The 57,671-nt window shown below is 46.8% G+C and carries 41 protein-coding genes, 1 tRNA gene and 1 riboswitch; of the genes, 12 read left to right on the top strand and 30 right to left on the bottom strand.

Annotation, left to right across the window (positions count from 1 at the left end; translation table 11 throughout):
* The first annotated feature begins 173 nt into the window (after nt 1-173).
* Nucleotides 174-1,049, top strand: a complete 876-nt coding sequence (gene rfbA / locus CIK90_RS13765; RefSeq protein ID WP_094439979.1) for a glucose-1-phosphate thymidylyltransferase RfbA — start codon at nt 174-176, stop codon at nt 1,047-1,049.
* A gap of 98 nt (nt 1,050-1,147) precedes the next feature.
* On the opposite strand, the gene CIK90_RS13760 is transcribed toward rfbA, so the two are convergent.
* The 4 genes from CIK90_RS13760 to CIK90_RS13745 all read right to left on the bottom strand — a co-directional run bounded on the left by CIK90_RS13760 (nt 1,148) and on the right by CIK90_RS13745 (nt 7,849).
* The gene (locus CIK90_RS13760; RefSeq protein WP_094465909.1) at nt 1,148-3,109 is read right to left on the bottom strand and encodes a hypothetical protein; all 1,962 of its coding nucleotides are present in this window, start codon (nt 3,107-3,109) and stop codon (nt 1,148-1,150) included.
* A 43-nt stretch (nt 3,110-3,152) separates the two neighbouring features.
* Nucleotides 3,153-3,824 (bottom strand): hypothetical protein, encoded by a 672-nt coding sequence (locus tag CIK90_RS13755; protein WP_094390106.1) that lies wholly within the window; start codon nt 3,822-3,824, stop codon nt 3,153-3,155.
* 12 nt (nt 3,825-3,836) lie between these two features.
* Nucleotides 3,837-5,786 carry a hypothetical protein gene (locus CIK90_RS13750; RefSeq protein WP_094465908.1) on the bottom strand — a complete coding sequence of 650 codons (1,950 nt, stop codon included), beginning with the start codon at nt 5,784-5,786 and terminating at the stop codon, nt 3,837-3,839.
* Nucleotides 5,787-5,905: 119 nt separating this feature from the next.
* Nucleotides 5,906-7,849 carry a sugar phosphate nucleotidyltransferase gene (locus tag CIK90_RS13745; RefSeq protein ID WP_094390104.1) on the bottom strand — a complete coding sequence of 648 codons (1,944 nt, stop codon included), beginning with the start codon at nt 7,847-7,849 and terminating at the stop codon, nt 5,906-5,908.
* A gap of 208 nt (nt 7,850-8,057) precedes the next feature.
* Here CIK90_RS13745 and CIK90_RS13740 point away from each other — a divergent pair, with 208 nt between their 5' ends.
* A complete protein-coding gene (locus CIK90_RS13740) occupies nt 8,058-8,639 on the top strand; it encodes a sigma-70 family RNA polymerase sigma factor (protein WP_094390103.1) in 582 nt (193 codons plus the stop codon).
* A gap of 130 nt (nt 8,640-8,769) precedes the next feature.
* On the opposite strand, the gene rpe is transcribed toward CIK90_RS13740, so the two are convergent.
* The 9 genes from rpe to CIK90_RS13700 form a co-directional block, all read right to left on the bottom strand.
* Complete coding sequence (gene rpe / locus CIK90_RS13735) at nt 8,770-9,417, bottom strand: ribulose-phosphate 3-epimerase (RefSeq protein ID WP_094465907.1); 648 nt, start codon at nt 9,415-9,417, stop codon at nt 8,770-8,772.
* 29 nt (nt 9,418-9,446) lie between these two features.
* The gene (locus tag CIK90_RS14580) at nt 9,447-9,578 is read right to left on the bottom strand and encodes a hypothetical protein (protein ID WP_256387362.1); all 132 of its coding nucleotides are present in this window, start codon (nt 9,576-9,578) and stop codon (nt 9,447-9,449) included.
* A gap of 79 nt (nt 9,579-9,657) precedes the next feature.
* Entirely contained in the window at nt 9,658-10,632 is a 975-nt protein-coding gene (gene fmt / locus CIK90_RS13730) for a methionyl-tRNA formyltransferase (RefSeq protein WP_094465915.1), read from the bottom strand.
* Between the two features lie 40 nt (nt 10,633-10,672).
* Complete coding sequence (locus tag CIK90_RS13725; RefSeq protein ID WP_094465906.1) at nt 10,673-12,478, bottom strand: chloride channel protein; 1,806 nt, start codon at nt 12,476-12,478, stop codon at nt 10,673-10,675.
* A 39-nt stretch (nt 12,479-12,517) separates the two neighbouring features.
* Entirely contained in the window at nt 12,518-13,087 is a 570-nt protein-coding gene (locus tag CIK90_RS13720) for an L-threonylcarbamoyladenylate synthase (RefSeq protein WP_094465905.1), read from the bottom strand.
* Between the two features lie 14 nt (nt 13,088-13,101).
* Nucleotides 13,102-14,688 carry a peptide chain release factor 3 gene (locus CIK90_RS13715; RefSeq protein WP_094390099.1) on the bottom strand — a complete coding sequence of 529 codons (1,587 nt, stop codon included), beginning with the start codon at nt 14,686-14,688 and terminating at the stop codon, nt 13,102-13,104.
* Complete coding sequence (rfbD, locus tag CIK90_RS13710; protein WP_094465904.1) at nt 14,685-15,533, bottom strand: dTDP-4-dehydrorhamnose reductase; 849 nt, start codon at nt 15,531-15,533, stop codon at nt 14,685-14,687. The genes CIK90_RS13715 and rfbD overlap by 4 nt, the downstream gene beginning before the upstream one ends.
* Nucleotides 15,534-15,537: 4 nt before the next feature.
* The gene (locus CIK90_RS13705; protein ID WP_094390097.1) at nt 15,538-16,083 is read right to left on the bottom strand and encodes a DUF4924 family protein; all 546 of its coding nucleotides are present in this window, start codon (nt 16,081-16,083) and stop codon (nt 15,538-15,540) included.
* A gap of 15 nt (nt 16,084-16,098) precedes the next feature.
* Nucleotides 16,099-16,761, bottom strand: coding sequence for a LysE family translocator (locus CIK90_RS13700; RefSeq protein ID WP_094390096.1), 663 nt, complete (start codon nt 16,759-16,761; stop codon nt 16,099-16,101).
* A gap of 136 nt (nt 16,762-16,897) precedes the next feature.
* On the opposite strand from CIK90_RS13700, the gene CIK90_RS13695 reads away from it, so the two are divergent.
* On the top strand, nt 16,898-17,878 hold the full coding sequence (locus CIK90_RS13695) for an ROK family protein (protein WP_094390095.1): 981 nt from the start codon (nt 16,898-16,900) through the stop codon (nt 17,876-17,878).
* 113 nt (nt 17,879-17,991) lie between these two features.
* A riboswitch (cobalamin riboswitch) is annotated at nt 17,992-18,179 on the top strand.
* 604 nt (nt 18,180-18,783) lie between these two features.
* Here CIK90_RS13695 and ccsA read toward each other — a convergent pair.
* The 7 genes from ccsA to CIK90_RS13660 form a co-directional block, all read right to left on the bottom strand.
* The gene (gene ccsA, locus CIK90_RS13690) at nt 18,784-20,787 is read right to left on the bottom strand and encodes a cytochrome c biogenesis protein CcsA (RefSeq protein ID WP_094436459.1); all 2,004 of its coding nucleotides are present in this window, start codon (nt 20,785-20,787) and stop codon (nt 18,784-18,786) included.
* A 34-nt stretch (nt 20,788-20,821) separates the two neighbouring features.
* Nucleotides 20,822-21,964 (bottom strand): Rid family hydrolase, encoded by a 1,143-nt coding sequence (locus CIK90_RS13685; protein ID WP_094436457.1) that lies wholly within the window; start codon nt 21,962-21,964, stop codon nt 20,822-20,824.
* A 14-nt stretch (nt 21,965-21,978) separates the two neighbouring features.
* Nucleotides 21,979-22,692 carry a hypothetical protein gene (locus CIK90_RS13680; RefSeq protein WP_158214966.1) on the bottom strand — a complete coding sequence of 238 codons (714 nt, stop codon included), beginning with the start codon at nt 22,690-22,692 and terminating at the stop codon, nt 21,979-21,981.
* A gap of 23 nt (nt 22,693-22,715) precedes the next feature.
* The gene (locus CIK90_RS13675) at nt 22,716-24,002 is read right to left on the bottom strand and encodes a porin (protein WP_094436453.1); all 1,287 of its coding nucleotides are present in this window, start codon (nt 24,000-24,002) and stop codon (nt 22,716-22,718) included.
* A gap of 63 nt (nt 24,003-24,065) precedes the next feature.
* The gene (locus CIK90_RS13670; protein WP_371327205.1) at nt 24,066-25,475 is read right to left on the bottom strand and encodes a di-heme oxidoredictase family protein; all 1,410 of its coding nucleotides are present in this window, start codon (nt 25,473-25,475) and stop codon (nt 24,066-24,068) included.
* Nucleotides 25,476-25,623: 148 nt separating this feature from the next.
* Nucleotides 25,624-26,775, bottom strand: a complete 1,152-nt coding sequence (locus CIK90_RS13665; RefSeq protein ID WP_094436449.1) for an imelysin family protein — start codon at nt 26,773-26,775, stop codon at nt 25,624-25,626.
* 39 nt (nt 26,776-26,814) lie between these two features.
* Complete coding sequence (locus tag CIK90_RS13660) at nt 26,815-28,215, bottom strand: hypothetical protein (RefSeq protein ID WP_094465903.1); 1,401 nt, start codon at nt 28,213-28,215, stop codon at nt 26,815-26,817.
* A 219-nt stretch (nt 28,216-28,434) separates the two neighbouring features.
* On the opposite strand from CIK90_RS13660, the gene CIK90_RS13655 reads away from it, so the two are divergent.
* Both CIK90_RS13655 and CIK90_RS13650 read left to right on the top strand, forming a co-directional pair.
* Entirely contained in the window at nt 28,435-28,812 is a 378-nt protein-coding gene (locus CIK90_RS13655; RefSeq protein WP_094436445.1) for a hypothetical protein, read from the top strand.
* 80 nt (nt 28,813-28,892) lie between these two features.
* Nucleotides 28,893-29,852: a LuxR C-terminal-related transcriptional regulator gene (locus CIK90_RS13650; protein ID WP_094465902.1), complete on the top strand. Its 960-nt coding sequence runs from the start codon at nt 28,893-28,895 to the stop codon at nt 29,850-29,852.
* 4 nt (nt 29,853-29,856) lie between these two features.
* On the opposite strand, the gene CIK90_RS13645 is transcribed toward CIK90_RS13650, so the two are convergent.
* The 5 genes from CIK90_RS13645 to CIK90_RS13625 form a co-directional block, all read right to left on the bottom strand.
* The gene (locus tag CIK90_RS13645) at nt 29,857-30,480 is read right to left on the bottom strand and encodes a response regulator transcription factor (protein WP_254046370.1); all 624 of its coding nucleotides are present in this window, start codon (nt 30,478-30,480) and stop codon (nt 29,857-29,859) included.
* A 400-nt stretch (nt 30,481-30,880) separates the two neighbouring features.
* Nucleotides 30,881-32,041, bottom strand: coding sequence for a sodium ion-translocating decarboxylase subunit beta (locus CIK90_RS13640; protein WP_173815665.1), 1,161 nt, complete (start codon nt 32,039-32,041; stop codon nt 30,881-30,883).
* A 32-nt stretch (nt 32,042-32,073) separates the two neighbouring features.
* Complete coding sequence (locus tag CIK90_RS13635) at nt 32,074-32,529, bottom strand: acetyl-CoA carboxylase biotin carboxyl carrier protein subunit (protein ID WP_094436443.1); 456 nt, start codon at nt 32,527-32,529, stop codon at nt 32,074-32,076.
* 2 nt (nt 32,530-32,531) lie between these two features.
* Complete coding sequence (locus tag CIK90_RS13630; RefSeq protein WP_094390083.1) at nt 32,532-33,572, bottom strand: OadG family protein; 1,041 nt, start codon at nt 33,570-33,572, stop codon at nt 32,532-32,534.
* 57 nt (nt 33,573-33,629) lie between these two features.
* The gene (locus tag CIK90_RS13625; RefSeq protein ID WP_094390082.1) at nt 33,630-35,321 is read right to left on the bottom strand and encodes a putative transporter; all 1,692 of its coding nucleotides are present in this window, start codon (nt 35,319-35,321) and stop codon (nt 33,630-33,632) included.
* Between the two features lie 201 nt (nt 35,322-35,522).
* Between CIK90_RS13625 and mutA the strand changes: the two genes are divergently transcribed.
* The 4 genes from mutA (at nt 35,523) to CIK90_RS13605 (ending at nt 44,931) form a co-directional block, all read left to right on the top strand.
* A complete protein-coding gene (mutA, locus tag CIK90_RS13620; protein WP_094390183.1) occupies nt 35,523-37,373 on the top strand; it encodes a methylmalonyl-CoA mutase small subunit in 1,851 nt (616 codons plus the stop codon).
* A 4-nt stretch (nt 37,374-37,377) separates the two neighbouring features.
* A complete protein-coding gene (gene scpA, locus CIK90_RS13615; RefSeq protein ID WP_094390081.1) occupies nt 37,378-39,543 on the top strand; it encodes a methylmalonyl-CoA mutase in 2,166 nt (721 codons plus the stop codon).
* A 236-nt stretch (nt 39,544-39,779) separates the two neighbouring features.
* Complete coding sequence (locus CIK90_RS13610; RefSeq protein WP_094390080.1) at nt 39,780-42,665, top strand: putative LPS assembly protein LptD; 2,886 nt, start codon at nt 39,780-39,782, stop codon at nt 42,663-42,665.
* Nucleotides 42,666-42,669: 4 nt separating this feature from the next.
* Nucleotides 42,670-44,931: a cation:proton antiporter gene (locus CIK90_RS13605; RefSeq protein WP_094465901.1), complete on the top strand. Its 2,262-nt coding sequence runs from the start codon at nt 42,670-42,672 to the stop codon at nt 44,929-44,931.
* A 56-nt stretch (nt 44,932-44,987) separates the two neighbouring features.
* Here CIK90_RS13605 and pepT read toward each other — a convergent pair whose 3' ends face one another.
* The 4 genes from pepT to CIK90_RS13585 all read right to left on the bottom strand — a co-directional run bounded on the left by pepT (nt 44,988) and on the right by CIK90_RS13585 (nt 50,415).
* Nucleotides 44,988-46,211, bottom strand: a complete 1,224-nt coding sequence (gene pepT, locus CIK90_RS13600; protein ID WP_094465900.1) for a peptidase T — start codon at nt 46,209-46,211, stop codon at nt 44,988-44,990.
* A gap of 848 nt (nt 46,212-47,059) precedes the next feature.
* Nucleotides 47,060-47,860 carry a ThiF family adenylyltransferase gene (locus tag CIK90_RS13595; RefSeq protein ID WP_094465899.1) on the bottom strand — a complete coding sequence of 267 codons (801 nt, stop codon included), beginning with the start codon at nt 47,858-47,860 and terminating at the stop codon, nt 47,060-47,062.
* A 2-nt stretch (nt 47,861-47,862) separates the two neighbouring features.
* Nucleotides 47,863-49,290, bottom strand: coding sequence for a hypothetical protein (locus CIK90_RS13590; RefSeq protein ID WP_094465898.1), 1,428 nt, complete (start codon nt 49,288-49,290; stop codon nt 47,863-47,865).
* A 108-nt stretch (nt 49,291-49,398) separates the two neighbouring features.
* Nucleotides 49,399-50,415, bottom strand: a complete 1,017-nt coding sequence (locus tag CIK90_RS13585) for a C10 family peptidase (RefSeq protein WP_158216081.1) — start codon at nt 50,413-50,415, stop codon at nt 49,399-49,401.
* A 288-nt stretch (nt 50,416-50,703) separates the two neighbouring features.
* Between CIK90_RS13585 and CIK90_RS13580 the strand changes: the two genes are divergently transcribed.
* The 3 genes from CIK90_RS13580 to asnA all read left to right on the top strand — a co-directional run bounded on the left by CIK90_RS13580 (nt 50,704) and on the right by asnA (nt 55,103).
* Nucleotides 50,704-50,777, top strand: a tRNA-Arg gene (locus tag CIK90_RS13580).
* A 313-nt stretch (nt 50,778-51,090) separates the two neighbouring features.
* Entirely contained in the window at nt 51,091-53,523 is a 2,433-nt protein-coding gene (gene galA, locus CIK90_RS13575; RefSeq protein ID WP_254046368.1) for a beta-galactosidase GalA, read from the top strand.
* A gap of 542 nt (nt 53,524-54,065) precedes the next feature.
* The gene (gene asnA, locus CIK90_RS13570; RefSeq protein ID WP_094390073.1) at nt 54,066-55,103 is read left to right on the top strand and encodes an aspartate--ammonia ligase; all 1,038 of its coding nucleotides are present in this window, start codon (nt 54,066-54,068) and stop codon (nt 55,101-55,103) included.
* Nucleotides 55,104-55,208: 105 nt separating this feature from the next.
* On the opposite strand, the gene CIK90_RS13565 is transcribed toward asnA, so the two are convergent.
* The gene (locus CIK90_RS13565) at nt 55,209-57,059 is read right to left on the bottom strand and encodes a DNA polymerase III subunit gamma/tau (protein WP_094465895.1); all 1,851 of its coding nucleotides are present in this window, start codon (nt 57,057-57,059) and stop codon (nt 55,209-55,211) included.
* Between the last annotated feature and the right edge of the window lie 612 nt (nt 57,060-57,671).

Raw genomic sequence — 57,671 nt, 5'->3', positions numbered from 1 at the left:
AGCAATTCATAGTATCAAATAACGAAGACTCCTTCTTTGCCCAATAGGGAAAGAGGGAGTCTTTGCTGTATATCATGCGGACCTTTGGTGGTTATTTGCTTTTTCTTATTCATTTTCTTTGTCATACAAAGAATATTTCGTAACTTCGCACCGAAAGATTAAAACACAGAACTATGAAAGGTATCGTATTGGCAGGAGGTAGTGGCACACGTCTCTATCCTATCACAAAGGGAATATCCAAGCAACTGATTCCCATTTTCGACAAACCGATGATTTACTATCCTATATCGGCTTTGATGCTGGCAGGCATACGGGAGATACTTATCATCTCTACTCCTTATGACCTTCCTGGTTTTAAACGCTTGTTGGGAACAGGTGAAGACCTCGGAGTACGTTTCGAATATGCAGAACAACCATCGCCGGATGGACTGGCACAGGCCTTTATTATCGGTGAAGAGTTTATTGGCAAAGATAGTGTATGTCTTGTCTTGGGCGATAATATCTTCTATGGTAGTGGATTCACGGGATTGCTCCATCAGAGTGTGAAAAATGCAGAACAAAAAGGACTCGCTACGGTGTTTGGCTACTATGTCAACGACCCAGAGCGCTATGGCGTAGCAGAATTTGATGCCGACGGCAATTGCCTCAGCATCGAAGAGAAACCCGCAAAACCCAAATCCAACTATGCCGTGGTGGGGCTCTATTTCTATCCAAACAGCGTGGTGGAAATTGCCAAAAATATCAAGCCAAGTGCACGAGGCGAATTGGAAATAACAACAGTCAATCAACAATATCTGTCACAAAAGACGCTGAAGGTGCAGACATTGCAGCGTGGTTTCGCATGGCTCGACACGGGCACTCACGACTCACTGTCGGAGGCTTCTACCTTTATCGAAGTGATCGAAAAGCGTCAAGGACTGAAAGTGGCCTGTCTGGAAGAGATTGCCTACAAGCATGGTTGGATTACGAAAGAGAAACTTCGTGAGGTGGCTGCTCCAATGGCAAAAAACGAATATGGCAAATACCTCCTGCAACTGGCAGAGAAATAACAGGACACCGTCTTTTTGGAAGGCATCACTCTTCGCCCGGAAAGCGCGACCACATAAGAAGATACCGCCCGATGCGTTACACATCGGGCGGTATCTTCTTATCGCAGCAAGCCTTGCCAACTCACGGGCCGACCATCTTCCGTTGCTCCTTCTATCGTGACAAGATAGCGTTTCGATGAGTCGGAAGAATAAAAACGCACAATGGCTTCACCAGCATCGTCGGTCTGCAACGAGGGATTCCAATAGAGCGTCGTGCGATAGTCGGGGCGCGTATAGTCGCTCTTATCCGTCTTGGGATACTGTGGTGAATAGAACTCCATATTGTAGCGATAGCCCAACGGGGATATCCTTGCCATGGAGAGCAGGTGTTTGCGCTTTCCTATCTCCGAACCATCTTTAAGGAAGATGAACAACACGCCAGGGATTCTGCCTCTAATATCAGCGCGCACACCATACATCGTATTCTGAGGATGGTTCATCGAGAAATATTCTATACTCCGCACATTCTGCGGCCAGATAGCCAATATTTCTTCGTCATCTGTTTCTGCCACATTGTCCACATATTTTTTCCCAACAATCTGTCCAACACCACCGATTCTCTTGTGGCCATCTTCACCAACAGAACAATAGATGCCCAACTGGCTGAGGAGTGTTTCCATGGATGTCGCATGCTCAATACGAGGATCATTCGGATAAAGATTGCGAGGGGCTTCCAGTTGGCCATAGTTCATCGATTTGGGTTTCTTTTTACTTCCTTTCTTCTCAAATTCGGGAAGTTCTACCACGCCATTCCAAGCATACATCTGCTGTTGGTTGCTCTGCTTGACATAGACGGACAAATCATTGCCCATTTGACAAGCATAGTGAGGCAATCTCACCGTAGGGGGTATTTGCTTGTCAACTTGTAGTTCGACCATCTCCGTACTACCACTTTTTTTTGTGCCTTCCAATAGCCATGTCGTGCCTTCGGGACTGTCCACCGTCAGCGAGAAACGACTGCTGTCGCCCAACTCAAACTCATGGCGCACTCCCTCCGCGGGGTTCACCAATAGCAGATGAGGATTCTTTAATTTCGATTTCAACGTGCCTTTCACTCTGCCCGTGATACGTTGTTCTGTCTCTATCGGATAGGTCATCTGTGGATAGCGGCCACGAAGCATATCGGCAAGGGGATAGACGCCATCGCGACGACTCACTGCCCATTGCGATAGTGTTGGCTGCAACGTGTCGGGCTTCACCACGTCATAGTCGGTCACCGAAACCGAAAAAGTGCCTTTTAAGGGGCGGCCTTCCTGATCGGTCAAGGTCAGCGTGGACGCTATGGGCATCTTCTTGCCTTCTGTCATCTGACTTTTCATGCTCACACATATGCTGTCGCGACTGGCAATCTGCGTCTCACAAGAGGCCAAGACCAATTTGTCTCGAGGACGGATCATGGCCACCGTCACTACGCCTGGACGCAAACGACTCATACCGATTCGCAACACACGCGAACCGACATAGGGTGTTTCCACCAAGTTGCCGCCACCATATATCACACAGGTCAACGTGTCAGACTCGCTCGCATCCGACATGCGGATCAGCAATTGTCCCTTGCGTTGCTTCACTTCCAATAGGGGCGATGATTGCAGGGCTATAGGCGCTTCCACGCACGACACATAGCGGTCGTCGCCCGTCTTTGCCGTCACATAGATGGGCTTATAGCAGAAATAATCCGAACCGAAGTTGCGCATCCACTGCGTATAGGCCACCATGGTGTAGCTACCACTCGTCATCGTCTTCGATAGAAACATCGCATTGGCAAACACACCATTGCTGTCACAACGCACTTTCATGCGCTGAACCAACGTGTCTGCGCGTTGGTCATAGAGTTCCACATAGACATAGCGCGAGCGTGACACAGGGATGCGAGTGGTGGCATCCAACAGATGAGCACGAAACCATATCGTGTCGCCAACCATATAATAAGGACGGTCTGTATGCAGATAGATTCGCTCCTGAGGAACCTTTGAGTAATAGTCAAGCAGATGAGACATCACAGAGATGCTGTCATTATCCATCGCACTTGCCTGTACAGATTGGCATATCCATAAAATTAAAAAACTAACATTTATCTTCACATTGTTCATACTCCAAATCAGCATTTAAAATACAGGTTCTATAATCGCACCATTGTTCGTATTCAAGTCTATCCAAATTCTTTCGAATAATTTCATCTATGTCATCATTGGGATTAACAGCCGATAGATCCCAATTACCAATACCACAATATTCACAAGCACTTGTGGCAATTCGATATGACGTCATACAATTAGCCAAACATTGAGATTCGTTGTCTATACTTCTCGTTTTAGTTTGCAAATCAATTCTAATATTGTACCGTTGAAGAGCTCGCAAATAATCTGTTCGGCAAATATTTATATTCTTAAAAGCCTTATTCTTTGCATTATATAGCACTAATGCCCTATGAGAATAATTTATGCCTGTCATCATCGTCAACTGTCTAACAAAATTTGTTTGTCGCATATGCGAATCTGTATGTACAGCAGAATCCAAAAGCATTATATAACGTTTTTTCTCTTTAGCAGACATTCTATTTACTATACTTCGAATTTCAGAACGATCTCTACCAACAACTTCTTGATATTCCTGAAATTGCTCTGAGGCAACAAACATATCAGCATCCGTCAGAATCCGCTCTGTAGTACCATTATTATCATCGCCACATGCCATAAAAGTAGCGAATGCAAATATCATCATTACAAACTGTTTCATATTTATCTTATATTAGATATTAATCAATCCTTGCCAACTCACAGGTCGTCCATTAGCCATCACTCCCTCTATAGTGAGAAGATAATGCTTCGACACATCAGAAGAGTAGAACTGCACCCTTACTTTCCCTGCATCATCCGTTGTCACCGAAGGATTCCAATAGAGCGTCGTGCGATAGTCGGGGCGCGTATAGTCACTCTTATCTACCTTGGGATATTGTGGCGAATAGAATTCCATGTTGTAGCGGTAGCCTAAAGGCTGTACCTTTGCCATGGAGAGCAGATGATTTCTACGTTTGATTTCCGAGCCATCCTTAAGAAAAATAAACAGCACGCCTGGGATTGTTCCATTTGGTGAAAACCTCACACCAAATACGCCATTTTCCGAACGATTTTTCGGGAAATACTCTATTGACTTAACGTCAGAAGGATTCGTTTGCAGTACTATTGAATGATCAGTTTCCTTAAAATTATCAATATAACAAACAACATTTTGCATATGTTGTTCTCCTTCAGGAGTTATCGTAACCCAAATTCCCAATTGCGACATCAAAACACGCATTGTTGTGGCCCACTCTAATCGAGGATCATCTTGAGGAATTCCACGAACAGCTTCAATATTCATGAAATTTTTCTTCTGTTTTTTTTGATATTTTCCAATTCGGACGAACTCTGGGAGTTCTATCTCTACATTACGACTAAACATTTGTTGCAATTTGCTTTGCTTCATAAACGAATTCAAAGAGCTTGATTCTCTAATAGAATATATAGGAAGACTTATTTGAGGAAAGCTTTGCTTGTCGATTTCGAGTTGAACGAGGGAGGTCCTGCCATTTTTCTTTGCGCCCTCTAAGACCCATTCTGCCCCCTCAGGACAATCTATTTCCATTGAGAAAGAAGAACTATCACCTAATTCAAATCTATTATAGTATGCCCTCATAGGATTCACCACCAATAGACTTGGATTCTTTAATTTCGATTTCAACGTGCCTTTCACTCTGCCCGTGATACGTTGTTCTGTCTCTATCGGATAGGTCATCTGTGGATAGCGGCCACGAAGCATATCGGCAAGGGGATAGACGCCATCGCGGCGACTCACTGCCCATTGCGATAGTGTTGGCTGCAACGTGTCGGGCTTCACCACGTCATAGTCGGTCACCGAAACCGAAAAAGTGCCTTTTAAGGGGCGGCCTTCCTGATCGGTCAAGGTCAGCGTGGACGCTATGGGCATCTTCTTGCCTTCTGTCATCTGACTTTTCATGCTCACACATATGCTGTCGCGACTGGCAATCTGCGTCTCACAAGAGGCCAAGACCAATTTGTCTTGAGGACGGATCATGGCCACTGTTACTACGCCTGGACGCAAACGACTCATACCGATTCGCAACACACGCGAACCGACATAGGGTGTTTCCACTAAGTTGCCGCCACCATATATCACACAGGTCAACGTGTCAGACTCGCTCGCATCCGACATGCGGATCAGCAATTGTCCCTTGCGTTGCTTCACTTCCAATAGGGGCGATGATTGCAGGGCTATAGGCGCTTCCACGCACGACACATAGCGGTCGTCGCCCGTCTTTGCCGTCACATAGATGGGCTTATAGCAAAAATAATCCGAACCAAAATTGCGCATCCACTGCGTATAGGCCACCATGGTGTAGCTACCACTCGTCATCGTCTTCGATAGAAACATCGCATTGGCAAACACGCCACTACTGTCACAACGCACTTTCATGCGCTGGACCAATGTGTCGGCATTCTGTTCATAGAGTTCCACATAGACATAGCGCGAGCGTGACACTGGGATGCGAGTGGCGGCATCCAACAGATGAGCACGAAACCATATCGTGTCGCCAACCATATAATAAGGACGGTCTGTGTGCAGATAGATTCGCTCCTGAGGAACCTTTGAGTAATAGTCAAGCAGATGAGACATCACAGAGATGCTGTCATTATCCATCGCACTTGCCTTGAACCCGCAGGTGCTCAGCAAAATAAACAAGAACAACTTCCTACACATCTTAATTGTATCTATGTTCGCAATCAGATTTACATTGCATATTGTATTTCTGCATCCGATTATTCTTTTGGCTTAGAGAAGGCTGCTACGCAACGACAGAGGGCATCGGGATTGCCCATGTCATACATCTCACCATCAAGCCGCACACCCATCATGCCATGGTTGCTACGAACGGCCTCAAGTGCTGAGGTGAGCTCTATCTCGCGTGTATGGTCGTTTCCTTCATCGGCTTTTCGTATATCGGTTTCCAACTGCTGGAAGACCTCCGGTGTGAGGATATACTGTCCAAACACACTGCAATACTCTTTCTTTCCATCGTTGCCACGCACACCAAGGAACTCTTCGGCATAACTGGCCTTGGGTTTCTCGTTCATTGCCGATACATTGAGAATGGTGTTCTCTTTGTCTTCCCAGATGCCACTGAGTATGCCGTAACGACTAACTTCGGTCAGTGGAACGGAATGGATACTGACCATGAGTCTGTTGTAGCGCTCATATTCCTCGATGAGTTGTAGGGCACAGGGTTTATTGCGATGGCTACGGTAGATCGTGTCACCTAAGAGTAGGAGTACTGGCTCATTGTGTGTGAATTCCACAGCCTGATAAACGGCATGACCGAAACCGCGCTTTTCTTTTTGATATACGTAGCGCAGTCGCTTACCGATATCAAGAATGCGGTTTTCATATTCTTGTGCTTCGGTATTGAGCTTCGACAGATGTTCTGCAGAAAGCGGTGTTTCAAAGAATTCAGTATAGAGTTTACGTTCCTCCTCAGAGCCCAATACGAGACAAATCTCCTCGATGCCACTCTTTACCAGTTCTTCAAGCAAAATGAGAATGACGGGGCGCACCATGCCATCGGCACAGGGTATGGGGAAAAAGTCCTTCTTTAATCCGCGGGTCGCGGGGTATAGTCGTGTGCCGAAACCTGCCACGGGGATAATAGCGCGACGTACCGTATGTACAGGGTTGATGGTCAATTGGTAGGCACGCATGCCTTCGCTGTTGAGGTAATCAACCAATTTCTTCTGTGATTCCGCATCGCGTGCGAGAAATTGTACACTTCCATCGCCGTGTGAACCAACACCCTTTCCACCATATACCAATGGTTGGATGGCAGGATCCCTCAATACTTCATGGAGTTTTGGTGCTTGTAGTGCAGGCGACATGGGCGTGATGTATTCCTCAAACATATTTTCTGTCTCTGTCATCAGTTGGCCCAGTTGCTCCACTTGTCCCTCTGCCATATATTTCACAGCACGTTCTATGATTTTGTGGTTCCATTCTCCTAACGCCCGATGGAGGTTTTGCTCCTTCTCGTTTTGCGCAAATGGATAGGGCTTGTTCAAGTCAGAAAGGATGCGGATTGTATCTTTTGCAGTGCAAAGGTCTGCAAACACCCAGTGTAGTGTCTTTTTGACATTGAGTGACTGCACTTCGATTTCATCGCCATCAAAGGTCATCAGATTGGGTTTCACACCAAAGGCGCATGCTTGGTCAAGTCGTCCGCAACGTGACGAAGTGCGCTGTTCACCGAGATAGGCGATATTCATTTCGCCCATGGTGTTGAGGTTCAAGTTGTACAGCAGGTTGAAAGCACGTGCAACCAATACACAAATAGCTGCAGATGACGATAGTCCGCTCTTCATGGGAAGTGTCATATTGGTAATGCGGATGCGCACACCACCTACCTTATACCATTCCAACATGTAGCTGGCTACACCTGCACAGTAGCAGAAAAACGATCCCGATTTGGCAACACGCTTCAGATCTGTCTCTGTCATGCGGCATGAAAAGTCACGCCACGCATCTTTCATTTCAGCGGCATCGCTATGCATTTCGAAGTTGGAGGCTTTCTCCACTTCTGCATAAATTCCTTGTTCGATACCAGTAACTATAGCCATACCCGGAAGGATATCGGCATTCATGGTTCGGTAATGGCCTGCCCAGTCGGTGTGTTCTCCAAAGAGGCACAAACGCCCCGGAACAAATAGTTTCAACATAAATAAGTCTTAGCTTGGTTATATATTCAGTTCACAAAGTTAAAACAAAAGAATGAGAAATCACGAATTTCTGTTAGAATAATTTGGAGATACTGAGATTTTACCTTAAATTTGCACCATATAATGGTAATATTGCCAGTAACCCATCTTAAAAATCAATAGGCTTATCGATTAAATTCTACCCTCAAGAAATCAAAACATTTGGACCATGAAGGGATATGCAAACTGCTCCGACGATATGTTGGTGCAAGCCTATATGGAGGGCAAGGATTCTGCTTTCGATGAGTTGTTGGCACGCAATCAGCAGCAATTATTCGATTTTATCTTGGCTTTGACCCGTGATAAGGACAAAGCCGATGACCTCTTTCAAGAAACTTTCATCAGAGCTATCGTGAAGATGAAAGATGGACAATACTTCAATCAAGGCAAGTTTCTATACTGGTTGATGCGTATTGCCCGTAATTTGCTGATTGATGATGTGAGAAAACAAAAGAAAGGACAGGCGGTAAATATCAGCGATGACGAGTTGCTGACGGTCATAGATTGTGGACATCCCTATAAAAGTAGGGAAGATATGCTGGTGGCTGAGGAACTCAGTGGCCACATGCGACAACTGATGGATCTGCTTCCTGATGAACAGCGCGAGGTGGTATTGATGCGTTATTATCAGGGTTTGCAGTTTAAAGACATAGCCGAAATTACCAATGTCAGTATCAATACTTCGCTTGGGCGTATGCGCTATGCCATTCGCAACATGCGCCGTATGGCCAAACGTATTAATTTGATATAGTATCTGATAGTATGATGTGAGGTATGAAACTCCTTTACACCAATACTGATGTTTCATCTTGGTGTAAAGGAGTTGTCGTATGTGCAGGATGATTTAGATCATCTGCTGTTGTTGAACTGCTATTGGTTGTTTAGAGATTGCGCAATTCGTGGATAGTCTGTTCTGGTTGCTTGCTTCTGAATACGTAACTACCGCTGACAAGAACATCCACACCGGCTTTAACCAAGCGTGGCGCAGTCTCGCCCTGTACTCCACCATCCACTTCGATTAGTGCTTTACTGCCAGTTTGGGCGAGTAATTGGCGCAAGCGCTGCACCTTGCCGATGGTGTTTTCAATGAATTTTTGTCCGCCAAATCCAGGATTGACGCTCATCAGCAATACCATATCCACATCTGCTGCAATGTCTTCCAATACGGAAACAGGTGTGGCGGGATTGAGTGTAACACCAGCTTTCATGCCAGCATCGTGTATTTCCTGTACTGTGCGGTGTAAGTGGCGACAGGCTTCTACGTGAACATTCATCATCATAGCGCCAAGTTTAGCGGTTTGCTTGATATACTGTTCTGGATTTACAATCATGTAATGCACATCCAATGGTTTGGTGCACTTTGATGCAACAGCTTCGAGTACAGGAAAGCCGAAGGAGATATTGGGTACAAAAACCCCGTCCATAACATCGAGATGAAGCCAGTCTGCTTCACTTCTGTTGATCATTTCAATATCGCGGTCGAGGTGCAGAAAGTCGGCCGCCAGTAATGATGGAGATACTTTAGTCATCTTGTCAGTTGTTGATTTAAGTTTCAAGTTCAGTTCATCCCCACTACCTTGACAGTCCCATCGCTTTCAACAATGGTCTTGTAGGTACGAGCCACCTGTTTAATGAGCAGGATGGTTGTTTCGCTGGGTTTGTCCGTTTCGTGCTTATTGGCGCTTGACATCGGCTTTTTCCTTATAGTTTTCTATAAGAATAAACGAGATCTTTGCCGTTTTAGTATATTTTTAAAGTGATTTTTTTACTTATCCTACGTGACACTGATCCAGTTCCTTCATGCCATTCATGAAGTCGCGTGCCATCATGCGCTTCTTTCCTGCCAGTTGAAGTTCCTCGAAACAGAGCCATTCATCAATAGTAGCCACCAGCAAGCGCTTACCTTCTATGCAGATTGTGCCTGGTGCAGCGGTGGTGGATTGACCGGTTTTGCTTGTGCGATAGACTTTCAACAGTGTCTCTTTACCATCTTGTGTTATAAGATTGGTCCAAGCTCCTGGTATGGGACAGAGGCCGCGCACGAAGTCATACACCTGTTTTGCTTTCTGGTTCCAATTGATTTCGCAGTTTTCTTTGAACAGTTTCGGAGCGTCTTTGAGGTCCTTGTCTTCTATCTTTTCGCTTTGTGCCACGGTCGCAGGATGCCCATTGGTAGCCACAATTTGTTCGAGCGTTTCGAGACAGAGTTGTGCGCCGAGGTGCATCAGTCCGTCATAAACATATTCCACATCGGCATCGTCTGGAATGTCGAAAGGCTTGCTCATGATGATACGACCAGTATCAATATCGTGGTCGAGGAAGAATGTTGTCACGCCAGTTTGTGTCTCACCATTGATGATGGCCCAGTTGATGGGCGCCGCACCACGGTATTGTGGCAGTAGGGCAGCATGTACATTGAATGTGCCATATTCGGGCATTGCCCATACCACTTCGGGTAACATGCGGAAAGCCACTACCACCTGAAGGTTGGCATTGTAGCTCTTCAACTGTTCCACGAAGTTCTCGTCTTTCATTTTCTCAGGTTGTAACACCGGTAATCCATGTTCCAAAGCATATTTTTTGACGGCAGGTGCTTGGAGTATCGAACCGTGTCTTCCTACGGGTTTATCGGGTTTGGTGACTACAGCCACTACATTATAGTCGTGTTCTACCAGTGCTTGCAGTGTCTCTACGGCAAACTCCGGTGTTCCCATAAATACTATTCTAAGGTCTTCTTTCTTCATCATTGATATGATTGCTACACATTATTAATATAAATAGATGCTATTCCTGACTGAAGTCGCGCACCATCTTACGATACATACCGTATATGCGTTTCTGTGAGATATAGCCACGCAGACAGCGTTCAGCGTCAAGTACAGGCAGCCAGTCAGCCTGTGTTCGTTCAAAAGCCTTCATCACATCAGTCATCGGCATGCCATCGGTGAGTACTGCAGCTGGTTTAGTCATGAGTTGACTGGCATGGAAATGGTGATATAGTTCGGTGCGGAACATCACGTGGCGAATGCGTATAATATCTATTTCCCCTAACAGATGTCCTGCAGCGTCAGTAACAGGAAGCACACTCTGCTTAGAGCGACTGATCTTATGTACCATTTGTCCGAGTTCCATATCAGCATCCACCGATTGGTAGTCGCGGTCTATCACGGTTTCCATATTCATCAGTGTGAGCACAGAATGGTCGGTGTGGTGGGTGAGCAACTTACCTTGTCGGGCGAGTCGCATACCATATATACTATGCGGTTCAAAGATGATGATGGTGAGATATGCCGATACCGAAACAATCATCAACGGCATGAATAGGTTGTATCCACTGGTAATCTCGGCGATGAGGAATGTTCCTGTCAGCGGTGCATGCATCACTCCCGACATGACTCCAGCCATGCCCAATAGTGCAAAGTTCTTCTCAGGCACATATATTCCCACTTGATTCATGTTCCACAAGCGTGAGAAGACGAATCCGGTGAAGCATCCTATGAACAAACTGGGTGCGAAAGTACCACCACAACCGCCGCCTCCATTGGTTGCCGATGTGGCGAACACCTTGGTGAAGAGCACCAGCGATAGATATATCATCAGATATTCCGGATGTCCGTAGAATAGTGAACCGTCGAGAATCTGGTTCCAGTCAGTCTCCGATTTACCGTTGAGCAACAGGTTGATGGCATGGTATCCTTCACCATAGAGTGAAGGAAAGAGGAAGATCAGCGTGCTCAGAACAACGCCACCGATAAGGAGTTTGACGTATGGCTTGTTTTTAAATCGAGCATAAACATCCTCGCAGGCATTCATAGACCGTATGAAATAGAGGCTGACGAGACCGCAGGTGATTCCTAATAGAATAGATGCCGGTACACGTTCCACCGTCCAGTCGTTGTCGAGATGGAAGGTGAATAGTGTTGAGGCACCGCTGAAAATATAGGTGAAGCAGGTTGCTGTCACACACGATACCAATACAGGCAACAGCGAAGCCATGGTCAAATCGATCATCAATACTTCCAGCGTGAATACCAATCCTGCAATCGGCGCCTTAAAGATTCCGGCAATGGCACCAGCAGCACCGCATCCTACGAGCGTCATCAGCGTTTTGTTGTCGAGTCGAAACAGTTGCCCGAGCCTTGACCCGATGGCCGATCCCGTCAAAACGATAGGCGCCTCAGCTCCCACCGAACCACCAAAACCGATGGTGATGGCTGATGCAATGACCGATGACCATGTGTTGTGGGCTTTCAGTCGCGACTTGTTTGACGAGATGGCATATAGTATTCGCGTGATACCGTGAGATATATTGTCTCTGACGACATGTCTCACAAAAAGCGAGGTAAGGTAGATGCCGATGACAGGATATACCAGATAGAGCCAGTTGTAACTTGTTGCAGTAAACTTACCCGTCAGCAGTGAGCCTATCAGGTCAATCATACTGTGCAGGATGAAAGCGGCTACAGCAGACAACAGGCCCACAAAGAACGCCAGAACGAGTAGAAACATTCTGTCGCTAATGTGTGTTACCCGCCATTCGTGAATGCGGTGTCTCCAGTCTGTGCGTGTCGCTATTTCATGTTGACTCATATCTGTTCTCTTGTTTCGGTCTGTTGGTTGAGGGGGGGGCTATTTGCGGATGATGGTCACTTGACCGTCTTCTGTCAGTTTAATGATACTCGATGGCTTGTGAGGCTTATGCTCCTGTCGGCGGCTCCAGCATACATAATCTACGGCTTCGATAATCTTCGGATCGATGTCGGGGTAGTTTTGTGCAGCAGGTTCACCGCTGATGTTTGCCGATGTAGATACCAGCGCTTTCTGGAATCGGAAGCATAGCTCCTTGGAGAAAGGCTCCTGAGTGATGCGTATGCCGACGGAACCATCTTCGGCAATAAGGTTTTCTGCTAAATTGACCGCACCGTCGAGAATAACGGTAGTAGGTTTGTTGCAGCAGTCGAGCAACTGCCATGCCACATCGGGCACTTTGCGGATGTATCGCTGCAGGCGTGCATCGCTATCCACGAGGCAGATGAGTGCCTTCGAATCATCACGTTGTTTGATGTCATAAACACGTTTCACCGCTTCGCTGTTGGTAGCATCGCAACCTATTCCCCATACGGTATCGGTGGGGTAGAGTATAACGCCTCCCTTGCGGAGCACTTCCACAGCCTTACGAATATCTTCTTCTCTGGTCATTTGTCGGTATGTTTTTAGAATTCTGAAGTGAAATGGAACTTGATGTTCTCAAAGTCCTGTTGTGCCATAGACAATACATAGCTTGAGTCAGCGAGAAACACATCGCGTCCGTCCTTATCTTTTGCCATATACTGATACTTGCGTTTTTTGAAGTTGTCGAGCTCTGCGGCATTGTCGCTTTCTATCCAACAGGCCTTGTAGAGCTGTACGGGCTCCCATCGGCATTTTGCGTTGTACTCGTTTTCCAAACGGTACTGGATGACCTCAAACTGCAGTTGTCCTACCGTACCGATAATCTTTCTGCCGTTAAACTGGTTGACAAACAACTGTGCCACACCTTCGTCCATCAACTGGTCGATACCCTTCTGCAATTGTTTTGACTTCATTGGATCGTCGTTCTCAATGTATTTGAAGAGTTCGGGCGAGAATGATGGCAGTCCGCGGAAGTGGAGCTTTTCACCTTCGGTCAGCGTGTCTCCGATTTTGAAGATACCATTGTCGGGCAAACCGACAATGTCTCCGGGCCATGCTTCGTCGATAGTACTCTTGCGCTGTGCCATAAACTGTGTGGGACTTGAGAAGCGCAGCGTCTTGCCCTGTCTGACGTGCAAATAAGGCTGGTTGCGCTGGAATTTACCCGAACATACTTTGCAGAAAGCGATACACGAACGGTGGTTGGGGTCGATATTGGCAGTGATTTTGAAGATAAATCCCGTGAATTTAGGTTCGTCGGGCTTTACCATGCGCTCTTCTGCTTTAGTCTCACGAGGACTCGGAGCTATTTCTACAAAGCAGTTGAGCAGTTCCTGTACACCGAAATTGTTGAGTGCCGAACCGAAGAATACAGGTGCTACTTCGGCAGAGCGATAGGTCTCTACGTCAAATTCAGGATATACACCATCTACGAGTTCAAGGTCTTCACGCAGTTTGTCAGCATCGCGTTCACCGACTTTCTCGTCGAGTTCTTTGCTGTTGATGTCTATTTCTACCTTTTCTGTTACTCGCTGTTTGTCGGGAGTAAAGAGGTCGAGCTTCTGTTCGTAGATATTATAAACACCCTTGAACTTTGCACCTTGGTTGATGGGCCATGACAGTGGACGCACTTTGATGCCCAGTTCCTGTTCGAGTTCATCGAGCAGATCGAATGGGTCGCGTCCTTCTCGGTCCATCTTATTGATGAAGATGATAACAGGCGTATTGCGCATGCGACATACGTTCATCAGTTTGCGAGTCTGTGCCTCTACACCTTTAGCGCTATCCACTACGATGATGGCAGAATCCACTGCTGTAAGTGTACGATAGGTATCTTCTGCAAAATCCTGGTGACCCGGTGTGTCGAGGATGTTCACTTTGTATTCAATGTCGCCACCTGCAGGTGTGTAGTCAAATTCCATAACTGATGTAGATACCGAGATACCGCGTTGTTTCTCGATATCCATCCAGTCGGAAGTGGCTGTCTTCTTGATTTTGTTGCTCTTTACAGCACCAGCCACCTGTATCTGTCCACCAAACAAGAGGAATTTCTCCGTCAGCGTTGTCTTACCGGCATCAGGGTGGGAGATGATGGCAAATGTTCTTCTTCTTTCTATTTCTTGATTCATAACTTATCGATACACTGTTTCAAACTGTCTTCCCAATAGGGAATATCTATGTTGTATGTGGTTTTAATCTTTGTCTTGTCGAGCACGCTGTAGTGTGGACGTGGTGCAGCAGAAGGATATTCTGCTGTGTGGAGCGGTCTTACCCGGCAGGTATTGATGCCAGCCAACCGATGGATAGCCTTGGTGAAATCATACCATGAGATGACTCCTTCATTGGAGAAATGGTAGATGCCAGGCTTGATGCCCTGTCCTATAGCAGTCATAATGGCGTTAGCCAAATCGTGTGCATAGGTGGGTGTGCCTATTTGGTCGAACACCACCCCAATGCTGTCTCGCTCCTTTCCCAATCTGATCATCGTCTTGACGAAATTGTTTCCAAAGATGGAATAGAGCCATGCTGTGCGCACTATCATGGTGCGCTTGCAGTATTTCTGCACGTTGATTTCTCCTTCCAGTTTTGTTCTGCCATAGACACTGTTGGGCTTGGTTGTGTCGGTTTCAACGTATGGTGTATGGTTTGTGCCGTCAAACACGTAGTCTGTGGATATCTGAACCATCCATCCGTTGCGTTTCTCTATAGCCTGTGCCAGATATGCAGGAGCAGTGGCATTGAGTGTTGTGCAGAGTTGTTCATCCGTTTCTGCCTTGTCAACGGCAGTATATGCCGCGCAGTTGATGATGCCGTCTATGTGGTGTTCATCCACAAAGTGAGCAATGGCATCGCTATCGGTGATGTCGAGTTCGTCGCGGTCTGTATTATAATAGGTGTGCTGTGGATAGTTATTCTCCAGCAGTTGTATCTCGTTGCCCAACTGTCCGTGGCAACCTGTTACAAGGATGTTCATCTTCCTATTCAAATTGCAGTGGTTCTTCTTTGTCTTTGAGATAATAGTCGTTGAGCATACCGATAAGTGTGCTAATCTCTTGTATGGCATGCTGTGTGTTGGGTGTTATCTCTTTTTTCTGCAACCGCAACATCATCACGCCATATAGCGAGTTGAAGCAAGTCTCTATCTCGTTTTCGTCTTTGCTTGCGCCATGGTTGCGCAACTCTACGATATAGGGTAGCACTTTGTAATATTCGGCGCTGTAGAACGGAAACTTTGTACTACCCAATAGTTGGGTATGTAGCTCCTGCAACATCTGCAGTGTCACCTTGTTGATTTGCAAGTGTCCTTTCTCCCGACAACCTTCCGAGTTCATCATTCTGATGAGGTTTCCAAACCAGTCAGCCTCATCTTCTTTCTGTTCGTCGGTATAGTCGAAGCGCTCGATGTATTCGCGTCGTATGCGGCTCAGCGAGCAGTCGAATGCTCTGATAATGTCTTCCACCTGCCACATATATAGCAGATACTCTGCTATGTTAGTCTTTCTGAGTTGTTGTGCTATTTGCATAATCTGTCTTATGTGCTAAAAGCGGTAAAGGTTGGTACATGTTCCGAAGAGGAATATGACGGAGAAGATGATGACAATGGCACCGATGATCTGATTAATGATGCGTATGCCACTGGAGTCGAAGATGCCTCGCACCTTGTCTATCAGCCATGTCAGTCCATACCACCAGACGAGTGCCCCACCCACAATGCTTGCAAATCCGACAATCATCTCAAATGGTCTGTTTGGAATGACAAATGCAAATTGTGCGAAGAGACCCATGAATAGAAATATAATCAACGGATTGGAGAAAGTGACGAGAAATGCCGTGATGGCATTGTGTGTCATCGATCCGCGTTGTTTACCTGATTGATGGATATTTTTGGTAGGGTCTGATCTCCATGTGTAGATACCAAACGACAGTAGAATGATGCTGCCAATGATCTGCAGATAGAATTTATTCGTGTCGTTATTGATGATGTCCATGACAAAAGCCATACCAAAGCCAGTGATGGCAGCATAGATGATGTCGCTCACTGCGGCACCCACTCCTGTGATGAATCCATACCATCGGCCTTTGTTCAGTGTGCGTTGCACACAGAGTACGCCTACAGGTCCCATAGGAGCTGAGGCAATCATGCCGATTAGCATTCCCTTGAATACCAAATCGACTATATTTATATGTATTGGAAACGGCATATCAAGTGCAAAGATACAAAGAATGTGTGTATCTCGTACATTTCTTTGGAAAAAACTTTGTTTATTCGATGTTTTTTTCATAACTTTGCCACTTGAAATTCGAAAATCAATAACTTAAAATACAATTTATAAACTTATGAGTGAACAGCAAGGCATCAAACCATATGTCATAGGACTCGATCTCGGAGGCACCAATTCTGTCTTTGGAATCGTAGATTCACGTGGTGACATTAAAACTCAAACAGCCATTAAGACTGGCGGATATACTTGTGCAGAAGATTTTGTTAAGGCTTCTGTCGAAGCACTTCTCCCTATCATTGACCAAGTAGGAGGTATTGAGAAAATAAAAGCCATGGGTATTGGTGCACCTAACGGCAATTTCTATAGAGGAACCATAGAGTTTGCTCCCAATCTGCCATGGGCACACGATGGCATTGTGCCATTGGCACAGATGTTCAGCGATGCACTCGGCATTCCTGTTGGCTTGACCAACGATGCCAATGCTGCTGCATTGGGTGAAATGGTATATGGTGTGGCACGCGGCATGAAGAATTTTATCGTCATCACCCTTGGTACCGGAGTTGGTTCGGGTGTGGTTGTCAATGGACAGCTGCTCTACGGTCACGATGGATTTGCCGGTGAGTTAGGTCACGTCACTATGGTTCGTGGTGCTCAAGGTCGCATTTGCGGTTGCGGTCGCACTGGATGTTTGGAGGCTTATTGCTCTGCCACAGGTGTGGCACGCACTGCCCGCGAGATGCTTGAGAAGACCGAGCGTCCCTCATTGCTCCGCGAGCTGGATGCCGAAAAGATTACTTCGCTCGACGTAAGCATTGCCGCAGGCAAGGGTGACGAACTGGCTAAAGAGATTTTCGACTTCACTGGTACGATGCTTGGTGAAGCCTGTGCCGACTTCGCAGCATTCTCTTCTCCTGAGGCATTCATCTTCTTTGGTGGCCTGGTGAAAGCCGGTAAGCTCATCATGGATCCTATCAAAGTAGCATATGACAACCACGTGATGAACATTTTCAAGGGTAAGGCCCAGTTCTTGGTGAGCGGACTCGATGGCGCTTCGGCTGCTGTTCTTGGTGCGTCAGCCATCGGTTGGGAAATCTAATCCCTCATCCATCAGATAGTAACGCAAACTATTATCATAATTGCCACAGTTGCCAGCATTGTGCAACTGTGGTATTTTTTTGCTGTTTTGTTTGGTGGTTCCGTGGAATTATACTATCTTTGCAACGTCAAGGTACGCATAACAGCGTTTAAAAGGGAATGTGAGTGAGAATCTCCTACTGTCCCGCAGCTGTGAGTTCCCTTAGCACATTCCAAGCAAAACAATCCACTGCCCTTTATGGCGGGAAGGAGTTTGGAGTGGGAACAAAGTCAGAAGACCTGCCTCGATGTTAATATGCGCATCGCTCTCGATGTAAGGGCGACCGTGCGACAATACTGATTAAGACCAAAAAGCACAAGAGGGCCACCATGTGGTTGCTCTTAGTCATAGTTATACATGTATAAGTATTTTGATGTAAGTTTATTTCGTTTGTTGAAAGTCCAGCCGTGATGGCTGGGCTTTTCTGATTTCTTGCGACCGCCACAGCCCATGTTTTGATGATTTATCTAACGTAGTTTTGTTGTCCGTGTAACATATTGATGTTCAAAAGGTAATATCCATAGCTTGGCAAATCAAATTGTTTTCCTCGGCAAATCAAATTGTTTTCCTCGGCAAATCAAATTGTTTTCCTCACCAAATCAAATTGTTTTCCTCACCAAATTCATTGAAATTGCTGACCAAATTCATTGAGATTGCTGAGCAAATTCATTGAATTTACTGATCCATGTACCTTGTGAACGGATGCAATGTAATGATAAATTGTGTGTATGCGGCTTTGTGAAAGGATGTGGAAAATAGAATTTTGATGGCGTGAGAAACCAAGTGGCGGCTTTCTGCAGATAGATACTCTGCGAAAGCATAGGGAGAGTGATGGGGCAGAAAGCTGTTTGTAGGCTGTGCGTGCGTCATGCATAGCTGTGCATGCCACCAAGGAAATAGTTGACACCGAAGTAGGTCATCAACACCGAGAAGAATGCGATGAGCATATAAAGATGGTATGCCACAGGTCGATGGGGCGCAAAGAAAGTGGTGCGGTGTAGTGGAACGGCATAAACGAGCAGGGTGATGAGTGCCCAAACCTCTTTCGGATCCCAGCTCCAATACTTTCCCCACGACACGTTAGCCCATACCGCACCGAGGAATATGCCGCCTGCCAACAGGAAAACGGCTGGATATAGCATCAGTTGAGACAGTACGGTGAGCAATTCCTCGTGGCCGGTATGGCCACGATGATGGGCTATCAGAGCCACTATGCCACTCATCATGGTGAAAGCCAAGAGTGCATAAGCCATCATGACGAGGCTGACGTGGATGGTGAGCAATGGCGACTGGAGTACGGGCATGAGTGATGTAATCTGCGGATTCATCTCGCTCAGATGGGCTATCAGTAGGGTGAACCCCGACAGCAGCAGGGCAAACGGAACGATAATAGATAGGCGGCGATGGAACATCACACCGACGGTTTGCAGCGCAAGAGCGAGAAAAAGCATGGTTTCAAAGCCGTTGCCCAAGGGGATGCGACCGCTGATGTACCAGCGCAAAGCATAGCCTGCCACCAATACCAACCACGATAGTCCTCCCAAGAGGCAGACCGTTTGCCATAAGCAATGGCGGAAACGAAACGCAGGGATGAGCAACAGGCAGAATGCCAATATGCCCAAGGTGAGATTGGTTATAAACAGCAGACTGACAAAGGGTATGCGGTTGTAACATATCTCTGCCACGAGGCGGTGCTGATTGATAGCCACACCACTTGCCGGGCGCAACAGTTCACCTTCGGTGAGCATCAGTATGATGCCCACTTTCTCGTCGAGATCTCTGACAGCCTTAGTTTCCCCACCGCAGGCAATGAGTTGTTGCAGTCGATACTGACCTGTATTGTCGAAGAGATCGGCAAGGCGGGCATATTTACCGTCGATGCCCAACTGTTGGCGCAACTTGCTGTCTTTCACCAAGAGCATTGGTTCGTCAGACCAAGTCTCAGGACGCTGCATCCAACCATATAACACTTGTTCGGCAGTAAGTCCTTTATAGGAGGTGCGCCCATAGAGTTTAAGTAGGAAATCGCGTGCCAGCGTGTTGAGTGGTGCTATTCGGTCGTTATAGACCACCGGCATTTCAGCCAACCGATTGGCTCGTTCTGCCGTGATAGTAGGCACACTTCGGGCATGTACAGACATGGAGCAAACTATCAGCAGCATGAGTGTAGCACCATGGCGCAACAGGGGTGACCGCAGTAAGCGACCGAATGTTTCGCGCCGGTCGATGAGCAACCAGACCATCGATAATGCCAGTAATACATAGCCGCCATAGCTGATGGGAGTGCCCCATGGGTCGTAGTTGACTGTAAGTACCGAACCTTGACGGTCAGGGTCAAACGATGTTTGGTAGAAACGATAGCCCTCCACCTCAAGAATATGGTTCATCGAGATGGTGGCTTCATGGTGTTGACGGTCTGCCGTAATGTAGGTTACCTGGCTCTGAAAGTCTTGTGGCGCCTCTGTACCAGGATAGCAAACTACGGAGAAACCTTGTAGGGTCATCTGCTGAAAAGGCAATGGTGCCGACAGCTGTGAGTCTTTGATGGTGTAGCAATCTGCCGGTTGGCCTTTGCGCAAATGGAGTGTGCCCTCGCTACTGGTCAGCCATGAGGCGGCAGCCCCTGCCAGTATCAGCAACAGTGCAGCATGAAGCAACATCACACCCAGTCGCCGCCAGAGGCGCATGCGCCATATAGCCGCCATGCCCCCCAAGGCCATCAATGCCCAAAGCGCAAAGAACCATGAGGTGTGATAGACATGTGTGGCAGCATACGAAGCCCCATGGCGTTGCTCCACGAAGGTGGCAACAGCCATGGTGGCTATGAGTATGGTCATAAGCAGCGTGAGAACGATGCGGAGATGCTTCATCTTTGGATGTTGTAACGTAAACTTTACAATGTTATCAGAATGGGTTGAACTGCGGGTGGTGGGTCTTGCGCACTGCCATGCACTCCATTTCAATCAGCCAACCCGGTCGGCATACTGGTGCGTGGACTATCACGTAGGGATGTCCAGGGAAGCGTTCGGCAAACAACTGACTGACTACAGCATAGTCGGCAGTGTCGCGCAGATAGACCACCATCATGCCTACGTCCTCCATGGTGCAGTCGGCTTCAGCCAACAGCGCTTCTACATTCTCCCACATGCGGTGGGTCTGACGGCGAATGTCCTTGGGATAGACAATCTGCCCCTTGTTGTCGATACTGGCAGTGCCCGATATAAACACTTGTCGGCGGTCGCCATAATCGACCATGGTGCCTCGCTCAAAGCTCACACCATACTCGCTGGTGCGGTTCAGGTGGGTAGGAGCATAGAGATATGCCACTTGCTCTTTCTCAATACCAGCCACGGCATAGGTGTCCAACTGTGTCAGCACGTTAGGGTCTGCCTGTCTGCCACCAATGCCGGTAGAGGCTATGAAGTGGGTCTTGGCAGTAAGTCCTTGGGTGAAGAAGAACTGGTTTCTCGCACGCACCACACCGCCATAGTTCAAATCCACATCGTTGACAAAAAACCAAGTGCGTATGCAGTTGTCCTTCAGCGTGCATCCCTCCTCAATGAGCTGCAGGTTGTATTCGTTGAAAAGCAGGCGAGTCTGATATTCAGAGTTGGTTGCCATGTTGTGGGCACTGCCGCTCCAAAGGTGACGGTAAGCACCGTGGCGCACCTCATAAAGGCCACTTTGACCTATTCCGGTCTGTACGTCGGTCATCAGATAAACCCACAGTGCCACCTTGGTGCCGTCGAGCGGAGCCTGCTGGATGATACTTTTGGCACAATCGGTCATATCGGCGGCAGCCACTTCATCTTCCTGATTGGCAGAGTCGCTTAGGAAATAGCGCTTGAAGATGCAGCGTGCACCATGCAAAGTGTTTTCTACCAGTGTGGAATAGGCATCCATGATGGCTTGCAACTGCTGTGGAAAATCCATAGTGGCATCATCGACATGGATTATGGCATGGTATTCTTTCACTGCCGTGTCATTGTCGAAACAGAAGATGTCGGCATGTGCCTTTTCGTATTGTATCGTGTTCAGTCTATTCATATCTTTCTTTGATGTTATTGCTCTGCACCTCCGTCAATCCAACTGTCGATAAGGGGCAGGATAAGTTCTGCGTTCTTTTCCGACACAAGGTCGAAGTGGTTCATAGAGATACCCTCTACATGTTCGTTGTGTAGCACCATGTGTAGCACACTCTCTGCGGCATTGCCAGGCGCTACGAGTTGGTGACCTTCCACTTTTCTGGATGCCACACCTACCAGTGCTGCATACGATTTGCCTGCCGTAAGGTTGAGGCCTGCTGCGGCATGATTGCTTGCGCCGTGGCAGTTGGCACAGGTTGTGTTGAGGTATCCCTGCTGTATAGCATTGAGCATACTGGCATCTACGGTGCCCAACTCCAGTCGGATGGTGTCGCGCACACCTTCGGTTGCCACTTCGCTAAACGTCACTACGTTTCTGCGCAGACGGTCGAGCACACAGAGGCGAACACTCGTCACCTGGTCGGGAATATTGTTCAGCGTCATGCTCACCTGTCCGTCGGCATTGGCCCGAACGGCTTTAGAGATGCTGGCATAGTCATCGCCTTCGGCAAAGCCTGCCAGTGACACGGTGTAATTATCGGTCCAATGGTCCAAACCAGTAATGGTTGCCGTGAGTCGGGCTGATCGTCCGGTGGTGTCAACAGCCACCTCATTATAGATGCGTCCGTCGTCGCAGGCTGCCAACAGCAGTACAGCGATGGCAGCAAATGCGAAGATACGGATTTTCATTGACTTATACAAATATTTCATCATTAAAAAGCAAATTGCATCATGATACATGCGGTATGGGTAGCAATGCCGAGGTCATCGAGGTCGCGGTCTAATTGTGTGGCATGTCCGGTACGACCGATATACTGATACATGGCAGACAGTTTCAGATTGGTGTTAGGTACAAAATAGTTGACCACGGCTGCCGGCATGTTGAGAAAACCGTCTTTTGAAGAACCATTGCGGTCCATGAAGTCGTAACGCACGCCCAATTGCCATTGTGGAGCTACGAAATAGCCTGCTTGTGCATATCCTCCCCAGAAGTCATAAGTCTTGTCTATCTTCTGACGGTCGGTGAATCCAACATGCATGTAGTAGGCTTCGGCAGCAAAATACCATTTGTTTTTCAGCCAGGCAAACTCCAAACCGGCGCGGAAGTCGTTGGTACTCTCGTTTTCTGCCTCGTTGTTGTAGTTGGCGCTGATGCCGATAAGCATCTTGTCGAGATGTTGCATCTTGGCATTACCCTGTGTCATGGGCATCGGACCATTAGGCATATAGGTCAAACGACCAGCGTAGAGCAGTGAAGGCAAATGGTTGTCGTCGCTGAAACCTTTGGTGGCACTGTTGACAGATGGCCCTGTTCCGTTGAAAAGTCCTGCTTCATAGCCAAACTTATTGTTGATGACGCCATGCACCTCAAAGCCCAAGTCGAATCCGGTACCTATGCTTGGGGTGACGGCATTGAGGGAGTAGGGTAGGATGCTGCTTGCAGTCAGCGAAGTGGGAACCTGTGGAAACAATGTCTCGCCAAGTGTGGTGAGGTAGGCATGTGTGAAGGGTGTCTTGAATTTACCAGCGCGGAAACGCAAGGCAGGACTAACGGCATAGTCAATCCATGCCTGTTGCAACACATTGCCACCCGATGCTGCGGCATTGATACTAATGTTGTAATCGATCTTACCGAATGCCTTACCGGTGAAACCGATGATGGCATAGGGAATGGCAAAGCCACTGTTGGCAATGTTATCTTGATTATAGGCTTTGTCAAGTCCCTCGTCGTCGTAGTATTTCATGTTGAGCGTACTCTGCACATACATATAGGGCTTGAACACGAAATTGCCATCCTTAGACTGAAGGGTGAAGCCACGGTCGTCGGCAATGGGCAGCACGCCGTTCTCCATATCCATTTTGCCAGTGGTGTTGTCGGCACTCTCGGTGTTGGCGTTGGCAGCAAATTCGCTGTTGTTTTCTATCTTTTCTGTCTCGGCAAAAGCACCTGCTGAGAGCAGAGAGGCCATAATGATGGCCATGATTCTGTTGTATTTCATTGGTTGTATTTGTTGGTTTTTACCTGATTGTTGTTGGATGATACGTCTGACAAGATGCTTGAATTAAAGTGACCAAAGGAATTGTATCAGCTGGTTGCGCTGTTGTTTGGTCATGTTCTTAAACTTGTTTTTGGAGGCTTCGCCCTCGCCGCCGTGCCACATAATGGCTTCGGTGAAGTTGCGAGCCCGGCCATCGTGCAGGAAATAGGTGTGTCCGTTTACCTTTTTCTGCAGACCGATACCCCACAGCGGGGTGGTGCGCCATTCGTTTCCACGAGCCAGACCACTCACAAAATTATCGTTCAAACCCACGCCCATGATTTCTGAACCCATGTCGTGGAGTAGATAATCGGAGTAGGGGTGTATGGTTTGTCCTCCAAGCCAAGGCAATGTAGTGCCTGCCAGCAAGGTGGTGCCGCGCTTTTTGGTATGCAGCGTAGTGACGTGGCACAGGTGGCAGCCTGCCTGATAAAAGAGTTTCTGACCTTCAATGACGTCGGGATCGTTGACATTGCGACGGGCAGGAACAGCAAGTGACTGCATGTAAAGATCGACATCTTCCATCTGCTCTGTGGTGCAGTCCAGTTGTTGATAGGACAATCCCATCATCGAACCATCCTTCATCTGTGATTGTCCTTCACAGATCTCCTCTGGATAACGGCTGTTGGTGAGGCCCATATCGCTCGAAAAGCCCAGTTCGACGGTCAAATCGGCATGTTGCGCCTTGTTGCCGGAAAGTCCCAGTTGGCGCACACCACGCTCAGTGATGTAGTTGCAGCGACCGCTGATGCCCCATTCTGGATAGTTGCTCTTGCGTGCCAATGCCTCTATTTCGTTGGGGTCGAGCGCCATCATCTGCCCCATACCTACGTGGCGAAGCGGAACACGAACGGTGCAGAAGAGATCCTCAGGACGGATACTGTCGGCATACCATTCGGTGATATGCCATTTAGGGACGCAGAGCGTGTATTTTTCACCGTCTGGAAAGGAGTATGTCATCGAGTCAATAGTCACTTTTAGTTTGCCTTCAGGCTTCACACCATAGATGGCTTGGTCGTGAATGACGCGGCCATAGTTGGGAAAGAATGTTCCGTTGCGACGAGTGATGTAGATCAGCGAGGAGGTAAAACCGTACTGTCCGGATCCGTCATCGCTTCCGTTTTTGAAGTTTGTCCAATAGGTTGGTTCCGTGCGACCGGCATTACGGTGGCAACTGCCACAAGAGTAGCCTGCATAGACGGGGCCGAGGCCGCCGCCATAGCCATTCTCGTTGGCAGATTTGACATTGTCGTAGAGTTGGTCGCCAGAGCTGAACCGTGAACTATAAGCCCCTGATAGCCATCTTGCGCCTTGGTCGTAGGCCACCGATGAACTATAGAAACCGGTGGAAGTGCCTGCTGATAGTTCGTAGCCAGTGGGCACATCGATGTCGGTCACATCGAGTTTTTCATCGTCGGTGCAGCTACCAAGCATGGCCAGAGCGGTCAACAGCAAAGGGAAATGCAGCCATTTATTCATGTTTAGTATGTTTCTTTTTGTTTGCCACGATAGCGAAGGCGAGGAAATGGTGACTTTCCTGCCTTCGCCATGTGTGGATAATATGGTTCTTGTGTTCGCAATTTTATTTCACGGTGCGTGCTTTACCATCTTTGAAGATGAGGAATTCCAGTGTGTGGAAACCGCGGAGACTCTGTGCTGATTCTATCTTGTCGTCGCTCTCGCCTTCTTTCCAGTTGAGGTTAGAGAAGTCTTGCGACTTCAGAATCTGTACAATCTGTGACTGGTCGAGAGGCCAGCTGTCCATGTTGGGGTCAAGTCCAAGCTCATCAACAGGACCGAAGAGGAAGGCCTCACTCTGTTCCCAAGGAGCACGAGCATCGAGCCATGCCTGAGCGCAAGCAGAGAAATTTGCATTTGAAGGACTGGCCTTGAAAGCACGAACTGCGGTGTCGAGAGCTGCATTCTTTTCTGCCAATTCCTTGTAGGTAGGCAGTACTACTGCATCAACATACTGTTTGACGATGGGATCAAGAGTGGCATCGTCGTTGATGTTGGCATCGAAATAAGGTTTGAGTTCCTGTTCGATGAAGTTTACGAGGTCGGCACAGGCATTCATGGCAGCTACAGTTTCGGTGGTGTTGATATTGTTGCGGAATGGCTGTGTAATAGCATAGATGGCATCGGCTGCTGCGGCAATCTTCTCTTTGGCTTCGGTATCGAGTGTAGCATTCTTCTTGGCGAGTAGTGCTGACAAAGAATTGCTGTTGATGCTACCATCGCGTGAACCATAATAGGCATTGCGGATAGAGTAGATGTTGTTGCGATAGTCGTCGCGAGAATGCCAGCTGTACCATGATTCTACGGCATAGAGTGCTTCGGTTTTGTTGCCGGCAGTGTATTTGCTGTATGGGTCGCCAATCTTGGTGTCGCCAACCTCACCTGCAATGTCGATACATCCTTCGAAAATCTGATCCACACAGTCGATGGCTGACTTATATTCTGTGGTGTTATGGTTCTTGAAGGTGTTGGCATAGCCATTGTTCCATTGGTTGTAAAGGGTGTTGGCATCCTCTTTCAGCAGGTTGGATACAGTTACCATGTAGTTTGCCCATTGCTCGGCATAAGCAGAACTGTAGTCAAGATCTGATGCCTGACTGGGGTCGATGATTGGATTGTTGACGTCGTTTTTGTCATCGCCACAGCTGACAACAGTGGCGGAGAGTGTGCATACTGATACCATCAGCAGTGCGTACTTAAAAAACTTTTTCTTCATGAGTCTGTATTGTTTTGTTGCTTATAATTTGCTTATTGGTTATTTCTTAGCGAACCACAGCATGTATGCCACACCGATACGCAGTTCGTTTTCGCTATTGTATTGGCTCGTGCCAAACATCTTGGAGGTGCCTATCTGACGAGTGGTGTAGTCGGCTTTGACTACCAAGTTGGGTAATGGACGCCAGTTGGCACCGATACTCCATAAGCTGACTTGGCATCGCTTATCGGCAATCAAACCTGATTCACATTTCTCTTGTGGGTTATAATAGTTGTAGTGCACGAAAGGATAGATAACGGGGAAGTGGGATACACCGGGGAAAAACGATTTGAGGTTCACACCTACTTCGGCGCTCCAATCTACTGCGCGCTTGGCAACAGGTCCCATACGACTGTAAGGCGACTTGTTGGAGTAGTATTTGTTGGCGGCAGTGAGTCCTGTGGTCTCAGTGATATTGCCAGAAAGGTAGTTGGCACGTGCGGTTACATAACGGTTGCTGTACTGTGCATCAAAGGAGTAGAGCAGTACGTTGATGTCGCCCATGTTGGCATAGGTAATGAGTTTGTCGGCGTTTTTGCCTGCCTTGGGATTGTAGAACATAGATGCTCCGACTCGCAAACCGGCTATTCCGCGCCAATCCAGACGTAGCGTATAGGCAGGAGCAGTGAAATTGTCGGTTTCAAGAAATCCTTGTTTCCCTCCTTGTATCCAGTTGTATGAGTCGAAACCATTGGGGTTCAGACCTGCTGTTACCAGTGCTTGATAATCGAAAGTGGCAGCTCCTTTGCCTAATGTACCGAATAGTTCTACACCAGTCTCGTGCCAGGTAGAAGCCATAATCGTGGTCGCACCCTCTGGTCGTGCGGCTGTAAAGAAGTTCAAAGGTTCGTGATGGGCGTTGGTAAGTCCTACGGGAATGATGAGATGTCCTACGCGAACATTGAATTGTGGAGCGATGAGTCGGGTGATGTGGAATTGTTCGAGGGCAACTTCGCCACCTTTTTCCATTTCTGTTTCATATTCGCCATTCTCACTGCCTGACTGTGCTTCCATCTCTACGGCAGAACCTGTTCCACCTGCTTCGAATTCTATTTCGGCAGAAAGAATCCATTTGGGAGTAATCTTATATTCGCCTTGAAGGATGAAGCGAGGAATGGAAATCTCGTTGTGGTTGATCTTTGTATTGCCTACGCTATTGCCATAGAAGCGGTTCAATCCGTAATCTTTGAAGGTGGCAAGCATCTCACCGTAGCTTCCGATGCGCCATTTTTCATAGTCGTTGCTGTTACTCTTTTTGGGTTGAGCGGCTTTTGGCGCTGTCTCATTGCTTGTTGTTGCATCCTGAATTAGTGCATCGTTGTTGTCTTGTGAACCGATGGCCATTGCGGAAGTAGCGGTCAACAGGCCAGCTGCCATCATCAGAAATTGTCTCTTGTTCATGTCTTTGCGTCTTGTATCGTTTATTTTTCGGCTGCAAAGGTACGGTGCTTTGATGAGGCATGCAATACTCAAAAAATGTGAAATAGTGTAACGAAGGCTTTATCCGCGATACTTAATCGTGGTGATATAAAATAGTTTTTAAAGATTTTCTTTTTGCTCTATTTGTTTTGTATAATGCGCTCTTTTTGATAACTTTGCACGTTGAAATCAAACGTTACAATGGGAAGAAACAAATATTCGGCTGATGAAATCAAACAGATAGCCAAACTGCTTCGCCTGAAAAATGCAAGCAATAGAGCTGGACAGAAACAAGTGCGTCACGACTTGCGCACGCAGTTTGAATTTAATATCTCTGACTTTAATGAGCCTGGAAAGGCTTTCGGTGAGGAAGAACTCCATGAGGCAGTGCGTCGTGGCGCTATTCAGATACTTGATGATGCTACCATTGAGGCGATGAAAGCCAAACGGGCACGTGATAAAGCAAGCGATGAGGCGGCCCGCCAGCAAGAAGCACTTGACAAAGGAGAACAGACCGACTGGCAGGAGGCATTGCGCGAATGGAAAGAATGGGAGAATCAGAACGATACCCAAAAATAGGTATTGTGGTTGGAAAGTATTGTCGGTTTGTCTGAAAATGACTAATTTTGCAGCGTATTAATATATATAGGTAAGCAACAATGAAAACTCTGAAAATGTATGAAGCAAGCGATAAGATGGTGACGCTTATGCGCGATAACTATCATCTATTGCAGACCTTGGAGAGCTTTGGCATTCATCTCGGATTTGGAGATAAGACTGTAAAAGAGATGTGTGAGGAGAATAATGTGGATACTTATACCTTTCTCGCTGTGGTCAATTACACTATTAACGGACATACGGACTTCAATGACGATGCACAGCTCGATGTACGTACACTGTTGCATTATCTGGAAGCGAGTCATACTTATTTTCTTGACTACCAATTGCCAACCATACGCAAGAAACTGGGTGACTGTCTGGACAGCGATAATGCCCTCGGACAATTGATAATTAAGTTCTTTGATGACTATGCTAGAGAAATTCAACGTCATATGCGATATGAGGAACAAACTTTGTTCCCTTATGTGGAGGCATTGCTCAATGGTGAGGCAAAGAAAAACTATAATGTTGATACCTTCTCCAAACACCATGAATCGACAGACAGAGTGCTGATAGAACTTAAACTGATGGTGATTAAATATCTGCCTTCAGACGGCAAAACCAACAATAAACTCATGGCGGCGCTATACGACATCTATAACAATGAAGAGTGGTTGCGTAATCACGCTAACGTGGAAGACTACATTTTTACTCCTGCCATACGCAGATTGGAGAACCAACTGAAGCAAGATAAGGTGACGCAAAATATCTCTACGATGGTCAATAAAAGCGGCAATGATAATAATGACATGCTATCAGACCGTGAACGGGAAGTGATAGTTTCATTGGTTCAAGGCATGGCGAACAAGGAAATCGCCGATCATCTCTGTATCTCGGTCAATACGGTCATTACCCATCGAAGGAATATTGCTCGCAAACTGCAGATTCATTCGCCTGCAGGACTTACTGTTTATGCCATTGTCAATGGCTTGGTAGATATTTCAAGTGTAAAACTATAGCCGATCAGATACGGTTGATATCCACATAACCGTTCATCACAGCATAGATGGTGAGTGCGCTGACACTCTTGATATTGAGTTTCTCCATAATGTTACGGCGGTGGGTGATGACGGTAGAGAGACCTATATGTAGTTGGTCGGCAATCTCTTTGTTGATGTGACCTTCTACAATCAGTATCATCACCTCTATTTCACGATCACTCAATATTCGAGAATTTGATTCCCCCTGCATATTGGGTAAGTTGCGTCCGCCCTTGTGGGCATGTTGTTCCATCGCAAGCAATTGCTTGACAAGGTGATCTTCTGGTTGGTTAACACACAATGAATGAAAGCCTGATAAACCTGATGCTTCTTCGTTCTGCAGCGTCAGCACGATAGTTTTACGCTGGCGTTCCATGAAAAACGAACGATGGCGCAATACCACGCTGATATCTACAAAATAGTGGAAATAACTATCAGGACGATTGGCTTCCAGTTCTGTAAGTGTACCGTAGGTATCTACTTCCATGATAGGCATTACGTCTTGGAGAATATGGCGAAGCCCCAATGCTGCAAGTGCATTAGGATCGATGATGGCAATGCGTGGTTTGGGCATGACTGCCCCCTGTTGTGTATTGTGTCTGTCCATTGTGTTTTCGAAAACTTCCGCAAAGGTAAAATGAATAATTGGTTCTACCAAATTTTTTTATAACGAATCTGTTTGATGGATATACCATACAGGCTGTTAGTCTGCTGAGAATATAGCATCTACTTGCTTTAGTTGGGGTTCGGTCGATGTTCGACAAACGCTGAAATAAGCCATCGAACACCACCGGTAAGGCTATGTCATACAAAGTTTTAAACTCAAGTGGTGTTCGAGTGTCCGATAATAATTGAAAACTGAAATTTATATATGCTATCATACCCGCGTTTGGAGTATGATGAACCTTCCTGTTAAACCACTGATAGAGGCTGAAAGACACGCGGGAAAACAAAAGCAGGACTTCCCAAAAGAGAAATCCTGCTGATGATATCATGTCTTTGCTTATCTACGAAAGGAAACCAAGCAGGGTACCGGCAGCAACAGCCGAACCGATTACACCGGCTACATTCGGACCCATGGCGTGCATGAGAAGGAAGTTGTGACGGTCGTATTCCAATCCGAGGTTGTTGGAAATACGTGCTGCCATAGGTACGGCACTTACACCAGCGTTTCCAATCAGTGGATTCAACTTCTTATCCTTTGGCAGGAAGAGGTTCATAATCTTCACGAAACATACACCGCTCATAGTGGCGATGATGAATGCACCAGCACCGATAGCGAAGATATAGATGGTGTTTATAGTCAGGAACTCTGATGCCTGAGTAGAACAACCTACGGTCAAACCAAGGAGCATTACCACGATGTCGTTCAGAGCAGCACCAGCTGTCTTTGCCAAACGAGTGGTCTTGCCCGATTCTTTCAGCAGATTACCGAAGAAGAGCATACCCAAAAGAGGAAGGCCTGAAGGCACGAGGAATGTGGTGAGAAGCAATCCAACGATTGGGAACAGAATACGCTCGGTCTGACTTACCTGACGCGCTGGCTTCATCTTGATGACGCGCTCCTTTTTGGTGGTAAGCAGACGCATCAATGGTGGCTGAATCAGTGGAACAAGAGCCATGTAGGAGTAAGCACAAACAGCAATGGCACCCATGAGGTTGGGAGACAATTTTGATGAAAGGAAAATGGCTGTAGGACCATCGGCGCCACCAATGATAGCAATACCAGCAGCCTGGTTTGGTTCGAAACCCAATAGCAAAGCGAACATATATGCACCGAAGATACCAAACTGTGCTGAGGCTCCAATGAGCATCAGTTTAGGATTGGCCAACAGGGCAGAGAAGTCTGTCATGGCACCAATGCCAAGGAAGATAAGTGGCGGGTACCATCCCTGGCGGACACCTTGATAGAAGATGTTCAGCACAGAGTTGTCTTCATAAAGTCCAATCTCCAGTCCGGCATCAGCACGGAAGGGAATATTGCCCAGAATGATGCCTAATCCAATAGGAACAAGCAATAGGGGCTCGAAGTCCTTCTTGATGGCAAGCCAGATGAAAAGCGCTCCGACTGCTATCATGATGAGGTTTCCAGCCGTAGCATTGGCAAAACCAGTGTAGGTCAGAAACTCATTGAAGTTTTCTGCTATGAAATGTAAGAAATCCATAATCTTGCGTGTTTATCACATTTTTTATTTATCGATTAACCGATGGTCAGCAGTGCGCTGCCTTCCATTACGACATCACTTACATTGACATTGATAGCGGTTACGGTACCTGCGTATTCTGCCTCGATGTTGTTCTGCATCTTCATGGCTTCAAGCACGACAAGTGTATCGCCAATGGCTACGGTGTCACCGACCTTCACATTGATAGAAGTGATGGTGCCTGGCAGTGGAGCCTTTACTACATTGCCACTTCCTGCTGCGGCAGGAGCAGCAGCCTGAACCGGCTTTGCTGTTGGTGCAGCGGCTGCAGGAGCAACGGGAGCTGCAACCTTTGGCTTCACAATAGTAGGATGCTTAGCTGCATTGATAGGCTGCTGGAGCTCTACTTCAAACGGAATTCCGTTTACGTTTACTTTGGCGATGTTGCCTTCTACTTCCTCGATTTCTACATCGTAGTCAACACCTTGTACTTTATACTGATATTTCTTCATTGTTATAATGCGTTATTAGTGGTTGTGGGAATTTGGGGAGCTGCATGGTCGGAGGGAACGACGGGATCGTGGAAATGTGTCATTTGTGAATATTCGTCGTCCCAACGGGTTGGTTTCGGCTGGATGGTAATCACACCGCTTTCTACGTCGTGAACATCATCCTCATATTGACTGAGGGCCATACCGATGACCGCCATATATATTTCACGGTCGATACCTTTTGTTTTCAGACCATCTTGCAATACGTTACCAGTGATGCGGCTAACCTCCATTGCTGTCTCAACAGTTTTGGTGATTGGTTTGAGTGGTTGTTTGTTTGCCACCTTCTTCGCTGTTTCAAGATGCTTCATAAGCAGACCGAACAAGGAGAATACAATCCAAAGCAGGGCTAAGCAAATGAATACAATACCCATTGCCATGATGGTAATGGCAAATCCATGGGGGTCTTCGCGTTTAAACTTGTCAACCTTTGATTCGCTAACAGTAGTGATGTTGGATATACCTGGAGTAACACGGTCGGCTGATTTTACTTCCCAGTCGGCGGCTGTGCCGTTGTTGGCTATACGAGCATACGATTGATCGGCTTTCAGTACCGGTACGGTGACTGAGTCAATCAATTGTGTGGCATTACCGTTGTAGAGTGCAATCCACAATGACTTTGTAGAGTCAACAGGTGTTGTCAGATGCAGTGAACCCAAATGGGGCTGACTGTTGAGAAAGAGTACAAGGTGCTGACGACCACTCAAGTTTGTGCGCAATTCTCCGTTGGGGATGATGCTCATGCGCTTGATGCGTTCGGGCACGCTCATAGAACGCTGGAGAACGGAGCGGTCAGTGGTAATATACATACCACGGATATTATAGGTTGAGTGAGAGATGTTCTCTATCTCAACCCATGCTTCACGCTGTCCGTATTCGTCCTGCAGGCTGGCGCGGTTGTTGGTCATCACTTCGTTCAGCTTGATGCTTGCATCCATTTGGGCATGCATGGCGGAAGTGCCTGCCAGCAACATAGCGCTTAACAGAAATCCGAATTTTGTCATGTTAGTAATGTAATGTATAATTATGTAAGTTTTTCGTATTATATGTATTATCGGCTGTTATCCGCAGAAGAACAGCACGATGATTTGGGCCGTGAAGATGCGAAGGAACATCGACAGCGGATAAACTGTTGAGTAACCTACAGCAGGGGCTTCGCGAGTACAGATTGAATTGGCGTATGCCAATGCGGGTGGGTCGGTATATGTACCGGCAATCATTCCTGCGATGGTGAAATAGTTGAATTTGAAATAAAGACGAGCTATAGGACCTACGATGAGGATTGGAATGATGGTTATGAGGAAACCGGTCATTACATAGAGCAGACCGTCACCTTCTACAACAGTCTCAAAGAAGTTGGCTCCTGCCTTGATACCCACACTTGCTAAGAAGAGTACCAGACCGATTTCGCGCAACATCATATTGGCCGATGTCGTTGTATAGGTTACCAATTTTACTTTATAACCATAACGTCCGATAAGAATTGCGATAATCAGCGGACCACCTGCAATACCGAGCTTCATTGGAACAGGCATTCCTGGGAATGCTACGGGCAGTGAACCGAAGATAATACCGATGATGATGCCCACGAATATCGTTGCAATATTTGGGGCATCAAGGCGACGGATAGAGTTACCCATCTCGTTGGCTACACGGTCAACAGCGTCTTCAGGACCTACTACCATAATGCGGTCACCCACTTGAAGAGGCAGACTGCTGGAGGCAAAGATATCCATGCCCTGACGGGTGATACGGGTTACATTGACACCATGTACACTTGAGAAATGCAACGATGCCAGCGATTTTCCGTTCATCTTGGGGTTGGTTACCAAGACACGCTTTGATACGAAAGGTTGGTCCTGTTGTTCCCAGTTGACCTGTATCACTGGACCGATAAAGGCGATGATAGCCTCGGCATCAGCTTCTGTACATACAATATAGAGTTGGTCACCTTTGTGGAATACGGTGTTGCGGTTTGGAATGCTCACGTGACCTTCGTGCAGAATACGTGAACATACAAAGTCGCGGTTCAAAAAGTCGTGAACCTGTAACATCGTTTTTCCTTCAAGGTAAGTGTTGGTCACTTCAAGGTGCATCTTGTGAGGCTTCTGATTGGCTTTCACACCTTCATGCTCGTTGAGTTCGTCTTCTTCTTTCTCCAAGCGAACCTTGCATATATACCTTATTAATATAGTGGCACCAATAATACCCAATACACCGAGTGGATAAGCACAAGCGTAAGCCGATGCTATCTGTGGTGCATTGTCGGTAAATACCGAACCCAATGCTTCGTTGGCAGCACCAAGTCCTGGTGTGTTGGTCACAGCACCATAGAGCGTACCGACCATCATTGGTAGGTTGCAGACGTTGGATGTGTCGAAGAAGATGAAGTAGCAGGCAAACATCACAAGAATGTTGAGTAGGATAGTCGTTATGGCCAATCCGTTCAGCTTGATGCCTGTAGTACCAAAACTCTCAAAGAAACCAGGTCCAACCTGTAGTCCTATCATGAAGACAAACAGTATAAGACCGAAGTCTTGAATAAATGTCAAGATGGGAAGTGGGGCAGTAAATCCAATGTGGCCAGCCACAATGCCAGCAAACAACACAAAGGTGACACCCAGCGAGATGCCTCCAATCTTGATTTTTCCCAAATATACACCAGCGGCAATCACCACGGCATACAGTAGCGCAATATGCGCCACAGAATCAGTTGTGGTAAATAAATCTTTTAACCATTGAAATGCTTCCATAACATGCTTTTTCTTACAGCATGCAAAGGTAGCCAAAAATTGCGCAATAGCATAATTTTTGTGCATCTTTTTTTTATAAATATCAAAATATTATTAAATCTTTCGGCGGTTCAAAAATTATTTGTAACTTTGTAGGCCGCAATACATGTGTGCATAACCGAATTTGACTACAACGAAACAACTTACATAATCATTCAAACTATGGCTAACAAAGAAAAACTCTTCACCGAGTTTCAGGCGCCAACCACACAAGAGTGGCTGGACAAGATTGAAGTCGATCTGAAAGGTGCTGACTTCCAGAAACGACTCGTGTGGAGAACCAATGAGGGTTTCAACGTACAACCCTTCTACCGCCGTGAAGATCTGGCAAACTTGAAAACTCCAGATGCACTTCCCGGTGAGTTCCCATTCGTTCGTGGAAATAAAAAAGACTCTAACGAGTGGTATGTTCGACAGAACATCGTCGTTACCGATCCTGTAGAGGCCAACAAAAAGGCACTCGACATTCTGATGAAGGGTGTAAACTCTATCGGATTCCGTTTTGACGGTGATCTCGTTAGTGCCGATTTTATCGACAAGTTACTGAAAGATATCCGTTTGGATATTGTAGAGGTCAGCTATCGTACATGCCCATGTCATGTTCTTGAACTGGCAGAAATTCTGAAAGCTTACTTCGAGAAGGAAGGCTATGATAAGGAAAAAATCGTGGGTGGTGTAGGTTTCGATCCCATAGACAAGATGATCCAAAAGGGTAAGGATACCAGCAAGGTACTTGCCAAACTCCCTCAGGTGGTTGAGGCTTTCAAGGAATATCCCAATCTGCGCTGCGTTATGGTACACACCGACACGCTGAACAATGCCGGTGCATATATCGTACAGGAACTCGGCTATGCCCTTGCTTGGGGTAATGAGTATCTTCAGCAGTTGGTGGATGCCGGCGTAGATGTAGATCTTGCAGCCAAGAGCATCAAGTTCTATATGGGCGTTTCTGAAAACTATTTCATGGAAATTGCCAAGTTCCGCGCAGCTCGTCTGTTGTGGGCCCAGATTGTAAAACAGTACGAGCCTAAGTGCGACTGCTCTTGCAAGATGGTAATCAACGCTTCTACTTCTACTTACAACCAAACTGTGTTTGACAGCTATGTTAACCTGCTCCGCTCACAGACAGAGGCAATGAGTGCTGCCCTTGGCGGTGTTCATTCACTCGTCGTAACTCCGTTTGACGTAGTATATGAGAAGCCAACCGATTTCTCAGAGCGCATTGCTCGCAACCAGCAGTTGCTCATCAAGGAAGAGAGCCATTTCGATCGTATCGTCGATCCTTCTGCCGGTTCTTACTATATCGAACACCTCACTGATGCGTTGGCTCAGGAGGCTTGGAAGATTTTCCTCAAAGTGGAAGAAGAAGGCGGATTCCTCGCTGCTGTTAAGAATGGCACCGTACAGGATGATATCAATGCTACCAATGTGAAGCGTCACGGCGATGCTGCTAAACGCAAAGAGTTCCTTCTCGGAACAAACCAGTTCCCCAACTTCACAGAGAAGAGCGAAGGCAAACGCGCCCTCGGACCTTGTGCATGTGGTTGTGGAAAGGCAGAAGAAACTCCTTTCAAGAAGCTCGAAACCACTCGTTTGGCTGCCGACTTCGAGAATCTCCGCATCCATACTGAAGAGGCCAAGACACCTACTGCGTTTATGTTGACCATTGGTAATTTGGCTATGCGTCAGGCTCGTGCACAGTTCTCTTGCAACTTCTTGGCTTGTGCCGGTTATAAAGTTATCGACAATCTCGGCTTCAAGACCGTAGAGGAAGGCGTTGATGCTGCACTTAAGGCTGGTGCAGATATCGTAGTACTCTGTTCGTCAGACGATGAATATGCAGAGTATGCCATCCCAGCATTCAAGTATTTGGACGGACGTGCCATGTTTGTAGTGGCAGGAGCTCCTGCATGCATGGACGACCTGAAGGCCGCTGGTATTGAGAACTTCGTACACGTTCGTTGCAACGTGCTTGAGACTTTGAAAGAGTACAATCAAAAGTTAGGCATCTAAAGTTATGAGAAAAGATTTCAAGAATATTGATATTTATGCCGGCATCCACGCCACCGATGGCGCAGCCTGGCTGAAAGAGAACCACATCGTGCCTAACTGGAAGACACCAGAGCACATTGAGGTTCGTCCCGTATATACCAAAGAAGACCTTGAAGGCATGGAGCACCTCGACTTCACAGCAGGTATCCCTCCATATCTCCGCGGTCCGTATAGTATGATGTATCCATTCCGCCCATGGACTATCCGTCAGTATGCCGGATTCTCTACTGCAGAGGAGTCGAATGCATTCTACCGTCGTAACCTCGCCAGTGGTCAGAAAGGTCTGTCTGTAGCCTTCGACTTGCCCACCCACCGTGGTTATGACCCCGACAACGCTCGCGTAGTTGGCGACGTTGGTAAAGCAGGTGTATCTATCTGTAATGAAGAGAACATGAAGGTGCTCTTCTCAGGTATTCCCTTGAACAAGATGTCTGTCTCGATGACCATGAACGGAGCTGTGCTTCCTATTTTGGCTTTCTATATCGTAGCAGGTCTGGAGCAGGGTGCTAAGCTGGAAGAGATGGCAGGAACTATTCAGAACGATATTCTGAAAGAGTTCATGGTGCGTAATACCTATATTTATCCACCTGCATTCTCAATGAAGATTATTGCCGACATCTTCGAGTTTACCTCACAGAAGATGCCTAAGTTCAACAGTATCTCTATCTCAGGTTACCATATGCAGGAAGCTGGTGCTACTGCCGACATCGAATTGGCATATACACTTGCCGACGGTATCGACTATCTGCGTACTGGTGTTAATGCAGGTATTGATGTGGATGCTTTCGCACCCCGTCTGTCGTTCTTCTGGGCTATCGGTATGAATCACTTCATGGAGATTGCCAAGATGCGTGCAGGTCGTCTGTTGTGGGCTAAGATTGTGAAGAGCTTCGGTGCTAAGAATCCAAAGTCACTCGCTCTGCGTACCCACTCTCAGACTTCTGGTTGGTCGCTGACCGAGCAGGATCCTTTCAACAATGTAGGCCGTACCTGTATTGAGGCTATGGCAGCTGTATTGGGTCATACTCAGTCGCTCCACACCAATGCTCTTGACGAGGCTATTGCCCTGCCTACTGACTTCTCAGCTCGTATTGCTCGTAATACCCAGATCTATATTCAGAACGAGACTAAAGTCTGCAAGCAGATTGACCCATGGGCAGGTTCATACTATGTAGAGACCCTGACCAACGAGCTCGTTCATAAGGCTTGGGAGCATATTCAGGAAATCGAGAAACTTGGTGGTATGGCAAAGGCTATTGAAACTGGTCTGCCTAAGATGCGTATTGAAGAGGCAGCTGCCCGCACTCAGGCACGTATCGACTCTGGTGTACAGACCATTGTTGGTACCAACAAGTATCGTCTCGACCATGAAGATCCTATCGATATCCTCGAGGTTGATAATACAGCAGTACGCAAACAGCAGGAAGAGTGCTTGGCAGAGGTACGCGCTTCACGTGATGAAGCCGCTTGTCAGGCAGCCCTCAAGGCAATTACCGAGTGCGTTCGCGATTTCAAGGAAGGCCGCAAGAGCGAGAACAACTTACTCGATTTGGCAGTGAAAGCAGCTCAGTTGCGTTGTACTCTTGGTGAGATCAGTGATGCCTGCGAAGAAATCGTAGGTCGTTATAAAGCAGTAATCAGAACCATTTCAGGCGTGTATAGTTCAGAAAGCAAGAACGACTCCGACTTTGAGAAAGCCTGCGAGTTGACCGAGAAGTTTGCGAAGAAGGAAGGTCGCCGTCCCCGTATCTTCGTTGCGAAGATGGGTCAAGACGGTCACGACCGTGGTGCAAAGGTAGTAGCCACCGGTTATGCCGACTGTGGTTTCGACGTGGATATGGGACCATTGTTCCAAACACCTGCCGAGGCTGCACGTGAGGCAGTTGAGAACGACGTACATATTGTTGGTGCATCGTCACTCGCCGCAGGTCACAAGACCTTGATACCTCAGCTGATTGAGGAATTGAAGAAACTTGGACGTGAAGACATCATGGTTATTGCCGGTGGTGTGATTCCCGCACAGGACTACGACTTCCTCTATAAAGCCGGTGTTGCCGCCATCTTCGGTCCTGGTACATCTGTTGCCAAGGCTGCCTGTGAGATGATGAAGATTCTTCTCGACGAGGAATAAATCGTACGCAGTAATCGTACATCGTACGAATATCCGATATCAAGAGCGTGTCATGACGTTGTGTCATGGCGCGCTTTTTATATTGTTATCTTTGTAAAGCAGTTCAAATCGATATCAATATGATGTTGTGTCGCGGTGGGTATTTTATATGTTGTCTATATGAGTATTACAAAAATTTACGTTAAACATCTGCCGATGTGTAAGTGAATTCATTTTTTCTTTGTACCTTTGCAGCCGTGAGAAAAAATATGCTCATCATATTGCTCTTTTTCGTCATTACATTTGTAATGGCGGAAATGCCTCGTTTGACCTTTCCTATACTTGGAGCGGCCAATACTGATGTGTCTGATTCTGTGGGTAAAGGGCAGACGGTCAATACGCAGTTGTTGCCCCATAGTGCCAAGTCCGACAGTACTGTAATTGATACCACAACACAGGTTCTTGCTGATACCGCAAAGATGGATTCATTGCAAAAAGCCATCTGGATGCACAACAAAGCTATTGACGACTCTTTGCGTGCCGACTCTATCAATCGTCAGCGTAAGAATGGTATTGATGCTCCAGTGGAATATACTGCTGAAGACTCTATGACCTATGAAGGTGCTTCAGGTTTAGCCCATCTGTATGGCCAGTCCCATGTGAAATATCAGGATATGGATTTGCAGAGTGATCAAATCTTCATGCAACTCGATTCCAGTTTGGTACATGCTACAGGTTCGCTCGACTCTCTCGGTAAGAAATTCGGTACACCAATATTCAAGATGGGTAGTGACACTTATGAGAACGACACTATAGCTTTTAATTTCAAGACCAAAAAGGGACTCATCAGCGATGTATATACCCAGCAGGATGATGGCTATATGACTGCCCAACTGGCTAAGCGTGGAGCCAATGGTGAGATTTATTTGCAACACGGTCGTTATACCACCTGCGACAAAGATCATCCCGATTTCTATATAGCCTTGTCACGTGCCAAGATGCGCCCAGGTAAGGATGTCGTGTTCGGTCCAGCTTATTTGGTAGTAGCAGATGTGCCATTGCCATTTGCCATACCTTATGGTTTCTTCCCTTTCAGTAAGAGTTATTCTTCTGGTTTTATCATGCCTACCTATGGTGATGAAACATCGCGCGGTTTCTACCTCCGTGATGGTGGTTACTATTTTGCCATCAACGACAAGATGGACTTGAAACTGTTGGGTGAAATCTATACCAAAGGATCGTGGGGACTCTCTGCAGCCTCCAACTATCGCAAACGCTATAAGTACAGCGGTTCGTTTTTTGCCAGTTACCAGAATACGGTGAATGGCGAAAAGAATATGCCCGACTATACCAAAGCCACCAGTTTCAAGGTGCAATGGAGTCACCGTCAAGACAGCAAAGCTAATCCCTATAGTTCTTTGTCTGCCAGTGTCAACTTTGCCACATCGAGCTATGAGCGCAACAACCTCACTTCGATGTACAATCCGCAGGCAATGACACAATCTACACGTACCAGCTCGGTATCATGGAGTACCACATTCTCCAGTATCGGCATGAGCTTGAGCTCAACGTTCAACCTCAACCAGAACATGCGTGACTCGACTATCGCCCTGACATTACCCGACCTCAACATCTCTATTTCGCGCTTCTATCCTTTCAAACGCCGTCATGCTGTAGGTAAGGAACGCTGGTATGAGAAGATCTCTATGAGCTATACCGGACAGTTGAGCAATAGCATCAGTACCAAGGAAGACCGTTTGATGCACTCCAGCTTGACACGCGATTGGCGCAACGGTATGCAGCATAGCATCCCCATTAGCGGCAATTTTACATTGTTTGGCTATCTGAATATCAATCCGTCGTTGACCTTCACCGACCGTATGTACACGCAGAAGCAGGAACTTTCGTGGGACGAAGCCACACAGACAGTGAAGCGCGATACCTTGCAGGGATTCTATAATGTCTATAACTGGGCTTTCAGCGTTTCGGCATCTACCAAGCTCTATGGTATGTATATCCCCAGTCGTAAAGTATTCGGCGACAAGATCATGGCGGTTCGCCACGTGGTAACACCATCTGTCAGCTTCAACTATGCACCAGACTTCAGTGCGTCGCGCTATGGATTCTACAAGACCTATCAGAAGACCGATGCCGATGGCAATGTGTCGCTTGTAGAGTATTCACCCTATGAGGGATCACTCTATGGTGTGCCAGGTCGTGGCAAAACTGGTAGTATCTCGATGGATTTGTCCAACAATATCGAGATGAAAGTGAAGAGCGATGCCGACTCTACGGGTGTGAAGAAAATCAGTATCATCGATGAATTGGGAGCCTCCATGTCGTATAACATGGCAGCAGAGGAACGTCCATGGAGTGACCTCTCTACACGTTTACGTTTGAAACTCACCAAGAGTTATACGTTGAATATCAATGCGGTATTTGCCACTTATGCTTATGAAGCCGATTCCGTAGGTGCCCGTCCTTACATCGGAACCCATACAGAATATAGTAAGGGCCGCTTCGGTCGTTTCCAGGGCATGTCGCAAAACCTCTCTTATACGCTTGATAACAAGAAAGTGAGCGACCTTATCAAGTGGTTGAAGGGCGAACGTCCTAAGCGTAAGAACGACCGCGACAGTCGTGCTAATCGTGATGACGACTACGATACAGGTGTTGAAACCAATGTCGATGAGGATATGGAACGTGGAAAACATGGTGCCCGTAAGGATAATGCCGGCAAGGCAGAGACCGACGAAGACGGTTATATGGCTTTCAATCTTCCTTGGTCGCTCAGTTTGGGTTATGGTGTCACCATGCGAGAAAACACCAGTGGCAAGTTCAATTACGATTCGATGCGCTATCCTTATAAGTTCACCCAGAACCTCAATGTCAGCGGTAACCTTCGCATTTCCGATGGTTGGAACATCTCTTTCTCTTCTGGTTATGACTTTGAAAACCATAAGATTTCAATGACCACTGCGTCACTGTCGCGCGACCTCCATTGCTTCAATATGTCGTGCTCGGTGGTGCTGGCACCCTATACGAGCTACAATTTCTCGTTCCGATGCAATGCAGCAACCTTGACCGATGCGCTGAAATACGATAAGCGCAGCAGCTATTCCAACGCAGTACAATGGTACTAAATCTATGGCAGAACTTCCCGCACTCGTCAAAGACCTTGCCCTCATCCTTGTGGTGGCAGCATTTGTCACGCTTATCTTCAAGCGACTGAAACAGCCTCTTGTCCTTGGATATATCGTAGCAGGATTCTTAGTTTCACCGCAGATGCCCTATACCATGTCGGTGATGGATCGTGCCAATGTGCAGATGTGGGCAGATATCGGTGTGATCTTTCTTTTGTTTTCCCTGGGTCTCGATTTTTCTTTCAAGAAGATTGTGAAGATGGGCATGGCTCCTGTCATAGCCGCTTGTACCATCATCTTCTGTATGATGATGGCAGGAATTGTAGTGGGCAAGGCATTCGGTTGGACCCACATGGACTCCATCTTCCTTGGCGGTATGTTGGCTATGTCGTCCACCACTATTATATATAAGGCATTCGATGACATGGGACTTCGCCAACAGCGATTCGCAGGAATGGTGATGAGTGTGCTGATACTGGAAGATGTGCTTGCCATTGTGATGATGGTGATGCTGTCTGCCATAGCCAGTGGCAGCAGTCCCGATGGTGGTCAGATGGTCGAGAGTGTATTGCGTATCGGATTCTTCTTGGTGCTTTGGTTTGTGGTCGGCATCTTTTTTATCCCTGCCTTCCTTCGTGCCACGCGCCGATTGATGAATGAAGAGACGCTACTCATCGTGGCGCTTGGTCTCTGTTGTTTCATGGCAGTATTCTCCACCAAGGTCGGCTTTAGCAGTGCATTTGGTGCTTTTGTCATGGGTAGTATTCTTGCCGAGACGGTCGAAGCCGACAAAATCGTGCGTTTGGTCGAACCAGTGAAAAATCTCTTCGGTGCTATTTTCTTCGTGTCGGTGGGTATGTTGGTCGAACCGCAGGTGCTGGTCGATTACGCCTGGCCCATCATCGCTATCACATTGACCATTCTTATCGGTCAGTCGGTATTTGGTTCGTTGGGATATCTCATCAGTGGCAATCCGTTGAAGACAGCCATGAAGTGTGGATTCTCTATGGCCCAGATAGGTGAATTTGCCTTTATCATTGCATCGTTGGGCTTGTCGCTTGGTGTCATAGGCCATTTTCTCTATCCAGTGGTTGTGGCAGTATCAGTTGTCACAACCTTTCTGACACCATATATGATACGCATGGCTGAACCCTGTTACAATATCATGGAGCGCCATCTGCCTAAGAAATGGATTGTGGCACTCAACCACATCACGATATCTCATCCGCAGACACCCTCTGCAGAAAACAAATGGAAGAGTCTATTGATACAGATGCTCCGCAATACGGTTATCTACAGCATCCTTTCCATTGCTGCCATCGTGTTGATGTTCACCTTCTTCTTGCCATTTGTGCGCAGCTTTTTCCCCTCATACGAACTTCACTGGTATGCCAATGCCATCTGCGGAATATTGACCGTGCTTATCATTTCGCCTTTCCTTCGTGCAATGGTGGTTAAGAAAAACCACTCTGATGAGTTTAAGGCACTGTGGGCAGAGAGTTGGGTCAACCATTTTCCGTTGATATTTACCATCATTGTTCGTGTGGTATTGGCTTGTGCTTTTGTCTTCTATATCATCAACTATCTGAGTCGTTTCAAGAATGCCATCATCATCTCCATAGCGTTGGCATTGGTTGTACTGATGGTATTGTCGCGCGGATTGAAGAAAGGAAGCATACAGATGGAGCGTCTCTTCATTCAGAACCTTCGTTCTCGCGATATTGAGGCACAAGTGCATGGTCGTCGCCGCCCACTTTATGAAGGGCATTTGCTCGACCGTGATGTCCACATGGCAGACTTCGATATTCCCTTCAACACCCGTTGGATGGGCAAGACCCTTCGTCAGTTGGCACTTGGTCAGCAGTTTGGTGTGCATGTCAGCAGTATTCTTCGTGCCGGTCATCGGTTGAATATTCCCGATGGCAACTATGTCATCTTCCCTGGCGACCGACTACAGGTAATCGGTAACGACGATCAGCTCCGCCAGTTGGGCGAAGCCATTAAGCGTGAGGTGTTGGGCGATGATATTGATTTCGAGAAACGCGAAATGAAGCTCCGTCAGATGGTCATCACCGGTTCAAGTCCTTTTGTTGGCAAGACCCTTGAAGAGAGTGGCATCCGTTCACAATACAGCTGCATGGTAGTCGGATTGGAGGAAGGAAAGGAAAACCTTTCTCAGATTCATCCCAAACGCAAGTTCCAGAAAGGCGATATCATCTGGGTGGTTGGCGAAAAAGAAAGCCTTGAGGCAATCCTCAAGGCTTGATATCGGTATCGTTTCCGATTTTTCTTAGACCTTGTCAGGTCTGTTTATCTTTATGCTTAGTCGTTATATCCAGCAGTAAGTTCGCAGATTTTCACGATAACATTCATGGCTTTCTCCATCGACTGTATTGATACAAACTCGTATGGTCCATGGAAATTCACACCACCAGCGAAGATATTGGGGCAGGGCAGACCTTTGAACGAAAGCTGTGCACCGTCGGTACCACCGCGTATCGGACTGACCTTTGGAGCCACACCAGTATCTTGCATGGCACGCAATACGAGGTCTATCACGTGCATCTGTGGATCAATTTTCTCCTTCATGTTGTAATACTGGTCGCTAACCACAGCCTCTACAGTTCCCTCACCGTATTTTTCATTCATCTTCTCTGCACACTGCATGATGAAGTGTTTGCGGTCTTCAAACTTCTCGCGATCATGGTCGCGAATGATATAGTTCAGCTTTGCCAGTTCTATATTCGACTGGATGCCCAGCAGGTGATAGAAGCCCTGATAGCCATCGGTGGTTTCTGGTGTTTCGTCTTCGGGCAACATCTTGGCAAACTCCGCAGCCAGTGCATTGGCATTGATCATCTTGCCTTTTGCATATCCTGGGTGTACGCTCACTCCCTTGATTGTGATTTTGGCAGAAGCGGCATTGAAGTTTTCAAATTCCAATTCGCCCACATCACCACCGTCCATGGTGTATGCCCATTCGCATCCAAACTTCTCTACATCGAAGTGATGGGCGCCCATACCGATTTCTTCATCGGGGTTGAAAGCCACTCTGATCTTGCCGTGCTTAATCTCTTTGTGTTCTTGCAGATAAACCATGGCCTGTACGATTTCGGCAATGCCCGCCTTGTCGTCTGCACCGAGCAGAGTGTGTCCGTCTGTCACAATGAGGTCTTCACCCACGTGTTGTAACAGTTCGGGAAATTTCTTCGGACTGGATATGATACCCTCCGACAGCAGGATATCCGTACCATTATAGTTTTGCACAATCTGTGGTTTGATATCTGCACCAGAGCAGTCAGGGCTTGTATCATAGTGTGAGATGAATCCGATGGTGGGCACCTTTTCTTTGATATTCCCCTTGAGCGTGGCGTAGAGATAACCTTTCTCGTCGAGTTCCACGTCGTCGAGCCCCTCGCGTTCCAGTTCTTTCTTCAGATATTCTGCAAACAACAGTTGTTTGCTTGTACTTGGCACAGTCTGGCTTTCTTCGCTCGACTGTGTGTCAAATTTCACGTAATTCAGGAATCTTTCTGTTATATCCATATTTGCTTATTGCTATTGTTTCTGTCTGCGAAATTACGAATAATTAGGCGAACCGCCAAATATAATGTAGTTTTTTAGGTTAAATTGTAGCTGTTCTGCCTATGCGCTTGGGGTGTGGTAATCTTCTATTGCGGTAGATTTTGTCTATGCACTCCACGTTTGCAGCAGCTTTTGCCTTGTCACACATAAAATTTTAGTTTTCAGAAAATTTCGACCACTCGACCACCGAAGCGTGCATCGTGCTATCATACAGTAGTTTAGGTGGTGGTCGAAGCTGTTTCTATCGACCACCCATCGACCACCGCCAAAATTTGTTGAATTTTACATTTCAGACCAATATACGTATTGTCAGACATTTCCAAACCTTTGGCAAAGGTATTGCCCAACGTTTGGTAAGAGTGTTTTCCAACGTTTGGCAAAAATGTTTTCCAACGTTTGGCAAAAGTGTTGTCAAACGTTGGAAACAAGTCTTTTCAACGTTTGAAATAAGTCTTTTCCAATGTTTGATAAAGGTGTTATCCAATGTTTGATAAGAGTATTATCCAATATTTGATAAAGGTATTATCCAACGTTTGATAAAAGTTTCTGCAATATTGCATAACAGTTCTTATCTGCTAACATAAAACAAACGGAAAACAGCAGGAACTTTCACTTGCATCGTAAGCAGGTTTTTTGCAATCGTTTCTCTGTGGTCGATGTGTGGTCGATGAAAAAAGCTTCGACCACCAGCAAAAACCTGAATGTCATGATGTTATGCGTGTTTGTGGTCGTGTGGTCGAAAAAAACAGAAAACTATTTTTTTTTTTTTTTGTATCTTCGGCTTGTCGATACAAGTCTTGATATCGTGATTATTCCTTGCTTTTGTTGTAGATGTCTTTAAGGATGAGTCCCGCCAGGGTAAAGCCGAATATGCCAGTGATGTGGAGTAACGATCCGTTGATTTGCGCTTTCCGCGCATTCCAATCGTGATGTGCCAGTTCGGGATTGCCTTCCTGTGTGTCGGTTGGCGCAAAGGCAGCATCTACGGAGTTGTCGGGACCTAAGTTGGGCAGTAACTCCTGACTAAACACACATAGAAACTTACGCGCAGGGCGCCGTTTCAGACTGCGGAATTTGTGGCGTAGGGCAGCTCCCAACGGACAACCTTTGACTTTCCAAAACTCAGCCACCTCTATCTTGGTAGGGTCCATTTTCAGTGCAGCCCCCATCGACGAGAAGAATTTTGCCTTGGTGCGACATGCACACTCGATGAGCAACAGTTTGTCGCGAAGGCTGTCGATAGCATCTACTATATAGTCGTACTCCTCAAGATGGAAGCTCTCGGCAGTCGTTTCGTCGAATATCATCTGCAGGGCAGTGATATCTGCATGAGGGTTGATGTCGAGAAGATGTTCTTTGAGTGCATCCACCTTGACACGTCCCACGGTTTTTGTAGTAGCCATGAGTTGACGATTGACATTGCTGATAGCCACTTTGTCAGAATCAACAATGGTGATATGGCGTACACCAGAACGCACCAATGCTTCTACGCACCAACTGCCCACGCCGCCTACACCGAAGACGATGACACGTTTAGATTGAAGCGACTGGAGGATGTCTTCACCCACCAGTCGCTCTGTACGGTTAAAAATGCCTTGTTCTATATCCATGCTTATTTCACAGCAACTTTCGTGCCATCTACCACATAGATGCCTGCTGCAACGGGAATGCTGACAGGTTGTCCTGCTGTTGCTTTAACTTCAGCCACCTTCTGTCCGTTCAGCTTGTATATATTGACAGTCTTGTTGCGGTCTGTCGTGATGTTGATTTGACCATGGTCACCGCGGATATAGGTTTTGCTGATATCCACCTTGCCAATGCCCGTGCCGCCTTCGGCGCCAGCCACATAGGCTACGACATCAAAAGGTCTTATTCTGTAAACGTAACCAGGCTTGTCAATAAGAGGGAGTTGCCATTCTTGTAGTGATGTGGTGACATCATATTCTGTACCGCCTGTGCCATTATCGTAGATGCCATTAAATTGTACATAAATGGTTTTGCAACCTACTGCATCTGGTGTGTATGTTGCTGTCAGTTGGGTGATGGTACCGTTACCAGGGAACACAATGGTGTTTGAGTTCGTACCACCCCATGTGAATTCTTTAGCACCAAAACCACTAATATTCCAGGTGCCAGAGGATAGTCCGCCGTTGTTCTTGATATCGTACCGAACCACCAGCTTGTCGTCTTTCACTTTTGGAGCTTTTACTCTATCATTTTTGTAATAGGCATCCTCTGTTTCAAACTCATTGCTGGCATTGGTTACAACTTGTACCAATTCGAGTTGCGGAATTCCAGAGGGTGTTGCAGTAAACTTCTTGGCACTGACCAGTTCGGTACCAGAAGCTACATCTTTTACCCAAAGGTAGAATTCCTCAGCAGGTACAGGGATAGCCACCTCACGTATTGACTTGCCTTTAGCTGGTACGCTTACATAGACATTAACACCGTCTTCAGGACAAGTCTGATCTGTGCTGGTATAGACACTGAGCATACTGAATACATCATTGTCTGTTGCGTTGCTAACATCCAACTTAATGGTATTGCTCTTGCCTGATAGCAATTCGCTTTCTACGATTACCTCGGCGGTCAAAGGATATAACTGCTTGAGGCTGGTTTCTGTAGCCTCTACCGTATAGTAGCCCATGCTCTCCAATCCTGCTTCCTTCCAAGTGATATTGTCTTCACTATACACAGGGTAAATGGTGGTAACACCTACAGGGAAAGCGTAGTCTATTTTATAGGTATTGGGGAACCAGTAGTCTTGTTGGAGATTCTGAACCTTTGTTGTGTTAGTAATCAGCTTCATACTGCCGTCAGCAGCTTTAATTCCCCAACCGCAATAGCCAGAGAATTTTTTCGGAGCTCTGTTAGTGAAGTAGTTATAGAATTCAATTTTGAAGTTGTCGGTAGCACTTGTTCGTGTGTCTTGGGTTATTGTGATCTTAGTGTCAGCATGGGCTCCCGTGGCATATACCGGCTTGAATGTTACCAGTGGTATATCCTCTTGACCATTATCGGGCATGATACCTATAATCATATCGCTACCTTGGTTATAACCATCGGGTGCATTACCCGAACCGATGCCGCCCTTCGCGGGATTGAGGATCGTGATGTCGAAATAACCATCTTGATAGCCGCCCCATCCCTAATTGATGTGGTACAGACCTTTTCCGTCAGAACCGTCGCAGACAAACTGGTGTCCACTACTTGACGATTGTCCGCTGTAGAGAACAGGTCTTTTGGCTATGAGTTCATTGTCAATCAACGTATTCCATTCTTGCATGGAGTATGATTCACGTCGTACTTTTACCATGAAGTCTTTGTCGTAACCAAAATATTTAGACAGACGTTCCGGATTGACAAAAGCACCAGATGATGGGCCATAGTTCATCTGTACTGCTACTCCACAATGATGCATGAGTTTGGCAACGGCATTGGCTTGGTCATCATTGAAATTTCCAGATTTGTATTGCGGCAGGATATTGTCCCAGTCGTAGGTGCCATCGGTATCTTTGTTGATGCCGGGTACGTTGATGTTATAAGTACCTGTGGTATAGCCAGGAATATCTGCTTGTAGTTGACTGGGATACTTCCAATAACCCATCACCTGCGCCATGGCAGTTGCCACACATCCTGTGACAGCCTTGTTGACACCGTCGTATTCGGGACACATGCGGTTGTAGGGGTCGCCTTGGTTCCATTGGATGTTGCCCAAGAGTGGAGCCACGGTAGGTTGGGTGTAGGATGCAGATTCGCGTAGCGCCTTAGCTTCGGCAGCTGTGCGCAGGGCATGGGGATTGCCAGCTTTCACCTCTTCAACAAATTTCTGATAGGCGGTGATGAACTCGACGTATGCCTCAGGCAATGTGTCTTCGGTGTAGTTGCCTTGCTTGGCATAACCCACAATCTCAGGCAACCGGTCGTCTGCAGAGACGATGGTGTAACCCTTGTTCGTTCCGTTTTCAATCACATAGTAGGCAGGATCGATGCCGTTGGTCTTTTGAACCATTCTCGGTTGGGGCGACATGGCGTCCATGCTGATGCCCAATCGCTCGGCTTGTTGCTGTGCAATTTTGAGTGCTTGTTGGTAACTGCGTGGTCCTGCAAAAGCCATCAGTTGCACAAAACACATGGCGAAGAGTAGGAGTAAATGTTTTCTCATAAGCTTACTATATTTGTGGTTTATATATTGTCGTCGGTTGTAATTATTTTGCAAATATAGCATGATTTTCTGAGATTTACAAGTCGTAACACCTGCTTTTTACGCTATGAAACATCTTTTTTATCAGATGAACTTGTTTTGAGCTGTTTTGTTGAGCCAATAAGATTGGTATGAGGGGAAAAATAATACACCGTAGTCAAAAGGATAGGCAGAAGTGAAAACGAAGGGTGAAAACCACCAGATAAATTTGGTAGTTCGCTCGCTTTTTAGTAATTTTGCACTCGCATTGGTTCCGTAGCTTAGCTGAATAGAGCGTCAGATTCCGGTTCTGAAGGTCCAGGGTTTGAATCCCTGCGGAATCACTAAAGAGCATGACTTATCAGAAGCCATGCTCTTTTTTAGCTATTTATACCTACATTCAACAATATCGGCGGTATAATACTTTAATGACCGATGTTTTGAAATGACAGGGTGTTGTTTATCCATAACTATTTGCATTATTTTGCAGTTTTGCGTACTATATTGTCTTCAACTCGTTGCATTACCAATAATTCCTTATCTTTGCAGAAAATAATATTGGATTTCATCCTTCCATTTCATGGCGAGAAAACGAAGGGTGAAAGCCTACTCTAAAATGATATAATCAGAAATAGAAACAATCAATGACGAAAAACAATGAAGATAAGAAAATGGTTACTCTTAGCTGTCGCCAGTATGCAGATGACTGGTGCCATGGCTGACAACGTACGTGAGAAGATTCTCATAGACGAAGGATGGAAGTTTGCTTTTGGAAATGCTGCCGACCCTGCCAAGGATTTTGGCTGTGGTACTGAGTATTTCAACTATCTGACGAAGGCAAATTCCATACATAACGCAGGTCCGTATGCTCAGAAATTCAACGATTCCACCTGGGTGTCTGTCACTATTCCTCACGATTGGGTGACCAATCTGTCTTATGCTCGGAATGCAAGTCATTCGCATGGTTATAAGACTGTAGGATATAAATTTCCAGAGACAAGTGTAGGATGGTATCGTAAAACTATCAGTATTCCTAAGGAGGACTTGGGAAAGCATATCGCCATTCAGTTTGATGGCATCTTCCGTAACGCACAAGTGTGGTTCAACGGATTTTATATGGGAACGGAACCGAGTGGCTATGCTACACAGGTGTATGATGTGACAGAATATGTCAACTATGGAGGCGAGAACCTCATCTGTGTGCGTGCTGACGCAACATTAGAGGAAGGATGGTTTTATGAAGGGGCAGGCATCTATCGGGATGCTTGGCTGTTGAAGTCTGCTTCCGTAAGTGTGGCACCATTTGGCACTTTCGTGTTTGCCGATATCAAGAAACCCTATGATGCTGCGGTGGTTCATGTGAAAACTGAGGTCAACAACCATTCGCTTGAATCGCAGCAATGCAGTGTAGAGCAACGACTGCTGGACGCAGAAGGTAAACTGGTGGGAAAGGCTGAAAGCGTAAACCTTAGTCTAAACGCCAAACAGACCCTTGGCTGCGAACAGACCATTGCTCTCGACCATCCGCATCTGTGGTCAACCGACGACCCTTATATATATAAGGTGGAAACTACGGTAAAGGTGAATGGCGAAGTGACAGATGTCTATGAAACGACAACGGGTATCCGTGAGGTGGTGTTTGATGCTCAATCGGGTTTCATGCTTAATGGAAAACCCATCAAACTGAAGGGCGTCAATATGCATCAGGATCATGCTGGGGTAGGGGCTGCTATTCCCGATGCTTTGCAGGCTTGGCGCATCAAGAAGCTCAAGGAGTTTGGCTGTAATGCCTATCGTGCTTCACATAACCCCATGACACCTGCCTTGCTCGATATTTGTGATAGAGAGGGACTGTTGGTCATCGACGAAAACCGTTTGACCGGTATTAACACAGAACACTTGCGCTTGCTGGAGAACATGATTAAGCGCGACCGAAACCATCCGTCAGTCATTCTGTGGAGTGATGGTAATGAGGAGTGGGGAATAGAAAACTCCGTACAGGGCACACGTATCGCTGCTGCCATGCGAGAATATACCCGACTGCTCGATCCTACACGCCATTCTACTATTGCCAATGCCGGAGGTTCGGAAATGATTAAAGGACTGGATGTGGTTGGCTGTAATTATATCGTGCAAAACGATGTGGATAATAGAAAAAAAGCTAATCCTGACTGGAAAATCGTGGGCACAGAGGAAACAACAGGTTGTGGTACCCGTGGGGTGTATTTCGAATCAAAAGAACAGCCCGGACACATGGTTAGCATGAACAGAGGAACAAAACCTGGCGTGGAAAACGTGATAGAGCGCGGGTGGAACTTCTATGATGAACGTCCGTGGGCTGCCGGTCTTTTCTATTGGACAGGATTTGACTATCGTGGCGAACCTAACCCGCTGGAATATCCCGCCCATGATTCTGAGTTTGGTATCCTTGACTATTGCGGTTTCATGAAAGATGAGGCATGGTATCTGAAATCTGTATGGACCGACGAGCCTGTGTTGCATATATTCCCACACTGGAATCTGCAAGGACATGAAGGTGAAACCGTCGAGGTTTGGGCGTATAGCAACTGCGACGAAGTGGAACTGATAGTGAATGGAAAGAAACTGGGACGCCAGACCATGCCCAAGAACGGTCACCTGAAATGGCAAGCTGTTTATCAGCCCGGAAAGGTTGTGGCTATTGGTTATAAGAATGGTAAACGTATGCTTACCCAACAAGTGGAAACTACCAAGCCGGCTTATAAGATTGTGATGAAAACAGACCGTCAGGCGATCAGTGCAGACGGACGCGATGTGGCTGTTGTCACAGTAGAAGTGCAGGATGCTAAGGGACGTATAGTGCCCGACGCTTGTCCGATGCTGACGTTTAAACTTGCAGGTGATGGCAGAATACTCGGTGTAGGAAATGGTGATCCGTCTTATCTTGGTGCTGACCATCCTCATCATAACGACTGCCATGAGTTTAGCATTCCTGCATTCAATGGACTGGCGCAGGTGATCATCCAGAGTTCACGCCATTCCTCTGCACTGCAGTTGAGCGGCGAAGCCAACAAGCTTAAAACTGGAGAACTGACTATTAATACTAAATGACTGAACTTTCGCATGTGGGGAAGTTAAGGGAAGTTAAGGGAAGTTAGAGAGAAGTTAGAGGGAAGTTAGAGGGAAGTTAGAGAGAAGTTAAGGGACAAATGTCCTACGTCTTACGGCAAAAGGCTATTGTCTCTTAACTTCCCGAACGACCGTAGGGAGTGATAACTTCCATTTTATGGCACCTTTTCTCGCCATGACAGAATTAAAGCGAGCTTTATTCTGCTCATTTGGCTTAACGAAAACGTTCTTTAACTTCAATCAATTCCCTCAGTTGCGAAGCATGTGGGGGGAAGTTAATGGAAGTTAGGGAAGTTAGAGAGAAGTTAAGGGACAAATCAGACGGAAACACAACGGCTTAACATAGGATGATGTAAATACCTGTCATTTGTCAATTCGAATGCCGTTCATTGTGGCAATATGTCGTCAATATGCATTAATTATAACGGAAATAGTATCATTGTGTAAAAATATCTGGGCTTTTTGCTTGCAATTTAATATAAAAGTAGTACCTTTGCAGAAGAAATAAAGAAAAAGCATAAAAAATGACCAGACTTATTAAACCTATAGTATATCAGCCACTGCTCGATGTGAAACACACCGAACAGGGAATCAAGCTTATCAAGGAGTTCTTTCAGCAGAATCTATCTACTGAATTAAGACTCCGCCGTGTCACAGCTCCTTTGTTTGTTTTGAAAGGACTCGGTATCAACGACGACCTCAATGGTGTGGAGCGTGCCGTTTCGTTTCCTATCAAGGATCTTGGCGATGCTACGGCAGAAGTAGTTCATTCGTTGGCTAAGTGGAAACGCCTTTCGCTGGCAGAATACAAAATAGAACCAGGATATGGTATCTATACCGATATGAATGCTATCCGTGCCGATGAGGAACTGGATAATCTACATTCGCTCTATGTCGATCAGTGGGACTGGGAGGCTGTTATCACTCCAGAACAGCGCACTGTGGCTTATCTCAAAAATGTGGTAGAGCGCATCTATGCAGCTATTCGCCGTACGGAATACCTCACCTGTGAGACCTACGATCAGATTAAGCCCTTCCTGCCTGAGAAGATTACCTTTATCCATGCAGAAGAACTCTTGCAGATGTATCCAGACAAGTCGCCGAAAGAGCGCGAAGATGCCATCTGTGAGAAATACGGTGCGGTGTTTATCATAGGTATCGGTGGTGTACTCTCTAACGGAGAGAAACACGATGGACGTGCACCAGACTATGATGACTGGTCAACAATGGGCGAGAACGGACTGCCGGGACTCAATGGTGATATTCTGATTTGGTATCCTGTATTGGGTCGTTCGTTTGAGTTGTCGTCAATGGGTATTCGTGTGGACAAGGAAGCCTTGTTGCGACAGTTGAAACTGGAAGGTAAGGAAGATCGCGAGCAACTCTATTTCCACCGCAAACTCTTGCAGGGCGAACTGCCATTAAGCATTGGTGGCGGTATCGGTCAGAGTCGCTTGTGTATGGTATTGCTTCATAAAGGACATATCGGCGAGATACAGGCTTCGATATGGCCCGATGATATGCGCGCCGAGTGTAAGGCACTGGGCATGCAGTTGATATAATTCGAAACAGGCAGGCCTGATGCCCCTGTTGGGACGTCGTGCTTGCCTGCTCGATTTGCTTAGCGTCAGTAGTTAGAGGCCTGAGTCGTTTGCGATAAATAATGCTTAGGCCAATTCAAGATTCAACATGTCCCGCAGTTGCTTGACTGCGGGATTATCTTTTTCCATTTCTTCGTATTGCTCACGACGGGTCAGAGAACGCTCTTGTTCGTTGAACTCTGCCAAAACGATGTTGAGCGTAATCTTATTGTTTTGCAGATGCAGTTTCAAGGTGTTGACAATACTGCCTTTGATCTGCTGCATCTGTTCCATGACCAACTGGTTGTCAACCGTCACCTCTATCTGTGGCATTTCTTTAATGACCGGTGTCATGTTCTTCATGCGAGTGGCAACGGCACTGTATTGCTGGGGCATACGATTGCACATGGCAATCCATTCGCGCGTCAGGTCGGCCTCGGTAAATTCGGCTTGATCCTGTGTTGCGGCGCTTGTTGCAGCTTGCTCGTTGACCAAGACATCAGCCATCGGAGCCTTGTCGGTGTCCGACTGTTTGCGCAGATTGTTCCATGAGAAGCCAACGGCAGTTTTCAGCCGTGGTCGGTTTGCTGTATTGTAGGTAGCCACCTGCTGCCTGGGCTGGGGAGAGGCAGTCTGCGTCTGTTGCAGAATCTTAGGAGTGGGTACAACATTCGTAGCGGAAGAAGTCTGCTGAGAAACTCTTCCTGCTGCCGATGCTGTGGATGCGGCAGTAGCAGCTGAGGCCACCTGTTGAGCCTGCTGTGTGGGTTGCGACTGCCGTATCAAGTGTTTGAACAGGGATTTCAGTCTTCTGGGCCTACGCCCACTGCCAGCCCCCTCGGCGGGCTGAGTCAGCTGAGCCACCTCGATGAGCGTCAGTTCTACCAGTAGTCGTTTGTTGGAAGACTGTCGGTAGTTGATGTCGCATTGGTTCATCAGGCGTAGGGCACTATAGAGGAAGCGCAAGTCGCAACGCTGCGCCTGTTGCTGCAGACGCTCCCGTTGTTGCTCGCTTGCCTCAAGCAAAGGCAGGGTCTGTGGGTCTTTTGCCATCATCACGTTACGCACGTGTTTGGCAAGCCCCCCTATCAATAATCCGCCATCGAAACCATGGGCAATAATCTGGTTGGCAAGCAACATGATTTCGCTTACTTTGTTTTCGATGGAATAGTCTATAATCTTGAAGTAATAGTCGGAGTCGAGCACGTTCAAGTCTTCTATCACCTTCTGATAAGTGATATTGCCTTGGCAGAATGATGCAGCCTGGTCGAAGATGGAGAGTGCGTCGCGCATACCGCCATCCGCCTTTTCTGCTATCACCTCCAGAGCCTGCTCTTCATATTGTATGCCCTCTTTCTCTGCAACCGATTTCAGATGAGCAATGGTGTTTTGCACGGTCATGCGCTCAAAGTCGTAGATTTGGCAACGGCTGAGAATGGTAGGCAGAATCTTATGCTTCTCGGTGGTTGCTAAGATAAAGATGACATGTGCAGGTGGCTCTTCCAGTGTTTTTAGAAAAGCATTGAAGGCAGCGGTAGAGAGCATGTGCACCTCGTCGATGATAAACACCTTGTATTTACCAACCTGCGGTGGTATGCGGGTTTGCTCCATGAGTGTCTTGATATGCTCTACCGAGTTGTTGGAGGCGGCATCGAGTTCGAAGATGTTGAATGACCGTTGCTCGTTGAAGGCCTGGCAACTTTCACAGTGTCCGCATGCCTCCCCGTCTTCCGTGGGAGTGAGACAGTTGATAGCCTTGGCAAAGATACGTGCGCAGGTAGTCTTTCCTACACCTCTCGGACCGCAAAACAAGTAGGCGTGAGCCAGTTTGCCGCTCTTCACAGCATTCTTCAGCGTAGTGGTCAGTGCTTGTTGTCCCACTACGGTATCGAATGTGGCAGGGCGGTATTTTCTTGCCGATACGATATATTCTTCCATGTGATTAATAGATTTCGCACACAAAGGTACGATTAAGTGAGCAGAATCCAAAAAGAAATACCAAATTTCTTTTTGGATTCTCGAACGTGAGTACCTTGGACCGACAGGTCAAAGGTACGAATAAGTGAGAGAAGTACAAAAGAAAAATACCTTTTTCTTTGGAATTCCCGAGCGGAAGTACCTTCGACCTTCAGGTCAAAGGTACGAATAAGTGAGAGAAAAACCAAATGTATTGGGGGTTTCCGAGCGTGAGTACCGATTTAACGCAAAAAGCTCTAAATACCATAAATTTCTCCTTGCTTTTTATGGGATATTTAGAAAATTATCGTATCTTTATCATCCCGAATTTAGGCGTTCTTTATATATTGCAAAATACAGAAACGAGCAGAATCCCGCTCGTCTCCAGATTGTTACCTGTTTTATTTAGGCAAACGCCCAACTTCTTGATATTCAATCAAAGCCTAAATTAAAACGAGTTGCTCTATCCTAAAATCCGCAACTATCATCCAATACACGATTAAGGGTAGATTTATGAGTCGTTAGTAGCAGCTTTCAGTAAAAAGCAACAGCACAACATCAATATGTAGCCACCATCCCCTTACCCCACGATGC

This window comes from Prevotella sp. P5-126 (assembly GCF_002251185.1).
Classification (GTDB): Bacteria; Bacteroidota; Bacteroidia; order Bacteroidales; family Bacteroidaceae; genus Prevotella.
The sequence above is the reverse complement of the archived record's forward strand: the minus strand, read 5'-3'. Positions and strand labels throughout refer to the sequence as shown.

What these genes read in the sequence shown, in the direction of transcription:
- CIK90_RS13635 (WP_094436443.1), bottom strand. Translation starts at nt 32,529, where the DNA reads ATGAAGAAATATCAGTATAAAGTACAAGGTGTTGACTACGATGTAGAA.
- CIK90_RS13625 (WP_094390082.1), bottom strand. Translation starts at nt 35,321, where the DNA reads ATGGAAGCATTTCAATGGTTAAAAGATTTATTTACCACAACTGATTCT.
- rfbA (WP_094439979.1), top strand. Translation starts at nt 174, where the DNA reads ATGAAAGGTATCGTATTGGCAGGAGGTAGTGGCACACGTCTCTATCCT.
- CIK90_RS13670 (WP_371327205.1), bottom strand. Translation starts at nt 25,475, where the DNA reads ATGCTTGGTAGCTGCACCGACGATGAAAAACTCGATGTGACCGACATC.
- CIK90_RS13745 (WP_094390104.1), bottom strand. Translation starts at nt 7,849, where the DNA reads ATGTTGAAACTATTTGTTCCGGGGCGTTTGTGCCTCTTTGGAGAACAC.
- pepT (WP_094465900.1), bottom strand. Translation starts at nt 46,211, where the DNA reads ATGGATATAACAGAAAGATTCCTGAATTACGTGAAATTTGACACACAG.
- CIK90_RS13755 (WP_094390106.1), bottom strand. Translation starts at nt 3,824, where the DNA reads ATGAAACAGTTTGTAATGATGATATTTGCATTCGCTACTTTTATGGCA.
- CIK90_RS13740 (WP_094390103.1), top strand. Translation starts at nt 8,058, where the DNA reads ATGAAGGGATATGCAAACTGCTCCGACGATATGTTGGTGCAAGCCTAT.
- CIK90_RS13605 (WP_094465901.1), top strand. Translation starts at nt 42,670, where the DNA reads ATGGCAGAACTTCCCGCACTCGTCAAAGACCTTGCCCTCATCCTTGTG.
- ccsA (WP_094436459.1), bottom strand. Translation starts at nt 20,787, where the DNA reads ATGAAGCATCTCCGCATCGTTCTCACGCTGCTTATGACCATACTCATA.
- CIK90_RS13715 (WP_094390099.1), bottom strand. Translation starts at nt 14,688, where the DNA reads ATGAATCAAGAAATAGAAAGAAGAAGAACATTTGCCATCATCTCCCAC.
- CIK90_RS13630 (WP_094390083.1), bottom strand. Translation starts at nt 33,572, where the DNA reads ATGACAAAATTCGGATTTCTGTTAAGCGCTATGTTGCTGGCAGGCACT.
- CIK90_RS13760 (WP_094465909.1), bottom strand. Translation starts at nt 3,109, where the DNA reads ATGGATAATGACAGCATCTCTGTGATGTCTCATCTGCTTGACTATTAC.
- CIK90_RS13675 (WP_094436453.1), bottom strand. Translation starts at nt 24,002, where the DNA reads ATGAAATACAACAGAATCATGGCCATCATTATGGCCTCTCTGCTCTCA.
- CIK90_RS13565 (WP_094465895.1), bottom strand. Translation starts at nt 57,059, where the DNA reads ATGGAAGAATATATCGTATCGGCAAGAAAATACCGCCCTGCCACATTC.
- CIK90_RS13695 (WP_094390095.1), top strand. Translation starts at nt 16,898, where the DNA reads ATGAGTGAACAGCAAGGCATCAAACCATATGTCATAGGACTCGATCTC.
- CIK90_RS13595 (WP_094465899.1), bottom strand. Translation starts at nt 47,860, where the DNA reads ATGGATATAGAACAAGGCATTTTTAACCGTACAGAGCGACTGGTGGGT.
- CIK90_RS13750 (WP_094465908.1), bottom strand. Translation starts at nt 5,786, where the DNA reads ATGGATAATGACAGCATCTCTGTGATGTCTCATCTGCTTGACTATTAC.
- mutA (WP_094390183.1), top strand. Translation starts at nt 35,523, where the DNA reads ATGGCTAACAAAGAAAAACTCTTCACCGAGTTTCAGGCGCCAACCACA.
- CIK90_RS13655 (WP_094436445.1), top strand. Translation starts at nt 28,435, where the DNA reads ATGGGAAGAAACAAATATTCGGCTGATGAAATCAAACAGATAGCCAAA.
- CIK90_RS13650 (WP_094465902.1), top strand. Translation starts at nt 28,893, where the DNA reads ATGAAAACTCTGAAAATGTATGAAGCAAGCGATAAGATGGTGACGCTT.
- galA (WP_254046368.1), top strand. Translation starts at nt 51,091, where the DNA reads ATGAAGATAAGAAAATGGTTACTCTTAGCTGTCGCCAGTATGCAGATG.
- CIK90_RS13720 (WP_094465905.1), bottom strand. Translation starts at nt 13,087, where the DNA reads ATGACCAGAGAAGAAGATATTCGTAAGGCTGTGGAAGTGCTCCGCAAG.
- CIK90_RS13680 (WP_158214966.1), bottom strand. Translation starts at nt 22,692, where the DNA reads ATGAAAATCCGTATCTTCGCATTTGCTGCCATCGCTGTACTGCTGTTG.
- rpe (WP_094465907.1), bottom strand. Translation starts at nt 9,417, where the DNA reads ATGACTAAAGTATCTCCATCATTACTGGCGGCCGACTTTCTGCACCTC.
- CIK90_RS13645 (WP_254046370.1), bottom strand. Translation starts at nt 30,480, where the DNA reads ATGGACAGACACAATACACAACAGGGGGCAGTCATGCCCAAACCACGC.
- CIK90_RS13585 (WP_158216081.1), bottom strand. Translation starts at nt 50,415, where the DNA reads ATGAGAAAACATTTACTCCTACTCTTCGCCATGTGTTTTGTGCAACTG.
- CIK90_RS13705 (WP_094390097.1), bottom strand. Translation starts at nt 16,083, where the DNA reads ATGCAAATAGCACAACAACTCAGAAAGACTAACATAGCAGAGTATCTG.
- CIK90_RS13665 (WP_094436449.1), bottom strand. Translation starts at nt 26,775, where the DNA reads ATGAAGAAAAAGTTTTTTAAGTACGCACTGCTGATGGTATCAGTATGC.
- CIK90_RS13685 (WP_094436457.1), bottom strand. Translation starts at nt 21,964, where the DNA reads ATGAATAGACTGAACACGATACAATACGAAAAGGCACATGCCGACATC.
- CIK90_RS13725 (WP_094465906.1), bottom strand. Translation starts at nt 12,478, where the DNA reads ATGAGTCAACATGAAATAGCGACACGCACAGACTGGAGACACCGCATT.
- CIK90_RS14580 (WP_256387362.1), bottom strand. Translation starts at nt 9,578, where the DNA reads ATGTCAAGCGCCAATAAGCACGAAACGGACAAACCCAGCGAAACAACC.
- asnA (WP_094390073.1), top strand. Translation starts at nt 54,066, where the DNA reads ATGACCAGACTTATTAAACCTATAGTATATCAGCCACTGCTCGATGTG.
- CIK90_RS13700 (WP_094390096.1), bottom strand. Translation starts at nt 16,761, where the DNA reads ATGCCGTTTCCAATACATATAAATATAGTCGATTTGGTATTCAAGGGA.
- CIK90_RS13660 (WP_094465903.1), bottom strand. Translation starts at nt 28,215, where the DNA reads ATGAACAAGAGACAATTTCTGATGATGGCAGCTGGCCTGTTGACCGCT.
- scpA (WP_094390081.1), top strand. Translation starts at nt 37,378, where the DNA reads ATGAGAAAAGATTTCAAGAATATTGATATTTATGCCGGCATCCACGCC.
- rfbD (WP_094465904.1), bottom strand. Translation starts at nt 15,533, where the DNA reads ATGAACATCCTTGTAACAGGTTGCCACGGACAGTTGGGCAACGAGATA.
- CIK90_RS13590 (WP_094465898.1), bottom strand. Translation starts at nt 49,290, where the DNA reads ATGATTATAGGTATCATGCCCGATAATGGTCAAGAGGATATACCACTG.
- fmt (WP_094465915.1), bottom strand. Translation starts at nt 10,632, where the DNA reads ATGAAGAAAGAAGACCTTAGAATAGTATTTATGGGAACACCGGAGTTT.